General features: G+C 45.8%; 53 protein-coding genes, 2 tRNA genes, 2 pseudogenes and 1 other annotated feature (2 of these 58 running past the window's edge). Of the genes and pseudogenes, 44 read left to right on the forward strand and 13 right to left on the reverse strand.

Annotated elements, in window-relative coordinates:
• Positions 1 to 55, reverse strand: partial view of a DUF4317 domain-containing protein gene (locus ACTNB3_RS05135; RefSeq protein ID WP_427819893.1) — the 5' portion only. 1,097 nt of this gene lie to the left of the window's left edge; only the first 55 of its 1,152 coding nucleotides appear in the window; its start codon is at positions 53 to 55; its stop codon lies off the left edge, out of view.
• A gap of 214 nt (positions 56 to 269) precedes the next feature.
• Between ACTNB3_RS05135 and ACTNB3_RS05140 the strand changes: the two genes are divergently transcribed.
• Positions 270 to 4,184, forward strand: a complete 3,915-nt coding sequence (locus ACTNB3_RS05140; protein WP_441024691.1) for an efflux RND transporter permease subunit — start codon at positions 270 to 272, stop codon at positions 4,182 to 4,184.
• 76 nt (positions 4,185 to 4,260) lie between these two features.
• Here ACTNB3_RS05140 and ACTNB3_RS05145 read toward each other — a convergent pair whose 3' ends face one another.
• Positions 4,261 to 4,707 carry a GatB/YqeY domain-containing protein gene (locus tag ACTNB3_RS05145; protein WP_427807118.1) on the reverse strand — a complete coding sequence of 149 codons (447 nt, stop codon included), beginning with the start codon at positions 4,705 to 4,707 and terminating at the stop codon, positions 4,261 to 4,263.
• Positions 4,708 to 4,919: 212 nt separating this feature from the next.
• On the opposite strand from ACTNB3_RS05145, the gene glsA reads away from it, so the two are divergent.
• From glsA to ACTNB3_RS05170, 5 genes are read left to right on the forward strand one after another with little or no spacing between them, the layout of a single operon-like run.
• A complete protein-coding gene (gene glsA / locus ACTNB3_RS05150; RefSeq protein WP_427807119.1) occupies positions 4,920 to 5,843 on the forward strand; it encodes a glutaminase A in 924 nt (307 codons plus the stop codon).
• 31 nt (positions 5,844 to 5,874) lie between these two features.
• The gene (locus tag ACTNB3_RS05155) at positions 5,875 to 6,768 is read left to right on the forward strand and encodes a radical SAM protein (RefSeq protein ID WP_427807121.1); all 894 of its coding nucleotides are present in this window, start codon (positions 5,875 to 5,877) and stop codon (positions 6,766 to 6,768) included.
• Between the two features lie 7 nt (positions 6,769 to 6,775).
• Positions 6,776 to 7,432: a YkgJ family cysteine cluster protein gene (locus tag ACTNB3_RS05160; protein WP_441024692.1), complete on the forward strand. Its 657-nt coding sequence runs from the start codon at positions 6,776 to 6,778 to the stop codon at positions 7,430 to 7,432.
• A gap of 2 nt (positions 7,433 to 7,434) precedes the next feature.
• Positions 7,435 to 8,790 (forward strand): CapA family protein, encoded by a 1,356-nt coding sequence (locus ACTNB3_RS05165; protein ID WP_441024694.1) that lies wholly within the window; start codon positions 7,435 to 7,437, stop codon positions 8,788 to 8,790.
• Between the two features lie 17 nt (positions 8,791 to 8,807).
• Positions 8,808 to 9,050 (forward strand): hypothetical protein, encoded by a 243-nt coding sequence (locus ACTNB3_RS05170; protein WP_427819889.1) that lies wholly within the window; start codon positions 8,808 to 8,810, stop codon positions 9,048 to 9,050.
• A 21-nt stretch (positions 9,051 to 9,071) separates the two neighbouring features.
• Here the strand turns inward: ACTNB3_RS05170 and spoVT are convergent, their stop codons facing one another.
• From spoVT to ACTNB3_RS05190, 4 genes are all read right to left on the reverse strand, one after another.
• Positions 9,072 to 9,620 carry a stage V sporulation protein T gene (gene spoVT, locus ACTNB3_RS05175; RefSeq protein ID WP_441024695.1) on the reverse strand — a complete coding sequence of 183 codons (549 nt, stop codon included), beginning with the start codon at positions 9,618 to 9,620 and terminating at the stop codon, positions 9,072 to 9,074.
• Positions 9,621 to 9,653: 33 nt separating this feature from the next.
• Positions 9,654 to 9,989: a hypothetical protein gene (locus ACTNB3_RS05180; protein WP_441024696.1), complete on the reverse strand. Its 336-nt coding sequence runs from the start codon at positions 9,987 to 9,989 to the stop codon at positions 9,654 to 9,656.
• Positions 9,990 to 10,036: 47 nt separating this feature from the next.
• Positions 10,037 to 10,711 (reverse strand): PHP domain-containing protein, encoded by a 675-nt coding sequence (locus tag ACTNB3_RS05185; protein WP_441024697.1) that lies wholly within the window; start codon positions 10,709 to 10,711, stop codon positions 10,037 to 10,039.
• A gap of 122 nt (positions 10,712 to 10,833) precedes the next feature.
• Positions 10,834 to 11,106 carry an AbrB/MazE/SpoVT family DNA-binding domain-containing protein gene (locus ACTNB3_RS05190; RefSeq protein WP_427819885.1) on the reverse strand — a complete coding sequence of 91 codons (273 nt, stop codon included), beginning with the start codon at positions 11,104 to 11,106 and terminating at the stop codon, positions 10,834 to 10,836.
• A 238-nt stretch (positions 11,107 to 11,344) separates the two neighbouring features.
• Between ACTNB3_RS05190 and ACTNB3_RS05195 the strand changes: the two genes are divergently transcribed.
• Complete coding sequence (locus tag ACTNB3_RS05195; RefSeq protein WP_441024698.1) at positions 11,345 to 13,081, forward strand: ABC transporter ATP-binding protein; 1,737 nt, start codon at positions 11,345 to 11,347, stop codon at positions 13,079 to 13,081.
• 4 nt (positions 13,082 to 13,085) lie between these two features.
• Positions 13,086 to 14,840, forward strand: coding sequence for an ABC transporter ATP-binding protein (locus ACTNB3_RS05200; RefSeq protein ID WP_441024700.1), 1,755 nt, complete (start codon positions 13,086 to 13,088; stop codon positions 14,838 to 14,840).
• A gap of 79 nt (positions 14,841 to 14,919) precedes the next feature.
• On the opposite strand, the gene ACTNB3_RS05205 is transcribed toward ACTNB3_RS05200, so the two are convergent.
• A complete protein-coding gene (locus tag ACTNB3_RS05205; protein ID WP_427819882.1) occupies positions 14,920 to 15,507 on the reverse strand; it encodes a TetR/AcrR family transcriptional regulator in 588 nt (195 codons plus the stop codon).
• 234 nt (positions 15,508 to 15,741) lie between these two features.
• Between ACTNB3_RS05205 and ACTNB3_RS05210 the strand changes: the two genes are divergently transcribed.
• The 16 genes from ACTNB3_RS05210 to aspS all read left to right on the forward strand — a co-directional run bounded on the left by ACTNB3_RS05210 (position 15,742) and on the right by aspS (position 37,248).
• Positions 15,742 to 19,005, forward strand: coding sequence for a M14 family metallopeptidase (locus ACTNB3_RS05210; RefSeq protein ID WP_441024702.1), 3,264 nt, complete (start codon positions 15,742 to 15,744; stop codon positions 19,003 to 19,005).
• A 26-nt stretch (positions 19,006 to 19,031) separates the two neighbouring features.
• Positions 19,032 to 19,727: a 5-oxoproline transporter, DUF969 family subunit gene (locus tag ACTNB3_RS05215; RefSeq protein WP_441024704.1), complete on the forward strand. Its 696-nt coding sequence runs from the start codon at positions 19,032 to 19,034 to the stop codon at positions 19,725 to 19,727.
• 13 nt (positions 19,728 to 19,740) lie between these two features.
• Complete coding sequence (locus tag ACTNB3_RS05220) at positions 19,741 to 20,694, forward strand: DUF979 domain-containing protein (RefSeq protein WP_427807138.1); 954 nt, start codon at positions 19,741 to 19,743, stop codon at positions 20,692 to 20,694.
• A 27-nt stretch (positions 20,695 to 20,721) separates the two neighbouring features.
• Positions 20,722 to 21,711: a peptidase gene (locus ACTNB3_RS05225; RefSeq protein WP_427807139.1), complete on the forward strand. Its 990-nt coding sequence runs from the start codon at positions 20,722 to 20,724 to the stop codon at positions 21,709 to 21,711.
• Between the two features lie 78 nt (positions 21,712 to 21,789).
• Positions 21,790 to 22,434 (forward strand): pyroglutamyl-peptidase I, encoded by a 645-nt coding sequence (gene pcp, locus ACTNB3_RS05230; protein ID WP_427807140.1) that lies wholly within the window; start codon positions 21,790 to 21,792, stop codon positions 22,432 to 22,434.
• Positions 22,435 to 22,826: 392 nt separating this feature from the next.
• Positions 22,827 to 23,198, forward strand: coding sequence for a TIGR04086 family membrane protein (locus tag ACTNB3_RS05235; protein ID WP_427807141.1), 372 nt, complete (start codon positions 22,827 to 22,829; stop codon positions 23,196 to 23,198).
• A gap of 89 nt (positions 23,199 to 23,287) precedes the next feature.
• Positions 23,288 to 23,431: a six-cysteine ranthipeptide SCIFF gene (gene scfA / locus ACTNB3_RS05240; protein WP_008369659.1), complete on the forward strand. Its 144-nt coding sequence runs from the start codon at positions 23,288 to 23,290 to the stop codon at positions 23,429 to 23,431.
• 90 nt (positions 23,432 to 23,521) lie between these two features.
• Entirely contained in the window at positions 23,522 to 24,922 is a 1,401-nt protein-coding gene (gene scfB, locus ACTNB3_RS05245) for a thioether cross-link-forming SCIFF peptide maturase (protein WP_427807142.1), read from the forward strand.
• 3 nt (positions 24,923 to 24,925) lie between these two features.
• Entirely contained in the window at positions 24,926 to 27,100 is a 2,175-nt protein-coding gene (gene secD / locus ACTNB3_RS05250; protein WP_441024705.1) for a protein translocase subunit SecD, read from the forward strand.
• A gap of 90 nt (positions 27,101 to 27,190) precedes the next feature.
• Complete coding sequence (gene recJ, locus ACTNB3_RS05255) at positions 27,191 to 28,972, forward strand: single-stranded-DNA-specific exonuclease RecJ (RefSeq protein WP_441024706.1); 1,782 nt, start codon at positions 27,191 to 27,193, stop codon at positions 28,970 to 28,972.
• A gap of 71 nt (positions 28,973 to 29,043) precedes the next feature.
• Entirely contained in the window at positions 29,044 to 29,568 is a 525-nt protein-coding gene (locus tag ACTNB3_RS05260; RefSeq protein WP_427807145.1) for an adenine phosphoribosyltransferase, read from the forward strand.
• A gap of 19 nt (positions 29,569 to 29,587) precedes the next feature.
• Positions 29,588 to 31,912, forward strand: coding sequence for a RelA/SpoT family protein (locus ACTNB3_RS05265; protein ID WP_441024708.1), 2,325 nt, complete (start codon positions 29,588 to 29,590; stop codon positions 31,910 to 31,912).
• Positions 31,913 to 31,945: 33 nt separating this feature from the next.
• Entirely contained in the window at positions 31,946 to 32,569 is a 624-nt protein-coding gene (locus ACTNB3_RS05270) for an MBL fold metallo-hydrolase (protein WP_427807147.1), read from the forward strand.
• Between the two features lie 46 nt (positions 32,570 to 32,615).
• Complete coding sequence (gene hemZ, locus ACTNB3_RS05275; RefSeq protein ID WP_441024709.1) at positions 32,616 to 34,160, forward strand: coproporphyrinogen dehydrogenase HemZ; 1,545 nt, start codon at positions 32,616 to 32,618, stop codon at positions 34,158 to 34,160.
• Positions 34,145 to 35,416, forward strand: a complete 1,272-nt coding sequence (gene hisS / locus ACTNB3_RS05280; RefSeq protein ID WP_441024710.1) for a histidine--tRNA ligase — start codon at positions 34,145 to 34,147, stop codon at positions 35,414 to 35,416. Before hemZ ends, hisS begins: the two co-directional genes overlap by 16 nt.
• Before the next feature lie 26 nt (positions 35,417 to 35,442).
• Entirely contained in the window at positions 35,443 to 37,248 is a 1,806-nt protein-coding gene (gene aspS / locus ACTNB3_RS05285) for an aspartate--tRNA ligase (RefSeq protein ID WP_441024711.1), read from the forward strand.
• 141 nt (positions 37,249 to 37,389) lie between these two features.
• Here the strand turns inward: aspS and ACTNB3_RS05290 are convergent.
• A tRNA-Gly gene (locus ACTNB3_RS05290) sits at positions 37,390 to 37,462 on the reverse strand.
• Between the two features lie 232 nt (positions 37,463 to 37,694).
• Here ACTNB3_RS05290 and ACTNB3_RS05295 point away from each other — a divergent pair.
• The 3 genes from ACTNB3_RS05295 to ACTNB3_RS05305 all read left to right on the forward strand — a co-directional run bounded on the left by ACTNB3_RS05295 (position 37,695) and on the right by ACTNB3_RS05305 (position 38,837).
• Positions 37,695 to 37,767 (forward strand) — tRNA-Gly (locus ACTNB3_RS05295).
• 47 nt (positions 37,768 to 37,814) lie between these two features.
• The gene (locus tag ACTNB3_RS05300; protein WP_441024712.1) at positions 37,815 to 38,249 is read left to right on the forward strand and encodes a hypothetical protein; all 435 of its coding nucleotides are present in this window, start codon (positions 37,815 to 37,817) and stop codon (positions 38,247 to 38,249) included.
• Positions 38,250 to 38,330: 81 nt separating this feature from the next.
• Complete coding sequence (locus tag ACTNB3_RS05305; RefSeq protein ID WP_427819872.1) at positions 38,331 to 38,837, forward strand: CarD family transcriptional regulator; 507 nt, start codon at positions 38,331 to 38,333, stop codon at positions 38,835 to 38,837.
• A 101-nt stretch (positions 38,838 to 38,938) separates the two neighbouring features.
• Here ACTNB3_RS05305 and ACTNB3_RS05310 read toward each other — a convergent pair whose 3' ends face one another.
• Positions 38,939 to 39,826: a hypothetical protein gene (locus ACTNB3_RS05310; RefSeq protein WP_441017763.1), complete on the reverse strand. Its 888-nt coding sequence runs from the start codon at positions 39,824 to 39,826 to the stop codon at positions 38,939 to 38,941.
• A gap of 168 nt (positions 39,827 to 39,994) precedes the next feature.
• Here ACTNB3_RS05310 and ACTNB3_RS05315 point away from each other — a divergent pair, with 168 nt between their 5' ends.
• From ACTNB3_RS05315 to ACTNB3_RS05375, 13 genes and pseudogenes are all read left to right on the forward strand, one after another.
• Positions 39,995 to 41,278 (forward strand): homoserine dehydrogenase, encoded by a 1,284-nt coding sequence (locus ACTNB3_RS05315; protein ID WP_441024713.1) that lies wholly within the window; start codon positions 39,995 to 39,997, stop codon positions 41,276 to 41,278.
• Positions 41,279 to 41,306: 28 nt separating this feature from the next.
• Positions 41,307 to 41,738: a MarR family winged helix-turn-helix transcriptional regulator gene (locus ACTNB3_RS05320; protein ID WP_427807154.1), complete on the forward strand. Its 432-nt coding sequence runs from the start codon at positions 41,307 to 41,309 to the stop codon at positions 41,736 to 41,738.
• 36 nt (positions 41,739 to 41,774) lie between these two features.
• On the forward strand, positions 41,775 to 42,623 hold the full coding sequence (thyA, locus tag ACTNB3_RS05325; RefSeq protein ID WP_427807155.1) for a thymidylate synthase: 849 nt from the start codon (positions 41,775 to 41,777) through the stop codon (positions 42,621 to 42,623).
• A gap of 33 nt (positions 42,624 to 42,656) precedes the next feature.
• Positions 42,657 to 43,142, forward strand: coding sequence for a dihydrofolate reductase (locus ACTNB3_RS05330; protein WP_427819869.1), 486 nt, complete (start codon positions 42,657 to 42,659; stop codon positions 43,140 to 43,142).
• Positions 43,143 to 43,240: 98 nt separating this feature from the next.
• Positions 43,241 to 43,497, forward strand: a binding site (T-box leader).
• A gap of 53 nt (positions 43,498 to 43,550) precedes the next feature.
• Positions 43,551 to 45,281, forward strand: a complete 1,731-nt coding sequence (gene ilvB / locus ACTNB3_RS05335; protein ID WP_441017759.1) for a biosynthetic-type acetolactate synthase large subunit — start codon at positions 43,551 to 43,553, stop codon at positions 45,279 to 45,281.
• A 12-nt stretch (positions 45,282 to 45,293) separates the two neighbouring features.
• Positions 45,294 to 45,803, forward strand: a complete 510-nt coding sequence (gene ilvN / locus ACTNB3_RS05340) for an acetolactate synthase small subunit (RefSeq protein ID WP_427807158.1) — start codon at positions 45,294 to 45,296, stop codon at positions 45,801 to 45,803.
• Between the two features lie 160 nt (positions 45,804 to 45,963).
• The gene (locus ACTNB3_RS05345; protein ID WP_441024714.1) at positions 45,964 to 46,989 is read left to right on the forward strand and encodes a branched-chain amino acid aminotransferase; all 1,026 of its coding nucleotides are present in this window, start codon (positions 45,964 to 45,966) and stop codon (positions 46,987 to 46,989) included.
• A complete protein-coding gene (locus ACTNB3_RS05350; RefSeq protein ID WP_441024715.1) occupies positions 46,989 to 47,624 on the forward strand; it encodes a lactate utilization protein in 636 nt (211 codons plus the stop codon). Before ACTNB3_RS05345 ends, ACTNB3_RS05350 begins: the two co-directional genes overlap by 1 nt.
• A 9-nt stretch (positions 47,625 to 47,633) precedes the next feature.
• Entirely contained in the window at positions 47,634 to 47,903 is a 270-nt protein-coding gene (locus ACTNB3_RS05355) for an acylphosphatase (RefSeq protein WP_427807161.1), read from the forward strand.
• Between the two features lie 164 nt (positions 47,904 to 48,067).
• A complete protein-coding gene (locus ACTNB3_RS05360) occupies positions 48,068 to 48,646 on the forward strand; it encodes a response regulator (RefSeq protein ID WP_441024716.1) in 579 nt (192 codons plus the stop codon).
• Positions 48,568 to 48,741: pseudogene (locus tag ACTNB3_RS05365) on the forward strand (sensor histidine kinase); the annotation flags it as partial. The gene ACTNB3_RS05360 and the pseudogene ACTNB3_RS05365, both read left to right, overlap by 79 nt.
• A gap of 166 nt (positions 48,742 to 48,907) precedes the next feature.
• Positions 48,908 to 48,973: pseudogene (locus ACTNB3_RS05370) on the forward strand (hypothetical protein); the annotation flags it as partial.
• Positions 48,974 to 48,980: 7 nt separating this feature from the next.
• Positions 48,981 to 49,610, forward strand: coding sequence for an Hsp70 family protein (locus ACTNB3_RS05375; RefSeq protein ID WP_441024717.1), 630 nt, complete (start codon positions 48,981 to 48,983; stop codon positions 49,608 to 49,610).
• Positions 49,611 to 49,700: 90 nt separating this feature from the next.
• On the opposite strand, the gene ACTNB3_RS05380 is transcribed toward ACTNB3_RS05375, so the two are convergent.
• The 3 genes from ACTNB3_RS05380 to ACTNB3_RS05390 form a co-directional block, all read right to left on the reverse strand.
• Positions 49,701 to 50,486 (reverse strand): amino acid ABC transporter ATP-binding protein, encoded by a 786-nt coding sequence (locus ACTNB3_RS05380; protein ID WP_427807165.1) that lies wholly within the window; start codon positions 50,484 to 50,486, stop codon positions 49,701 to 49,703.
• Positions 50,487 to 50,501: 15 nt separating this feature from the next.
• On the reverse strand, positions 50,502 to 51,188 hold the full coding sequence (locus ACTNB3_RS05385) for an amino acid ABC transporter permease (RefSeq protein ID WP_427807167.1): 687 nt from the start codon (positions 51,186 to 51,188) through the stop codon (positions 50,502 to 50,504).
• Between the two features lie 109 nt (positions 51,189 to 51,297).
• A complete protein-coding gene (locus ACTNB3_RS05390; protein ID WP_427807168.1) occupies positions 51,298 to 52,128 on the reverse strand; it encodes a transporter substrate-binding domain-containing protein in 831 nt (276 codons plus the stop codon).
• Positions 52,129 to 52,342: 214 nt separating this feature from the next.
• Here ACTNB3_RS05390 and ACTNB3_RS05395 point away from each other — a divergent pair, with 214 nt between their 5' ends.
• From ACTNB3_RS05395 to ACTNB3_RS05405, 3 genes are read left to right on the forward strand one after another with little or no spacing between them, the layout of a single operon-like run.
• On the forward strand, positions 52,343 to 53,209 hold the full coding sequence (locus ACTNB3_RS05395; RefSeq protein ID WP_427807170.1) for a 4Fe-4S binding protein: 867 nt from the start codon (positions 52,343 to 52,345) through the stop codon (positions 53,207 to 53,209).
• A complete protein-coding gene (gene murI, locus ACTNB3_RS05400) occupies positions 53,206 to 53,997 on the forward strand; it encodes a glutamate racemase (RefSeq protein ID WP_441024718.1) in 792 nt (263 codons plus the stop codon). Before ACTNB3_RS05395 ends, murI begins: the two co-directional genes overlap by 4 nt.
• A gap of 57 nt (positions 53,998 to 54,054) precedes the next feature.
• Positions 54,055 to 55,191 (forward strand): M23 family metallopeptidase, encoded by a 1,137-nt coding sequence (locus tag ACTNB3_RS05405; protein WP_441024719.1) that lies wholly within the window; start codon positions 54,055 to 54,057, stop codon positions 55,189 to 55,191.
• Between the two features lie 19 nt (positions 55,192 to 55,210).
• Here ACTNB3_RS05405 and ACTNB3_RS05410 read toward each other — a convergent pair whose 3' ends face one another.
• The gene (locus ACTNB3_RS05410) at positions 55,211 to 56,950 is read right to left on the reverse strand and encodes an Rqc2 family fibronectin-binding protein (protein ID WP_441024720.1); all 1,740 of its coding nucleotides are present in this window, start codon (positions 56,948 to 56,950) and stop codon (positions 55,211 to 55,213) included.
• Positions 56,951 to 57,220: 270 nt separating this feature from the next.
• On the opposite strand from ACTNB3_RS05410, the gene ACTNB3_RS05415 reads away from it, so the two are divergent.
• Positions 57,221 to 57,671 carry the 5' portion of a YicC/YloC family endoribonuclease gene (locus tag ACTNB3_RS05415; RefSeq protein WP_427807175.1) on the forward strand. 428 nt of this gene lie beyond the right edge of the window, so only the first 451 of its 879 coding nucleotides appear in the window; the start codon lies at positions 57,221 to 57,223; its stop codon lies off the right edge, out of view.

Raw genomic sequence — 57,671 nt, forward strand, 5'->3', positions numbered from 1 at the left:
CGCAGTTATGTGGGGTGAATTGTTTCTTGATTTCAGTCACTTCTTTTTTATTCATATGTAGATTTCTCCTTTGTCAAAAGAATTTTGTCAGCGTGATTAATAGTATAGCGCAAATCGGGTAGATAGACAAATATAAAATATTTATTAAATTGATTAAAAGAGAAAATTCTTCATTGATTCTTGATTTCTCTAAGAATAAAATAAAACAATAGGCAGAAATCATCTGCAGAATTGAGGGGTTAATAGAGACGACAGGAGGACTAGACAAGATGTCGAAATTTTGTGTAAAAAAGCCATATACCGTATTGGTAGGTATCGTGATGGTGCTTGTTCTGGGATTTATCAGTTTCACCAGGATCACGACCGATCTGCTGCCGAGCATCACGTTGCCCTATGTTATGGCGATAACGACTTACCCGGGGGCGACGCCGGAAAAGGTGGAAAGCTCTGTGACAGAACCATTGGAGAGTTCGCTCGGTACGGTGAATGGTGTAAAGAATGTGACCAGTAATTCCGCGGAGAATTACAGTCTGGTCATACTGGAATTCGAAGAGGATACGAATATGGACAGCGCGATGGTCAAGCTGTCAACTGCCGTGGAACAGCTGAGCAGCGTCCTCCCGGACGAAGCGGGAACGCCGATGCTGATGGAACTGTCGCCGGATATGATCCCTACGATGACGGTGAGCCTTGATTATGATGGAATGGATGTGAAAGAACTCAGCAAGTTCGCGGAGGACACATTGATTCCTTATCTGGAACGTCAGGACGGCGTGGCGAGCGTGAACAGCACGGGGCTTACCGAGGAAAAAGTAGAGATCCGTCTGAACCAGGCAAAGATCGATCAAGTAAATGACCGCCTTCTGGCGAAAATGGACAGTACTTTTGCCGAGGCTAAGGCGACGCTGGATGAAAAAGAGAGTGAATTAAACGCAGCGAAGGGTGAGATCGCCAGCGGTAAGAAAGAGTTGGAGAGCCAACAGGATTCCACCTATGATGAACTGGCAAAATACAGCCAGCTGATGGATGAAACGATGGCAACAGCGTCTGCCTATCAGGCGCAGGTGACCGGACTTCAGACCAGCCAGGCGGCGCTTTCGGCAGAAAAGGATGCTTATCATGAGCAGGTCGTCCCGGCATATAATCAGCTGAATGAAGTGGTGGCGCAGGTTGGTGCCATGATGGGAGTTCCGGATCTCAGTATTTCTGCGATTCTTGCCGATGAGAGCCAGACAACCTATCAGCAGGTGAAGATGACTCTGGCAAATATGGCACAGATGCAGCCGGATAATCCGGAGCTTCAGACGATGGTAGAGAATTTCACATGGGAGAATCTTTCCATGATGGAAGAGAAGGTAACGGTACGGCTTCCGCAGATCGATACGGAGCTTGCCAATCTGGATACCGAGATCGCTGCGGCGCAGGCCGTGCTTGCTCAGGTGAACAGTCAGGTCGCTGAAGCAAAGAACAATTACGCTTCCGTGGAGAAAGGAAAGCTTTCCGCTGCAGCTGCATTTGGCGCGGCTTCCGCACAGCTTTCGGCGGGAGAGAGCCAGCTTGCATCGGCACAGGCTCAGCTTGATGAGGCAAGAGAGCAGTATAAGACGGCAAGAGAGACGGCGATGAAGAACGCCAATATTGATGCGCTTGTAGATATGGATACTTTGTCCGGACTGATCTATGCGCAGAACTTCGAAATGCCGGCAGGCTACATAAAGGAAGGCGAGAAACAATTCCTTCTGAAAATCGGTGACAATTTCGACACGCTGGATGAACTCAGGAATACTCTTCTGTGCAGTCTGGACGGAATCGGTGATGTCAGGCTGTCGGACGTGGCGGATGTGACGATGATCGATAATTCCGGCGAAAGTTATGCAAGGATCAACGGAAATGATGCGGTTATGCTGAGTATCATGAAATCATCCACGGCAGGGACCTCGGATGTTTCCAACAATCTGAATGATGTGATAAAGGAACTGGAAGAAACGTATGAGGGACTACATATCACTTCATTGATGGACCAGGGAGATTATATTAAACTGATCATTCAGTCTGTTTTAAAGAATCTGATCTACGGTGCGATTCTGGCAATCATTGTGCTGGCATTGTTCTTGAAGGATGTGAAGCCGACGATCGTGGTTGCGTTCAGTATTCCGCTCAGTGTATTATTTGCGATTGTATTGATGTATTTCTCAAATGTAACACTGAATATTATTTCTCTGTCCGGGTTGGCGCTTGGAGTCGGAATGCTGGTGGATAACTCGATCGTCGTGATTGAAAATATTTACCGGCTCAGAAGTATGGGAGTTCCGGCCCCGAAAGCCGCGGTTCAGGGAGCAAAACAGGTGTCCGGTGCAATTTTTGCTTCAACTTTGACCACTATCTGTGTCTTTCTTCCGATCGTATTTACAAAAGGTATGACTCGGGAACTATTTACGGATATGGGGCTTACCATTGCTTATTCGCTGATCGCCAGCCTGATCGTGGCACTTACCGTTGTGCCGGCCATGAGTTCGACCGTGCTGAAGAAGAGTACTGCGAAAAAGCACCCACTGTTTGATAAAGTGATGATCCTTTATGATAAATCACTTCGCTTCTGTCTGAAATGGAAAATTGTTCCGCTTGGCCTTGCGATTGCGCTCTTGGTCGGCGCCGTATATGGAACCACGAAAATGGGACTGGAGCTGATCCCGAATATGAGCAGCAATACGATCAGCGTTTCTCTGGCAATGAATGAGGAAATGGATCAGGATACCATTTATCGGAACGTCGATGAACTGACAGCACAAATTGCAGATATCGAGGGCGTAGAAACAGTCGGCGCCATGTCGGGAGGAACTGCCATGAGTGTTATGTCGCTGAGTGGCACTTCGACCGGAGAAAAACAAACGCAGTTCACGTTCTATGCACTTTTGGACGAAGAGCATGAAAATGACGGTGATGCGATCGGTAAACAGATCGCAGAGCTTGGAAGCGGTCAGGAAGAAAAATATGAGATGGAGGTCTCTTCGTCCGGAATGGATATGTCCTCTCTCGGAGGAAGCGGAATCGAAATCGATATTCAAGGACAGGATCTGGATACACTCCTTGCCATTAGTGAGGATGTGAAAGGCATGTTGGAACAGGTCGAGGGCCTGGAGGAGATTACGAATGGTCAGGAGGAGCAGGATCCGGGTATCAAGATCGCTCTGGACAAGGATGCTGCCATGAGAAACGGGTTGACGGTTGCACAGATCTATTCCGAACTGGCATCGGCGCTGACTACGGAGAAAACGGCAGCTTCTCTGACTCTGGAGGGAAATGAGTACAGTGTGATCATTGTCGATGAATCGGATATGCTGACGGCGGAAAATCTGATGGACTACACCTTTGAAACGACTTCGAAGGATGAAGAGGGAAATGATGTGACCGAGGAGCACAAGCTGAGCGAGTTTGCCAAAAAGGAAGATGCGAACAGCATTGCTTCGATCCACAGAGAAAATCAGGCAAGACAGATTTCGGTCAGTGCAGTGACACAGGATGGCTATAATACATCCCTGATCGGAAGAAAAGTCCAGAAGCTTCTGGACGAGTACGATGTGCCGGAAGGATATATCGTAGAGATGGCAGGTGAAGTAGTCAGTGTACAGGATACCATGACGGATCTGATCCAGATGATTGCGCTGGCGGTTGTGTTCATTTATATGATCATGGTTGCACAGTTCCAGAGTCTGTTGTCACCGTTCATCGTAATCTTCACGATCCCGCTGGCATTTACCGGAGGACTTTTGGCACTCTGGGGAACCGGACAGACTCTTTCCATGGTTGCGATGATCGGTTTCCTCGTGCTGGCAGGTGTGGTTGTAAATAATGGTATCGTGTTTGTGGATTATGTGAACCAGCTTCGTCTCTCCGGTATGGAGAAGAAAGAAGCACTGGTGATGACCGGCAAGACCCGTATGCGCCCGATTCTGATGACGGCGATGACGACGATCCTTGCAATGTCAACCATGGCATTCTCGCGGGATATGGCCTCTGCAATCGGAAAGGGAATGGCAACCGTAACGATCGGCGGTTTGGCCTATGCAACCCTGATGACCCTTTATATTGTACCGGTGATGTATGATATTTTCTTCCGCAGAGAACTGAAAGAAATCGATGTGGATTCAGATGTGGATCTGGATGCAGAATCCGCTGTAATATAAAACGCGGCTAAAAAGGTATACTGAAAAAGAGGGATGCCGGATAAAAAACGGCATCTCTCTTTATGATATTCAAGTATTATTTCAGCATTCCCATCAATACCTGGTTGACAAGCTTGCCGTCCGCTTTTCCTTTCACTCTCGGCATCAGCTCTTTCATGATCTTGCCTTTATCTTTACCGGTTGGCTCTGCAATTCCAAGTTCGGAAAGAACAGAAGCGATCACTTCTTTGATCTCGGCTTCGTCCATCATCTTCGGTGCATACTGTTCCAGAACAGCAAGGCGTTTCTCACATTCTTCCTTGATATCGGTACGGTCTTCCGGAGTCATCTCCAGAGTTTCTTTCACCTGTTTGATCTCTTTGAGGATTACCTGAACCTCTTCTTCTTCAGTCAAATCGGCACGTTTGTCGATCGCTTTGTTCTTAAGAGCAGCCAGAAGAGCAGATAAGGTTTCCTTGGTGTCTTTGTCTTTTGCTTTCATTGCAGCGACCATTGCGCTTCTTACTTCATCAATTTTGCTCATGTTACGATCCCTCCATTTATTATATAACCATTATTATACATGAATGTGAAAAAAATACCAGAGGAAATATGCGCGATCATCAAATCATTTGGAGATGATTGACATCCGGGCATTACAACTAATATAATGTAGGAGGGAAAATGTTCCATGATAAGGTATGTCTGAAGCGATCACAGAAGCTTCTATATAATGTATAAAGAGAGGAAAACAAAATGCAAAAGATACTGGATGATGCCGTTCGGGAAGGCAGAGATCTGACGTCGATGGGGAAGACGGCGGATTATATTCCTGAATTGGGAAGAGTCAATAAGGATTATCTTGGGGTATGTGTATTTACAAAAGAAGGAAAACGTTGGCAGAGCGGAGATTCAGATGTAAGATTTACGATCCAGAGTATATCAAAGGTTATTACACTCGCAGTTGCATTGGAGAAATGCGGATTCGAGAAAGTTTTTGCACGTGTCGGGATGGAACCGTCGGGGGACGCATTCAATTCACTGATAAAATTGGATCTGACGAGTGATCATCCTTTTAATCCGATGATCAATTCCGGAGCGATTGCGGTTACGAATTATCTGGTTTCCCTTGTGAACTTTGAAGAAATGCTTGATTTTACAAAGATACTTTGTCTGGACGATAAGATTGTGCTGGATGAGAAGGTATATCAGTCAGAGATGAATCATATTTCAAGAAATAAAGCAATCGCATATTTGCTTGAAAGCAAAGGAATTCTGGAAAACAGTGTTGAGGAGACAATAGACTTTTATGTGAAAATGTGTTCGCTGAGTGTAACAGCGGCAAGTCTGGCAGGCTTCGGCCTTGTATTGGCATCAGATGGGATTCATCCTGTCACAGGGAAAAGGCTGCTCGCCAGCAATGTAGTGAGGACAGTGAAAACGATCATGCTGACTTGTGGGATGTATGACGGTTCCGGGAAATTTGCTGTGGAAGTAGGCGTACCGTCCAAAAGCGGAGTTGGCGGCGGAATTCTGTCGGTTGCGGATAAGCGGATGGGAATCGGAATATTCGGACCTGCACTTGATGAGAAAGGAAACAGTGTCGCGGGGCAGTATGTGCTCAGAGAAATATCGGAGAAACTAAGGCTTCATATGTTTGAGGCGAATCATTTGGTATAAGCGCAAAAAGTGGAATATAGGATAAGGAATTATGGCAGTGTGTGAACTTTGTCCCAGAAGATGCGGGGCGGACAGGGAAAATGGAATAAAGGGTTTCTGCGGTGAAACGTCAGAAATCAGAGTCGCGCGTGCGGCGCTTCATATGTGGGAAGAACCGTGCATTTCCGGAGAAAATGGTTCCGGAACGGTTTTTTTTACCGGCTGCACGCTCCGGTGTGTGTTCTGCCAGAACCACGTCATTTCCGATGGAGAGGTGGGAAAGATCATATCTGTAAGAAGGCTGGCGGACATTTTTCATGAGCTGAATGAGAAGGGAGCAAATAATATCAATCTCGTGACGCCGGGACATTTCGCGCCGCAGATCATCCGGGCACTGGATCTAGCCAAGAATGAGGGGATGAAGCTTCCCATTGTGTGGAATTCCGGCGGGTATGAGCGGCAGGAGACACTGAAAATGCTGGAAGGTTATGTAGACGTGTTTCTGCCGGATTTTAAGTATTTAAATCCATTGCATGCGAAGAAATATTCGATGGCGGAAGACTATCCGGACGTGGCGAAGGCAGCAGTTGCCGAGATGGTAAGACAGGCAGGCTCCCCTGAGTTTGATGAGCGGGGGATCATGAGAAAGGGCGTGATTGTGCGCCATCTGCTCCTGCCGGGATGTCTTGCGGATGCAAAGCGGATCGTGGAATATCTGTATCAGACTTATGGGAACCGGATTTATCTCAGTCTGATGAATCAGTATACTCCGGTGGAGGCACTGGATCAGGAACGCTATCCGGAACTGGCGCGGAAGGTGCCGGATCATGCTTATGAACGGCTGGTGGATTATGCGATCTCGCTGGGGATTGAACAGGCATTTATTCAGGAGGGAGAGACGGCAAAAGAAAGCTTCATCCCTCCATTTACACTGGAAGGGGTATAAAAGAAAGATGAAAAGGCAAGTGAATATGAACGAAATTTCCGATGGGAAATTGTACGGGAGCAATGATATGGTAAAGGCAGATTGCGGCGATTGTGAGGGATGTTCGGCTTGCTGCAGGGGCATGGGGACATCGATCGTACTGGACCCGTTGGATGTCAATCGTCTTGCATGTGGACTTCAGATGACGTTCGAGGAACTGTTGTCCGAAAACGTGGAGTTGAATGTCGTGGACGGCCTGATTCTTCCAAATCTGAAAATGGTGGAAGAAAAATGCGGCTTTCTGAACGAAGAGGGGCGCTGCTGCATTCATCCCATCCGTCCGGGAATCTGCCGGCTGTTCCCGCTCGGGCGTTATTATGAAAACGGAGGATTCAGGTATTTTCTTCAGGTGAACGAATGCCGCAAGGAAAACCGTTCCAAGGTCAAAGTGAAAAAATGGATCGATACACCGGATCTGAAATCGTATGAAGCATTCGTAAATGACTGGCATAATTTTCTTCTTGCACTTGAAAAATATGTTTCCGAGAATCCGAAAGAGCAAAAGGCGGTCAGTATGTACATACTGCAGCAGTTTTATCTTTCTCCATATGAGGAGGCTGAGAATTTCTATACACAGTTTGCAAAAAGGCTGGCCAGAGGTTATGAAGAACTGGGATTGGAGTAGATATGACAAAAGAAGAATACATGAGAAGAAAGAAAATAGAGCAGCGTAAGCAGCGAAGACGCCGCCGGCAGATCAAAAAAATGATCCGGCTCGGGGTACTGGCCGGAATGCTTCTGATCTTCATCCTGCTTATTGTCGGAGCGGTCAGTCTCGTTCGGTTCCTTTTCTTTCGAGAGGACACAAAAGAAAATCAGGAGAGCCAGCCTGTCGTATCAGAAGAGGTCATTCAAAAAGAGTCTTCCACGATTCTGACGGCGGGTGATATCATGATGCATGATCCAATGCTGGTATCGAATCAGTATCTGCATGAAGACGGCACATATGATTACCATTCCGTTTTCAAATATATAGCCGGTGAGTATGAGGCGGCGGATCTTGCAGTTGTGAATTTCGAGACAACCATTGCGGATGGCGACTACACGGCCTACCCAAGATTCAAATCTCCGGAGGCGATTGCAACAGCACTTTCTGATAATTATGTTGATTTGTGCCTGTTGGCGAATAACCATATTTATGATAATCAGACGACAGGATTGATGCAAACCATTCAGGCGATGGAAGAGAATCATCTGCTTTACACCGGAGTGCGCAAAGATACTTCTGAAAAAAACTATTATGTAACAGAAATTGACGGAATTAAAATCGGAATCTTTAACTATGTATTTGATTCAGGAAGCGTTGATGGTCAGGAGATATCCATCAACTCGATTCCGGTCAGCGATGAAGATGCGCAGCGGATCAATACCTTTAATTACGGAGGGTTGGAACATTATCTTTACAGCGAGATCGAAGAAGGCCTCCAAGAACTGGAAACGCAAGGCGTAGAATACACAATCGCCTATCTGCACTGGGGAACAGAGTACGAAACAACGGAAAATGAACGTCAGCAAAATATTGCAAAAGAGCTTTGTGAACTGGGAATCGATGCGCTGATCGGCGGGCATCCGCATGTGGTACAGCCGGTAGATCTTCTCACAAATGAAGCAGGAACCCATCAGATGGTATGCGTCTACTCTCTGGGAAATCATTTATCAGACCAGAGAAAAGAACGGATTGATTTTGCTCCCGAGGGACATACAGAAGACGGGCTGATGGTGGAACTGATACTTGAAAAATCAGACGATGGTCAGGTTTCCCTTACGGGCATGGAGTTTATACCGACGTGGGTGTACAAGTCAGGCAGCAGCGATAATCCGAATTATTATATCTTACCATTGAATGATATGGAGACTTTGCTGAAAGAGACGGCAGATCTGGGAATCGAGACAGAGGCGAAGCAATCCCTGGCGCGGACTAATGCAATCATTGGAGAAGGAGCGGCAAAGATTGAGGCAGCCCTCCCGATTGCGGCAAAATAGAAAGAGGAGTGATGTCTATGAGACAAATGGAATTCAAAATGGAACGTCCCGGACTTGTGGAGGCAGGTCAGGAGGTAGAAGTCTCGGAAGGGAAAGTTGCAGCATACTTTTACTATACAATCGAGCCGGCTGTAGCGATGAGCGCCAACTTCAGATCCTGGGAACGACTTCAGTCAAAGAAAGGAAAAGTTGTGGATGTGAAGGAGACTCCGCGGGGGTTCTATGTGGTGTGTGAATTTGATGAAGACGATATAAAATAGAAGGAAGATGGAGCAATTTCATTATTGCTCCATCTGTCTCCCCAAAAACCCGGCCGCACATAGCGCCATTTTTAATTCTGTGTCACCCAATTTCTTTTTCCCTTCTTTGGCAAGAATTACGATCGACCCGATGGCATCTCCTTCGCAAATGATCGGGCTGATGACCTGACTATCGTATTCCTCCGGCTGTGCCGTAATAATTCTTGTAAATATTTTTTCCCCTGCGAAAGAGAGAAACTGCTGGCGTTTTGTAATTGCCTCGCTGAGCTGACGAGTGATCGATTGCTCAAGAAATTCCTTTTTTCCCGGTCCTCCGGCAGCGATCACCTGATCCATATCAGTTACACATACAAGGTATCCCAGCGTCTGTGCCAGACTTTCCGCATATTGTTTTGCAAATGTACTAAGTTCTCCGATTGGAGAATATTTTTTTAAAATAATCTCACCTTTGCGGTCTGTAAATATTTCCAAAGGGTCGCCTTCCCGAATTCTTAGAGTGCGGCGGATTTCTTTGGGAATTACAACACGACCGAGGTCATCAATTCGTCTTACAATTCCGGTTGCTTTCATAATAAAATCCTCCATTAACAGTATCTTTTGAATTTACTTTCCGTTTCTTTCCATAGTATTTGTAAATAGGAGGAATTTTATGCGCTTGTAAAAAATGAAGGCGTTTGAAGAAAGTGAAGGATTTTTGCGCATTCTGTCTCTTTTATTTTCCGGAATATCTGTTTCTGGGATATCCTCAATATAGCAGTTATCCTGAAAGCATCTTCCCTTTGACAAACTTAAAAGAGCCATCTCGCTATATTCTTTCAATTTGTAATTCTTGAGAATGCTTCCAATATTTTGTATTCCACTTGGAATCACTCTTTCCTTTACCCACGTAAGACTGATGTCTTCAGAAACGGTATATATCTTTTCATATTCACACCACATTGCCCAGAGCATACCCTAATTATTATTTGACGCGCGTCAAATAATAATCATTGCGTACTGTGTTCGTTCATAATTAGTTTTACAGGATGCTGTTTTAAAACTTCTGCCAGTTCTTGTGAATCATTTACAGTTTCCTGAATTATAATTCCACCGTAACCCACCTGCTGCAGGTTATGGCAGTCGCTGCCTGAGATCCGCTTTAAATCAGGATATGATTGAAGCCATGTATCCAATTTCTTGTTGTTATTTCCACTGTTTGGACGCTGATTGTATTCGACACCATCTAAAAAATCGGGATCGCGGGGAATGCATGGAGTTCTGAATGGATGAGCCTGATACAATACTGCTCCATATGAATGACAAAGTTCATATAGTTCTTTTTGACTCATAAAACAAAGATCAGGGTTTTGAAATAAGAAATCTTCATCGATTCCATAAATTAAAAAATCTTCTTCATTCGGCTCCAGGCGTATTTCTATTCCGAGCATGACTTTTATGCGATTCTCTGATGCTACTGATTTTGCTTTTCGATATCCCAATAAATATCTTTCGATTCGAGCTTTTTCTGTATTTCCAAAATGGACCAGAAGGTTATTGTCAAAATGATTAGTTATTACAATGGCATCGTAACCGGCTTTATTGTATGCTTTCACAATACTTTCTGCATCAGTTTCGGCACAGGGACTTCCTTCGTTGGTATGGACATGCATCTCTATTTTCATAGTGTACCTCCTTTATACAGTCTGATATGATATTTCATAGAATAATCATACCATTTAAGTTACGGGCTGCTGGCCCAAACGAAACACGATCTTTAACGTTACTATAAATATAAACGACAGCATCAACAAATCGCATAATAACTTTCCCTTTCCGTACCGTATTTCGTCCACAAGTGCCTGAATATCATCTTCATTATAGCCCCCATTTCCTCAGCGACACCGGAAAAAGCAGTCTGCGCTTTGCAGATTGCCTGAGCGGAGGCATTGCTGACTACAATTTCACCATTCTGTTTCTGAAAAAACAGAATTTTATCACCAGATTTCAGGCCGAGCAGACGGCGGATTTCAACTGGAACTGTAATCTGACCATTTGAAGAAATTTTCGCAAGATTCATAAAATCCTCCTTTCTATTTTTGAAATCTAAAGAAAACTTGAGATTAATTCTATCATATTCAATTCAAGGAAGAAAGTAAACGGAGTTATAGAAAAATGAAAAATTTGCATTTGACAATCAAATCAAAATGCCCATTCCTATCTCGCCCGGTTTGTGGTATCATAGAACACGGATTTAAAGAAACAGAATATAATCAATACAAAATCTGGAGAAAATGAGGTTGAGAGGAGAGAAGACTATGAGATCTCTTATGGTATATTTGAAAAACTATAAGAAGGAAACGGTTCTGGCGCCTTTGTTTAAGATGCTGGAAGCGTTATTTGATTTGTTTGTACCGCTTGTCATGGCGGCGGTGATCGACAAAGGAATCGCCAGAAGTGATCAGAGCTACATCGTGCGGATGTGCCTGCTTCTGATCGCGCTTGGAATCATCGGACTGACCTGTTCGATCACGGCGCAGTATTTTGCGGCGAAGGCGGCAACCGGATTTGCGACGGAGGTGAGACATGCGCTATTTGCGCATGTGCAGAAGTTTACATTTTCGGAGATGGATACGATTGGGACATCGACCCTTATCACCCGGATGACGAGTGACTTGAATCAGGTGCAGTCCGGGCTGAATCTGACGCTTCGTCTGCTGCTTCGTTCCCCGTTCATTGTTTTTGGGGCGATGATCATGGCGTTTATGATCGATATCAAAGCGGCTCTTGTGTTTGTGGTGGCGATTCCGCTGCTTGCCGTAATCGTATTTTCCATCATGCTGATGACGATGCCGCTCTATAAGAAGGTGCAGGCGCATCTGGATCAGGTCCTTCTGGTGACAAGAGAGAATCTGACGGGGGCGAGAGTGATTCGGGCATTTAACAAAGAAGAGGATGAAAAACGCCGGTTTGAGGAGAATAATCAGCTTCTCACCAGGGCACAGAAGTTTGTCGGAAGTATTTCGGGACTGATGAATCCGCTTACTTATATTGTGATCAACGGGGCGGTGATCGTGCTTATATACACCGGTGCGGTCCGGGTCAATATCGGGGAACTGACGCAGGGTCAGGTTGTGGCGCTGCTCAACTATATGTCCCAGATTCTGGTGGAACTGGTGAAGCTTGCGAATCTGATCATTTCAATCACGAAAGCACTGGCGTGTGCGAACCGGATCCAGAGCGTGTTTGAAGAAAAGCCGGATATGCAGGACGGAACGCTTGTGTGGAAGGCGGATTCGGATGAAAAACAGATCCCGAGAGTGGAATTTGAGCATGTTTCGCTTACGTACCAGGGTGCAGGTGCGGAGTCTTTAAGCGATATTTCTTTTAAAGCATATCAGGGACAGACGATCGGAATTATCGGAGGTACCGGTTCCGGGAAATCGTCTCTGGTAAATCTGATTCCGCGGTTTTATGATGCGACCCGGGGGGAGATCCGCATCGACGGCCGGAATGTAAAAGAGTATCAGATGGATTCCCTGCGGGAACGGGTCGGTATGGTCCTTCAGAAAGCTGTTCTGTTCAAAGGTACGATCGGCGCGAATATCCGTTGGGGAAAAGAAGATGCCACCGATGCGGAGATTGAAGAAGCGCTTGAAATTTCGCAGGCTAAGGAATTTGTGGATTCCAAAAAGGACGGACTGGATTTTAAAATCGAGCAGAGCGGAAGGAATCTTTCCGGCGGCCAGAAGCAGCGTCTGACGATAGCAAGAGCACTGGTGAAGAAACCGGAGATCCTGATTCTGGATGACAGTGCGTCGGCGCTGGATTTTGCGACGGATGCAAAATTAAGAAAGGCGATCCGGGAAATGAAAGAGCAGCCTACGGTGTTCATCGTATCCCAGAGAGCGTCTTCCATCCAGTATGCGGACCAGATTCTGGTGCTGGATGACGGAGAGCTGGCAGGCGTCGGAACCCACAGGGAGCTTCTGGAGAATTGTCCTGCTTATCAGGAAATCTATTATTCACAGTTCCCGAAAGAGAAGGAGGCGTAAGCAGGTGGAAGATAAGAAGAAAAAACAGTCGGAAACATTGAAAAAAGTATTTCGTTATCTTGGAAAATACCGGATTTTTGTTGTGATCTCCATTTTCCTTGCTGCCTTGACCGTCGCACTGACTTTGTATATTCCGAAGCTGACGGGTAAGGCGGTGGACTATATCGTAACCAAGGGGCAGGTTAATTTTACAGGAGTTTTCCTGGTGATGCTGCAGATCGGTGTCTGCGTATTGATCACGGCACTGGCACAGTGGATCATGAGTATCTGCAATAATAAGATGACCTATCAGGTAGTCCAGGATATTCGAAATGAAGCATTTAAGAAAATAGAGATTCTACCACTGAAATATATAGATGGGCATGCTTACGGTGAAATCGTGAGCCGTGTTATTGCCGATGTGGATCAATTTGCAGATGGGCTTTTGATGGGATTCACACAGTTGTTTACCGGAGTGGCAACGATCGTCGGGACGCTGGGATTTATGCTTTCTGTAAATGTGAAGATCACGTTGGTGGTTGTGCTGATCACGCCGGTATCTTTCCTGGTGGCAAACTTTATCGCGAGTCGTACATTTACCATGTTCAAGCTTCAGTCTGAGACAAGAGGAGAACAGACGGGGCTGATCGATGAGATGATCGGGAATCAGAAAGTGGTACAGGCTTTTGGACAGGGCGATAAGGTGGTCGAACAGTTCGACGAGATCAACGAAAGACTGAAAGACTGCTCGTTGAAGGCAACATTTTTCTCATCCATCACGAATCCGGCCACCAGATTTGTTAACAGCCTGGTGTATACCGGTGTGGGAATTACGGGAGCATTTGCGGTACTGAACGGGTCACTGACTGTTGGTCAGTTATCCTGCTTCCTCAGTTATGCGAACCAGTATACGAAACCGTTCAATGAGATATCCGGAGTGATCACAGAACTGCAGAATGCGATTGCCTGTGCGCAGAGAATCTTTGATCTCATTGAGGAAGAACCACAGATTCCGGAAAAGGAACATGCAGAAGTGTTGACAGATATCAAAGGAAATGTCCGTCTTGAGGATGTGTCATTCTCTTATGTACCGGAACAGAAGCTGATCGAACATTTCAGCCTGAAAGTAAGACCGGGACAAAAAGTAGCAATTGTGGGACCGACCGGGTGTGGGAAAACCACGCTGATCAACCTGCTGATGCGTTTCTATGATGTGACCGGAGGAAAAATCTGTGTGGAAGGAGAAGATATCCGGGAAGTGACTAGAAGAAGTCTTCGCGCAGGATACGGTATGGTGCTTCAGGATACCTGGCTGAAGACCGGCACGATTCGCGACAATATTATTATGGGGAAGCCGGATGCGACGGAGGAAGAGATCATCGAGGCAGCCAAAGCATCCCATGCGCACAGTTTTATCAAACGTCTTCCGAAGGGGTATGATACCTGGATCACGGAGGACGGCGGAAGCCTGTCGCAGGGACAGAAGCAGCTGCTCTGCATCACCCGTGTTATGCTCTGCAGACCGCCGATGCTGATTCTGGATGAGGCGACTTCTTCCATTGATACCAGAACCGAAGTGCAGATCCAGAAGGCATTTGCACGTCTGATGGAGGGAAGGACCAGTTTCATCGTTGCACACCGATTATCCACGATCCGTGAAGCGGATGTAATCCTGGTCATGAGAGACGGTAAGATCGTGGAACAGGGAAATCATGAAGAACTGATCCGGAAAGGCGGATTCTATCATCAGCTGTATTACAGTCAGTTTTCAGGTGTATAGAAGAAATAAAAAAGGGAAACACGCAAGTTGTGAGCGGAGGTTTCCTCTTTTTGTTTCTATGCATAATAAATCAAATGAATCAGGATCTCAGTGATTCGAAAAATGGATCCATGATCGTCTGTGCATATTCCAGAAGGGAATAACGCTGCTGCTGAAGACACCAGTTATAGGTAAGACCGATCTGGAAACCACAGATCATGTCTGCCAGAGTGGTATAAGAATGGGGCGAGGTGATCTCGCCGGATTCCAGTCCGTCTTTCACCAGGGAACGCATGATCTGATAATATTTTCTGTCAGGATTCAGAATATGGCGCATTCCACTTGTCATGACCTGGAGTCCGTAAAGGGTAGGATAAAAACTCCGATATGGGGAATCCTCAACGGAACGCATAACGAATACATTAAATATTTTCAGTTTTTCCACGGAATGAAGAGAGGAATCCAGATTTTGCTTCTGCCAGTCTTCGTAGATTATGTCATAAGTATAAGCGACCGAAAAAAGAAGTTCTTCTTTTCCGTGAAAGTGGTGATAAAAGGCGCTGCGTGAGGTCCCGGATTTCTCGATAATCTGTGAAATGGTTGTTTCTTCGTAGCCCTGTTCATAGAAAAGCTCCCACGCAGCCTGCATAATTTTTTCTTTTGTTTTACTTTTGTACGGTTTTCTCATAATACGTCTCTCTTTTGTAAAGAATTGGATGCTAATTCGAAAGTAAAAATATTAGCTTCCATATCATAACATAGTAAAAACGCAAATTTCAAGATAATTGGCAAAAATGCACAAAAACAGTGGTAAAAAAAGGCTTTACTTGACTTAATTTCATATCTCTGTTACAATGATAAAATCAAAAAAGAGAACGCAGTACGGAATTTGGTACTATTTTAACTGCGAGGAGGTTGCGGGATGAAGAGATTGAGGTTGGAGCATTCCATGGAATGGAAGGAGAAACAGCTAGCCATTGAGGCAGCATTGCTTTATGGATTCCAGACGGAGACAGCAGAATTTCCGATAGCGGCACTGGACGGAGAAATCGAGGTTCCGGGAACCGAAGACGAACTGACCGCTTTATGGAGACTGGAAGCCAAAGCAGCACCGGAAGGATATCTGCCGGCAAAGAAAGAAGGACCGATTTTTGATACTGATTTCCGAAAGAAGAAAGGTCTTGAGACTCTGTTTGGAACCGGGGAGTTCCTGAAAGATGAGGATTATGACTTTCTGCCGGACAAGTTGGATGTTCGGATAATCCTGCCCAAGGAAGCGGATCTGTCTATGATCACGGCGGCGTGTAACATTGCATTTCGTCTGGGAATGGAGACCACTGCCTATGAGGGCAAGATCCTTGCAGATGATACCTATCAGGGGAATGCGATCGTGTTTGAAGATGCCAAGAGTGCAGAGATGGCAGTGGAGCAGGAAGAGAATGCGGTTCGCCTGTATGTAAGAGGACGCGGCGAAGAACTGGAGAAGCTGTCCGCCCTTGTCTGTGAGAAATTCCCGGTTGTCGATGCATGGAGAAGCTGGCGGGATGTGCTGATGGATATGGCGGATGATTTCGCTTTGAGAAATGCAGACGGACAGCTCGCCTATCTGAGCGCGTATGAGCAGACGGAGCCGGGAGCATATGAACTGTATGGATCTCCGGAGATTACCGATCAACAGAAAGAACAATTCCCGGATTCTGTATTTTACAATTATAAATCCGGCCGCAAGGTCTATGAAAAAGTATATGAGCTTCCGTGGGAAGTGGATACATTTACACAGGTTCTGGAAGAGAAGATCTATCCATGCATCGGATGCGGAGATCGGGTCAGAATCGAAGGCGCGCTCAGTGAGGACAAAAAAGTGCGCAGCAGGATCGTTGCAGATGTAGCGAAACATCTTGAAGAAAAAGGAGCAGTGCTGGAACAGGCGCAGCTGATCTGTGCTTACAAGCAGGGATTTTCGTGGATGGAAGAAGTTGTCATTCCGGAAGCTGCAAAGGTAGATACGACAAAGGTTGAGATTTATTTCAAACCGTTTCTTCCGGAAGGGCAGAACGAGTGGCTTGATGAGAACGGTGCAACACCGTCTTATCATAATTTGAAGGCCGATAATCCGGATAAATGGTATGACCTTCCGATCCGCTATTTGCAGGAGCTTTATCCGATTGAGGATATCATCACAGAAAAACTGGGAATCGCACGTGAGGATGTGGTGTTCCTTCCGTACGAAGGTGATGAGAATATCACCTATCTCTGCCGTGTTGCTGCGGGAGAAGAAAGTCGTGAATTCCGGTATCTGGTACATTATGAGGAACGTCCGTATATGGATGAATATCCGCAGATGGGAAAGGTTCATCCGGCGACCGGTTATGTCCGGGTGTGGGTAAATGGAGAAGAAAAGCTTTCTGAAGAGATCAAGACAGATCTGGAAGAAGTTTGGGATATCTATCAGGCAGAAGTGCTGCCTGACTGCCGCAGATATATCGAGAAGAAGACGGGCGGAGAAATCCGTTCTGATCTGCAGCCGTTCTTCCATAAACTTTCGCTGGATGTTACGGTAAGTGAGCCGGATTACAGAACCGGGAGCAGAGAAGATCTGATTTCCTCTCTGGATGCGCTGCATGAAGATATGTATTTTGTCGGAAGTGACTATTTTAAGAATTACGGCGTACAAAGAGCAGATGTCATGCTGGATGCACCGGGACTGATCCTTCCTGAGATCCATAACCGGGAAGGAGCACCGGTATTTAAAGTGACGCTTTATGAGCAGCTGCGGGAATCGGCCTGCATTCTGTGTGAAGGTAATGAAGTGGTTTCACAGAAGAACAGAGAAGATGTACAGGTATGGGCAGAACGTATACGGATGTGCGGAGACCGGTTGGAACTTTTGATTCGAACAGAAGGCGTTCCGGAAATGGTACTTTCTGCTTATGCCGAGCTTTTTGATAAAGGCATTCTTGATCTTGCGAATCGTTTGGATCCATGTTATTGTATTGTACTCCGGGATGAAAACGGACACAGCTACGAAGCGGCAGTTCCTGAAAAAAAAGACCGCCCGGTGAAGAAGATTACCGAGATTGACCTGCATGAACAGGAACTGATTGGTTATGATACCTATTGTGAGATTATTGAAGAATTAAAGCAGGTAGAAGGAATCGATGTGTTCCGTACAGCGGTATCTTATGCCGGAAGAGAAGTATATGCGATCTGGCTTAAACCAGAGTACAAGGGATATCTGTCTATGACGAAGCGGCTGACCAGATGCCCGAGTGAGGTTATCAATGCCCGCCATCATGCAAACGAGGTGTCCAGTACGAATGCTTCCCTGATTCTTTTGAAGAAACTGTTGACGGAAGATATTTACAGGGATCTTCCCGAGAAGCTGAACCTGGTACTTGTACCGATGGAAAATGTGGATGGCGCTGCAATTCATTACGAGCTTCAGAAGGAACATCCAAACTGGAAACTGCATGTGGCAAGATTTAATTCAATTGGTAAAGAATTTTATTATGAGCATTTCCGCCCGGATACGATACATAGTGAAGCGATGGGACTGACACGGTTGTTTGAAAAATTTGTGCCGGATATGATCGTAGATAATCACGGTGTACCGAGTCATGAGTGGGAACAGCAGTTTTCAGGTTATACTTCACCTTCCTACAAAGGATTCTGGCTTCCGAGATCTCTGCTGTATGGATATTTCTGGTATGTTACCAATCCGGAATACAAGGATAATTATCCAGTGAACAAAGAGATGGAAGATGTGATCGCAGACAAGATTGCCGAGGATGAAGAGATGACGAGATGGAATCTCGAGTGGAGTGCGCAGTTTGAAAAATATGCACATGCATGGATGCCGAAGCTTTTCCCGGCAAATTACTATAAAAATATGATCAATTACTGGATCCCGTTTGCGTCGGATCCGACTCATCGGTATCCGTCGATCCGTTTCCCATGGATCACCACGGTTGCCTACACAAGTGAAGTGGCGGATGAGACGGCACAGGGAGAATACTTGAATTTATGCGCCCGGGCTCATGTGGCTCATGACGAAGCGACACTGCAGATGCTTATGAAGGCAGAGAATGTCTTCGACTGTGATTGCGGCTTACGTGACAATGCGGTTTTTGCCAGATACTGTCGATTACGGCCAATGATTGTCGGCGGATCTGGAAAAAATAAATAAAATATATTCTAAAGGAGGAGATTTCTATGGAACTCATCAAATTACTTGGCGTTTTAATCGTAATTGTAGGATTTGCGCTGAAACTGGATTCAATCCTCATTATTTTCCTTGCACTGATCACAACAGGTCTTGTGGGCGGTCTTGGAATCGGTGGACTTTTGGAAACAATTGGAACAAACTTTGTTGCCAACAGAAGTATGGCAATTTTCATCATGATTCTTCTGGTAACCGGTGTACTGGAGAGAAACGGACTGCGTGAGGCAGCTGCAGACCTGATTAAGAAGGTGAAAGGTGCTACTGCAGGTAAGGTTGTTGCTGCATACGGTATCATGCGTGGTATCTTCGGAGCGTTCAACGTAGGATTCGGTGGTGTTGCCGGATTCATCCGTCCGGTTGTTCTTCCAATGGCAGAAGCTGCGATTGAAAATGGCGGAAACAAAGCAACAGAGGAACATATTGAAGATGTAAAAGGTATGGCATCTGCAATGGAAAACGTTACATGGTTCTTCTTCCAGGTGCTCTTTGTAGGTGGAGCCGGCGGTATTCTTGTACAGACTACATTAGCCGGACTCGGATACGAAGTAGAACTGATCGATCTTGCTGTAACAGAAATTCCGGTTGCAATCTTTGCTTTGATCCTTGCATGTGCATTTGTAGTGATCAAGGATAAGAAACTGCAGCAGAAATACTATGGCAATTCAGCAAAGACAACAAAGAAATAGGGAGGAGACATAAATGAGTGCTTTAAAATTTATTCAGATTGACCCTACTTTAAACACAAATCTGGTTAATATCGTTTGGATCATAATCGGACTTGTTACAATTTACGCAGGTATTAAGAACTTACTTGACAAAGAAAATCCTTCCAGAATCGGAACAGCCGTTTTCTGGTGTTCATTCGGTATCGTGTGTGCATTTGGTACATGGCTGCCGGCGAAGGTTTCCGGTGCACTGGTTATTATCATGTGTATCCCGCCAATCTTCAAGAAGGTAAAAGTCGGAAAAGCAGAAGTTCCGACCAAAGAATATACACAGAAGCAGTACAAGAAAGTTGGTATGAAGATCTTCTTCCCGGCTGTCTGCGTTGGTATCTTCTCACTTTGCATGGCTTTGTTTACCAATATCAGTTCCATGCTTGCAGTAACACTCGGTACATTAGTAGCTGTTATCATTCTGATGGTTTACAATCCGTCTGAAAACAAACCGGATGTATTTTTGAAAGAATCAGAGCGTTTCCTTTCTCTGATGGGACCTCTCTGTATGCTTCCTCAGCTTCTTGGATGTCTGGGTGGCGTGTTCACTGCAGCAGGTGTCGGCGAAGTGATTGCGGGTATCGTAGAAAATATCGTTCCGAAGGGAAATGTAAATTTAGGTATTATTGTATATGCAGTAGGTATGGTATTATTTACTATGATCATGGGTAACGCATTTGCAGCGATCACAGTTATGACAGTTGGTATCGGCGCACCGTTCGTACTTGCTTATGGAGCAAATCCGGTTATAATCGGTATGCTTGCTCTTACATGCGGATATTGTGGAACGCTCTGTACACCTATGGCTGCAAACTTCAATATCGTTCCGGTTGCTATTCTGAATATGAAGGATCGCTGGGGTGTTATTAAGAATCAGGTTCTTATAGCTATGATCATGCTGGTATTCCAGATCTGCTATATGATCTTATTCAAATAAGCATTTACGAAAAAGGATGATGGAAAGATGAGTCGGGATATGGAGCGGGGAGCCCAAATTGTGATCTGCGACTGGGTCCGGGTAAAGCCGTGGGACAAGCTGCTGATCGTGACGACAAGAGAGCATTTGCCGGAAGCGAGAATGCTGCGGAAATGTGCGATCGGAAGAGCAAGATCGGTCAATACGCTGACTGTGGAAGATGCAGGAAGGCTGGTAGGGGTATTTTTTGACACGAATGAGGAAGTGTTCGACCCGTATACGGCCATAATCGCTGCGACCGATTATTCACTTGTGACCACAAAAGCGGCAAAACGTGCGATTCAGAAGCACAAGAAGTTCCTGTCCCTCCCGCTTTCTACAAATGATGGCAGATCCATGCTGGAATATGATTTCATGACGATGGATACGAAGAAAAGCCGTCTGATGGCGAAGGTGATCATGAAATACCTTCGCAGTTCTGAAAAAATCCATGTGACGACATCGGCGGGAACGGATCTGGTCATGTATAAAGAAAACCGGAATCCGGGCTTCTTCAACGGTGTGATCAAAGATGGAAAAGGATATTCTTCTGCCAGCATTGAGGTATACGTTCCGATCGAGGAGACGAAGACAGAAGGCGTTATGATGCTGGACGGTTCTCTCGGTTATATAGGGCGTGCAAATGAGCCGACCCGGATTCTGTTTCACGAGGGGCGGATAACAGATATAGAAGAAACGCATACCGGCATAAAACTGAAAAACTATATGGAAGAATACAGGGATCCGAGAATCTATATCGGAGGAGAATTTGGGATTGGTTTGAATTCTTATTCCCGGTGTCTGGGTAATTGTTATATCGAAGACGAATCGGCATACGGAACTTTTCATATTGGCCTGGGAAGGAATCTGGCGCTGGGAGGCAAGCAGAACGCAAATGGTCATTTTGACCTTGTGTGTCTGGAACCGGACATTTATACTGATAATAGACAGATTATGCAGCAAGGGAAGATTATCATACCAGAACCGGTGGTATATTAATACCGGCGGTGCTACAAAAAGTTCCGCATGCGGAACTTTTTGTCAATGGTCAGAAAGAGTCGTAAGGAGGAAACGAACATGAAGGTATTAGTAACAGGTTTTGACCCGTTTGGGGGAGAAAAAGTAAATCCTGCATATGAGGCAGTAAAATTATTGCCGGATACGATCGCGGGGGCAGAGATCATTAAACTGGAGATTCCGACGGTGTTTTCAAAGAGTGGTCCGGCTGTAGAAGCAGGGATCCAGAAATATCAGCCGGACGTTGTCATCAATGTCGGACAGGCAGGCGGTCGCTCTTGTGTTACCATCGAACAGGTGGGAGTGAACCTTGCAGAAGCGCGTATTCCGGATAATGCCGGAGAGCAGCCTATGGATGAACCGCTTCAGGTGGACGGCGCACCGGCATATTTTGCGACGATTCCGGTTAAGGCAATTGTAAAGAACATCCGTGATCATGGAATCCCCTGCCATATTTCCTATACAGCAGGAACCTATGTATGCAACTGTGTGATGTATAACGTACTTCATATGGCAGCAACAAAATATACCAACATTCGTGCCGGATTTATTCATGTACCATTTGCTGCTGAGCAGGTGGTTGATAAGCCGAACGGGACTCCGTTCATGTCTCTGGAAATGATTGCGAAGTGCCTTGAATATGCGATTGAGGCTACTGTAAACAATACAGAAGACATTGAAGAAGCAATGGGAACGACCCATTAGGAAAAGAATCATTCTGGCAGAAAATATGGAATTATCAGAGGAATGCTTACCGGATGGTTGGCATTCCTTTTTACATAGGGAAAGACTGCAGCTGACCTTATTCTAAACTTGATTTATGATAATACTAATTGCCATAGTTCACTCGCAAGGCAGAACTATTATCCGGTATTATTGCCCAAATACCCAGGTAAACATTTGTAATAAATATTGAAGAACCCTAAAAGGGATAATAAAACGGAAAAAAGAGAGATGCTCAACGGTGTGTTCTGTGATATGTCTGCTCCGACAACGATCCATCATTTATGTAAAGTTCCTGTACGATTAGAAACAGCTTTTCGTTCTGATTTTAAACTTATCTGCATACACATGTTTTAGATAAGGAGGAACAGAACATGGAAAAGAAAGTGAATTCTGTGATCAAACCGATTCAAATACTGAAGGCATTGCTTGCTTCTTATATCGTGACAGCCCTGCTTCTTTTGCTTCTGACGTTTTTGCTGTATAAGTTTGGACTGGATGAGAAGAAAGTAGAGATCGGAATCCTGATCGTGTATCTGGTATCTGCTTTTATCGGAGGAATGATAGCAGGCAAGCTGGCAGGAACGAGGCGGTTCCTGTGGGGGACTCTGATCGGAATCCTGTATTTTGCACTGCTTCTCATGATTTCAATCGGTGTATACCGCACAATCCAGGGAGGAAGCAGTATGCTGGTTTCATTTGCACTTTGTGTGGCGGGGGGGATGCTGGGAGGTATGCTCTCATGAGAAGAAAACTTGTAACACTTTGACGTTGACGCTGTCAAGGGTGTTGTGATATACTATAGTGCATAGTGAAAAGTAAGGAGGAGATTGCAATGAAGCATATTAAGACATTGAATACACAGACTCTGAACAATACAGTAAAAAAAGGCGGATGTGGAGAATGCCAGACATCTTGCCAGTCTGCTTGTAAGACATCCTGTACCGTAGGAAATCAGACTTGCGAGCACAGCAAATAAGAGAATTTTATCTTAGTATGAATCAAGGCAGCGGCTAAAAGCCGCTGTCTATTGGCGTTATGGAAAACAAATTAGAAAGGGGTACCGGTTGTGATTCATCAGTACCAGAATAACGGATATTTGATCGTGATGGATATCAACAGCGGATGCGTTCATACGGTGGATCAGGCAGCATATGACGTGATTGCATGTCTGAATGCAAGGAATGAGAACCAGACAGCCGAGACGCTTCGTCAGGATGAGACCTGGGAGGCAGTGAAAGCGGAGCTGAAGGATAAATATCCGGAAGAAGAATTAAGAGAAATATTAGAGGATGTGACAGAACTCACGGAGTCGGGGCAGTTATTTGTGAAGGATACTTATGAGCCGCTCATCGGTGAGGTCGTGAAACGCAAGACGGTTGTGAAGGCAATGTGCCTGCATATTGCGCATGACTGCAATCTGGCATGCAGATACTGCTTTGCAGAAGAAGGAGAATATCATGGAAGAAGAGCCATGATGAGTTTTGAAGTGGGAAAGAAAGCCCTGGATTTCCTGATTGCCAATTCGGGCAGCAGACGTAATCTGGAAGTGGATTTCTTCGGCGGGGAACCGCTGATGAACTGGCAGGTTGTCAAGGATCTTGTTGCATACGGAAGAGAACAGGAGAAGATACATAATAAGCATTTTCGTTTTACAGTGACGACGAATGGTGTTCTGCTGAATGATGAGATCCAGGAGTTTATCAATAAAGAGATGGATAACGTGGTCATGAGTCTCGACGGAAGAAAAGAAGTCAATGACCGTATGAGACCGTTCCGAAACGGGAAGGGCAGTTATGATCTGATCGTGCCGAAATTCCAGAAACTTGCGGATTCCAGAAATCAGGAGCGTTACTATATCCGGGGAACATTTACCAGAAATAATCTGGACTTCTCCGAGGATGTAAAGCATTTTGCAGAGCTTGGGTTCAAACAGATGTCCATCGAACCGGTTGTCGGGGATGCTTCGGATCCGTATGCGATCCGTGAAGAGGATCTGCCGAAGATTTTTGAAGAATATGATAAGCTGGCGCAGTTCGTGATTGAGAAGGAAAGAAAGGGCGAAGGCTTTAATTTCTTCCATTTTATGATCGATCTGGAAGGCGGACCGTGCCTGTATAAGAGATTGTCCGGATGCGGATCCGGAACAGAGTATTTGTCGGTAACTCCGTGGGGCGATCTCTATCCGTGCCATCAGTTTGTCGGAGATGAAGATTTCCTGATGGGAAATGTGGATGAAGGAATTACAAAACCGGAGATTGCGGACGCATTCCGGTGCTGTAATGTATATACCAAGGAAAAATGCAAGAAATGTTTTGCCAGATTCTATTGCAGCGGAGGCTGTATGGCGAATGCATATAAATATGCAGGCGGTCTGAACGACTCCTATGACATCGGATGCGAGATGGAGCGTAAGCGGGTAGAATGTGCAATCATGATAAAGGCTGCTTTGGCAGAAGAAAGGAAGTAGGACATGAAGAAAAGTAAAGGTATTATCAGCCTTGTTCTGATTGCGGCACTTATGGGACTGCTTGGATTTACCTGTGTTCAGGGATTTGGATCTTCTCATTCCGGTGCCGCAAAGAACATCAACCTGGGTCTTGATCTTGCCGGTGGTGTCAGCATTACCTATCAGGCAAAAGACAAGAATCCGACCAAAGAAGAGATGGCAGATACCATCTACAAATTACAGAAACGTGTGGAACAGTACAGTACAGAGGCTTCTGTTTATCAGGAAGGCGATGACCGGATCAGCATTGAGATTCCGGGTGTTTCCGATGCAAATACTGTTCTGGAAGAACTCGGAAAACCGGGCTCACTGGAATTCCAGGATCCGAACGGAGAAGTCGTATTAAGTGGTTCTGATGTGAAGAGTGCTCAGGCACAGACTCAGCAGAACAGCACGACAAAGAATAATGAGTATGTTGTGGCTCTGGAGCTTACGGACGAAGGCGCAGAGAAATTTGCAAAGGCAACGGAAGAAAATCTTGGAAAGCAGATCGCCATTGTTTATGATGGCGAAACGATCAGTGCACCGGTGGTTAATTCTGTGATTGAAAATGGACAGGCTGTCATCGAAGGTATGGCAGATTATGAGGAAGCTGACACACTTGCTTCAACGATCCGAATCGGTGGACTGAAGCTGGAACTGGAAGAACTCCGTTCCAATGTAGTGGGGGCACAGCTTGGTGAGGAAGCAATCAGTACAAGCTTGAAAGCAGGAGCGATCGGTCTTGCGTTAGTCTTTATCTTCATGTGTATTGTATACCTGCTTCCTGGTTTTGCTGCAGGACTTGCACTGCTCATTTATACAGGACTGGTCATTGTACTTTTGAACGCATTTGACATTACACTGACTCTTCCTGGAATCGCAGGTATTATCCTCGGTATCGGTATGGCAGTTGATGCGAATGTTATTATCTTCGCGCGTGTGAGGGAAGAGATTGCTGCCGGAGTGAGTGTGAGATCATCACTCAGAAACGGATTTAAGAAGGCAATGTCCGCGATCGTGGATGGTAACGTGACTACTTTGATCGCGGCAATCGTACTGGGACTTAAGGGCTCCGGTTCTGTCAAAGGATTTGCTCAGACACTTGCTCTTGGTATCGTGATTTCCATGTTCACAGCACTTGTGATCACTCGAGTAATTGTATTTTCCTTCTATGCAATTGGAATCCGTGATGAGAAATTCTATGCAAAAAAGAAGAAAGAGACAAAGGTATTCAATTTCCTTGGCAAAAAGAATCTTTGTTTCGCAATTTCGATTGCAGTCATTGCGGTTGGCCTGATTACAATGGGGGTGCAGTCAGCAGGCGGAAATGGCTCTCTGAATTACAGCTTGGAATTTAAGGGTGGTACGGCTACCAATGTGACCTTCAATGAAGATTATGATATCAAGGAAATTGATTCTCTCATCGTACCGGTTGTAGAAGAGGTGACCGGCGATAAGAATGTTCAGACGCAGAAGGTGAAAGACAGCACACAGGTGATCATTAAGACTACGACATTGGATCTGGAACAGAGAGAAGCGTTGAATCAGGCACTTGTAGATAAATTCGGAGTAGATGAATCTCTGATTACAGCAGAAAATATCAGTTCTACTGTCAGCAAAGAGATGAGAACGGATGCGATCATCGCGGTAATTATCGCTACGATCTGTATGCTGATCTACATCTGGTTCCGTTTCAAAGACATCCGTTTCGCAACCAGCGCGGTTATCGCACTTTTGCACGATGTTCTTGTAGTACTGGCTTTCTACGCAGTGGCAAGAGTCTCCGTAGGAAATACATTCATCGCATGTATGCTTACTATTGTCGGATACTCCATCAATGCGACGATCGTTATATTCGACCGTATCCGTGAAGAAATACATTTGAAGAAACGGGATGAAAGCCTGGCAGACGTAGTAAATAAGAGTATCACCAATACACTTACCAGAAGTATTTATACTTCACTCACTACCTTTGTCATGGTTGCAGTGATCTACATCCTGGGCGTAAGTTCGATTAAGGAATTCGCAAGCCCTCTGATGGTAGGTATCGTATGCGGCGGATATTCTTCTGTATGCATCACAGGAGCCCTGTGGTATATGATGAAGACCAAATGGAAGAAGAAAGAAGTTCCGGCAGGCGGAAAGAAGAAAAAATAAATTGTATTATGAAATTTGATAGAGAAAAGGTGTTGGAGTTTTCCGACACCTTTTCCATATATCAGGATAAGATTGAAAGGAAACGATAAGATGGAAAACTGGGTACTTTTGAGAAAAGGTGCGGATTTTGCACATATCAGTGAGAAATTTCATATCAGTCCGCGAATCGCTTCACTGATTCGAAACAGAGATGTCATCGGGGATGAGGCGATTGCGAAATATTTGAACGGAACGATTGCGGATCTCTATGATGGAATGCTGATGAAGGATATGGATAAGGCTGTCAATGTCCTTGTGGAGCGGATCCGGGCAGAAAAGCGTATCCGTGTTATCGGGGATTATGACATAGACGGAATACAGTCGACCTACATTCTCCTGGAAGGGTTCCGTTATCTGGGAGCTGATGTGGACAGTGATATTCCGGATCGAATGAAAGACGGATATGGATTAAATCGCCACCTGATCGACCGGGCACTTGACGCGGATGTTGACACCATTGTGACCTGCGACAATGGGATTGCGGCGGCAGAAGAAATAGCTTATGCAAAAAGCATGGGGATGACGGTGGTTGTGACAGATCATCATGAAGTACCTTATCGCGAAGAGGAAGGCGAAAGAGCATATCTTCTCCCGGAGGCGGATGCGGTTGTTGATCCCAAAAGAGCGGATTGTCTGTATCCATTTAAAGGTCTCTGCGGAGCTGCAGTCGCCTATAAGCTTGTGGAAGCATTGGCAGAAGCAATGGACAGTGATGTATGTGAGTTGGATTATTTGATGGAAAATGTCGCCATTGCCACGGTTGGAGATGTGGTGGATCTCGTGGATGAAAATCGTATTTTCGTAAAGCAGGGCCTGGAAATGCTGAAGCGTACGAAGAATAAGGGATTAAAAGCGCTGATTGAATGTACAGGAGTCAATGCTGCGAACCTGAATACCTATCATATTGGATTTGTCCTGGGACCGTGCATGAATGCAAGCGGCCGTCTGGATACAGCGAAGCGGGCGCTGGAGCTTTTGGAAGCAAGAACGCAGAAAGAGGCAGATGTGCTGGCAGGGGATTTGAAGGCTTTGAATGACAGCAGAAAGGACATGACGGCCCAGGCGGTGGAGGAAGCGTTTATTCAGGTTGAGAATACGGAGATCCGGGATGATGATGTTCTGGTAATCTATCTTCCGCAGTGTCATGAGAGTCTTGCGGGAATCGTGGCAGGAAGAGTCAGGGAGAAATATTACCGACCGGTGTTTGTCCTGACCCGCGCCCAGGAAGGGCTGAAAGGATCCGGTCGATCAATTGAGACATGGCACATGTATGAAGGATTGAATCGCTGTGCGCATCTTCTGACGCGGTTTGGCGGACATAAGATGGCGGCAGGTCTCTCGCTTCCGGAAGAGAATCTGGAGCAGTTCCGCCAGGAGATCAACCGGAAATCACAGCTATCAGAGGAAGACCTCGTGGAAAAGATACAGATTGATATGCAGCTTCCTTTTTCTGCGGTGACGGAGAAATTTGTCGGAGATATAAAGGTTCTGGAACCATTCGGAAAGGCTAACGCGAAGCCGCTGTTTGCAGAACGAAAAGTACATGTTCTTGGAGCGCGGATCCTGGGAAAAAATCGGAATGTGTTGAAACTTCGCGTGGAAGATACGAACGGAACCGGGATCGATGCAATGTATTTCGGTGATATAGAAGGCTTTTTGAATTATATAAAACAGAAGTTCGGGGATCGGGCATATCAGGATATGCTGAGCGGCAGGAATGTGCCAAGAAACCGTGCAGAGAAGGGAATCGAAATGGCATTTACATATTATCCCGATATCAATGAATACCAGGGAATAAAAACTCCACAGATTGTGATTCAAAATTATAAATAGATTTTGAAAATTCAGAATTTTGTGATATAATTAATAATATTTTATTATGCGTACAAAGGGTGGAAGGTTTCATGAAAAAGTTAGAAGATTATGTAGTAAGTATTCCGGATTTCCCGCAGGAGGGAATTATTTTCAGAGACGTGACAAGTGTATTGGAAAATGCGGATGGACTTCATCTTGCAATTGATGGTCTGGAAGAAAAAATAGGTGACAGAGAATTTGATGTGATTGTCGGACCGGAATCCAGAGGTTTCATTTTCGGAATGCCGATCGCGTACAACCATCACAAGGCATTTGTGCCGGTGCGAAAGAAGGGAAAACTTCCATGTGAGACGATATCTGCTTCCTATGAGCTGGAGTACGGCACCGCGGAAATCGAGATTCACAAGCGCTCCATCAAGCCGGGAGATAAAGTGATCATAGTGGATGATCTTCTTGCAACAGGAGGAACCGCAGAAGCAATCATTAAGCTGGTCGAGGAACTGGGCGGAGAAGTTGTAGGCTTTCTTTGTCTGATTGAGCTGGAAGGATTGAAGGGACGGAGCAAACTGGAAGGTTATCCGGTTGAGTCCGTAATCCAATATCCCGGAAACTAAGGAAAAGGAGGGGGAAGATATGGCAGATGGATGGGACATCAGTCAGGAGCCGCTGATTGAAGCGAGTAATAAAAAACTGGATATCGTCGATGGCCATGCGGTAAAGGCACCTGCAGACTATCAGAACCCGGATGAATTGTATAATAGTTTAATTGCGCGGATTCAGAAATATCATCCGTCGGCGGACATCTCAATGGTCGAAAAAGCATATTGTATCGCGAAAAACGCGCATGAAGGTCAGAAGAGAAAGTCCGGGGAAGCCTATATCATTCATCCGCTCTGGGTTGGAATCATTCTGGCGCAGCTGGAGATGGATAAGGAGACGATCACAGCAGGAATCCTTCACGATGTTGTGGAAGATACGGTCATGACGTATGATGAGATCAAGGAAGAATTCGGAGACGAAGTCGCACTTCTGGTGGACGGTGTGACGAAGCTGGGACAGTTATCCTATTCGGCGGATAAGCTGGATGTTCAGGCGGAGAACCTTAGGAAAATGTTCCTTGCTATGGCAAAAGATATCCGCGTTATCATTATTAAACTTGCAGACCGTCTGCATAATATGCGGACTCTGCAGTATATGCGGCCGGAGAAGCAGAAGGAAAAGGCGAAAGAGACCATGGACATCTACGCGCCGATCGCGCAGAGGCTTGGTATTTCTAAAATAAAGACAGAGTTGGATGACCTGGCACTGAAATACTCTCAACCGGAAGTATTCTATGATCTGGTGAAACAGATCAATGCGAGAAAGACAGAGAGAGAGGAGTTCGTTCAGCAGATCGTGGATGAGGTCTCCGCTCATATGGAAAATGCGAACATTGAGGCGGAAGTCAACGGTCGAGTGAAACATTTCTTCAGTATATATAAAAAGATGGTCAACCAGGATAAAACCGTGGATCAGATCTATGATCTGTTCGCAGTCCGGATCATTGTAGATTCTGTGAAAGACTGTTACGCTGCGCTGGGAGTCATTCACGAGATGTACACACCGGTTCCGGGAAGATTCAAGGATTATATTGCTATGCCGAAGGCAAATATGTATCAGTCGCTTCACACGACTTTGATGAGCTCGGTCGGCCAGCCGTTTGAAATTCAGATCCGAACCAAAGAGATGCACAAAACGGCAGAATATGGTATTGCCGCACACTGGAAATATAAGGAATCAAATGACGGTAAGAAGAGCGTAGAAGCGAAGGAAGAGGAGAAGCTGAGTTGGCTCAGACAGATCCTGGAGTGGCAGAAAGATATGTCCGACAACCGGGAATTTATGAACCTCCTCAAAGGAGATCTGGACCTGTTTGCGGAGGATGTATATTGCTTTACCCCGAACGGAGACGTGAAGAACCTTCCGAATGGTTCTACGCCGATTGACTTTGCCTATGCGATCCACACTGCAGTCGGCAATAAAATGGTCGGTGCGCGTGTGAACGGTAAGCTGGTCAATATTGATTATAAGATACAAAACGGTGACAGGATCGAGATCCTGACTTCACAGAATTCCAAAGGTCCCAGCCGGGACTGGCTGAATATCGTCAAAAGTACACAGGCGAAGAACAAGATCAATCAGTGGTTCAAGAAAGAGTTCCGCGAAGAAAATATTGTACGCGGAAAAGAAATGATGTTGGCCTACAGCAAGGCGAAAGGATTTGTACTGACTGATCTTTTGAAGCCGAAATACATGCAGATCGTGCAGGAAAAATACGGATTTCGTGACTGGGATTCTATTCTGGCGGCGGTCGGACACGGCGGCCTGAAAGAAGGTCAGGTGATCAACCGTCTTGTTGAAGAATACGGCAAGGATCACAAAAAAGAGATCACCGACGAGATCGTAATGGAAAAGATCGCGGAGGCATCCAAGAATAAGGTTCACATTGCAAAATCGAAAAGTGGAATCGTTGTTAAGGGAATTGACGATATGGCAGTGCGCTTTTCCAGATGCTGTAATCCTGTTCCGGGTGACGAGATCGTCGGATTTATCACTCGAGGCCGCGGTATGTCGATCCATCGGACGGATTGTGTGAATATGATTCATTTATCAGAGCCGGAACGTGCACGACTAATACCGGCTGAGTGGGAAAAACCGGCGGACGGTGAAGGCAACGGAAGCTATCTGGCCGAAATCAAGATGTATGCAAATGACCGTCAGGGATTGCTGATGGATATGTCCAAAGTCCTGACGGAAATGAATATTGATGTGAAGTCTATGAATGTGCGCACCAGCAAGCAGGGAACGGCAACGATCGAAGCAGGTTTTGTCGTACATGGGCGTGAGGAACTGGCGAAAGTGATTGAAAAGCTCCGTCAGCTTCAAGGTGTGCTGGATATTGAACGTGCAGTCGGTTAAATAGAAAATATATCGTAAGAAGAGGATATGAATATGAAAATAGAGAAGTTTGTAACAGGTATTATCAGTACCAATTGTTATATTCTGTCAAATGAAGACACGAAGGAAGCGGTCATCGTTGATCCGGCGAATCTTTCACGGAAAATGGTGAGTTATATGGAAGAGGAACAATTAAAACCCAAAGCCATCCTTCTGACGCATGCGCATTTTGATCATATTATGGGAATTGATAAGATTATAGCCATGTTTGGGGAAATCCCGGTTTATGTGGAAGAAAATGATCTGGACCTCCTTCACAAAGCGGAACTGAACGAATCTACGACCTATACGGCGGGATACAGCTATGCAGGCGGTGAGGTGATTCATGACAAAGATGTGCTGTCGTTGATCGGATATGAATTTCAGGTGATTCATACACCGGGACATACGGCAGGAGGTGTCTGTTATTATGTGAAAGATGCAAATGTACTTTTCAGCGGAGACACGCTGTTCTGCTGCTCCGTGGGAAGATCTGATTTCGCGACGAGCAGTACTTCGGATCTGATCCGTTCGATTAAGGAGAAGCTGTTCCTTCTCCCGGACGAGACGATCGTGTATCCGGGACATATGGGTGCAACAACGATTGGGAATGAAAAGGTAAATAATCCTTATGTGTAACATGAAAATGGATAGAAAAACACAGGCAGAAGAGGTTTAATAAGGCATGATTCAGATTATATGTCAGAATGAGCGGTATACCTACGACATGTATCATATCGTAAAATCGTTCTTTCCGGATGCCGTGATAAACCAGACGGTGGATGCAGAACAAGAATCACTGATTCAGATCAGAGTGGATGGTGATTCTTGTTTTTGTTGCCAAGCAAACGACGAAGAGGTTCGCGGAACCTTTTTAGGTAGTGACGAACCGGGAATCTTTACGGTTGAACCGTCTGAAACGGATCCGATTACAGATAAAAGGGAAAAAAAGAGATATATCAATAAAAAATTATATATATGGTTGTCAGAACTCACAGGAGAAAGCCATGCATGGGGGGATATGACAGGAGTACGTCCGACGAAAATGCTCATGGAGAAGCTGGAGGAAGGATTTTCTGATGACGAAATCGTCAGATTTATGGCAGATACTTATGTGGTAGGTGAGAAGAAAGCACGCCTCGGTATCGAAATCGCAAAACGGGAGAAGGAACAGCTTGGAAAGCTGGATTATGAAAATGGATACAGCCTCTATATCGGAATTCCGTTTTGCCCCACGACCTGCAGTTATTGTTCCTTCACGTCTTATCCGATCGCAAAATGGGAAAAACGTACGGATGAGTATGTGGATGCGCTTCTGGAGGAACTGACCGGCATTGCCGAAATGTCACGCAATAAAAATTTGAACACGATCTATATGGGCGGAGGAACGCCTACGACGCTGAGCGCAGAGCAGATGGATCGGGTGCTTACCCATCTGGAAGAAAAATTCAGCTATGAAGAGCTGAAAGAGTTTACAATCGAGGCAGGGCGTCCGGACAGTATCACGAAGGAAAAACTGGAAGTTATATACCGGCACAACGTTGGGCGGATTTCCATCAATCCACAGACGATGCAGCAGAGGACTCTGGATGCGATCGGACGTCATCACACAGTAGAAGATATCGTACGCGTCTATCATATGGCCCGCGAAATCGGATTTGACAACATCAATATGGATCTCATTGCCGGTCTCCCGGGAGAGCATCCCTGTGATATGGAAGACACACTGCGTCAGATACGGCAGCTGGAGCCGGACAGCCTGACTGTACATGCGCTTGCAATGAAGCATGGTTCCCGGCTTACAAGGGAGAAGGCCCAGCAGACGGGCGGCGGAAACGCGGGAGAGGAGCAGATGAAGAATGCACAGATGGCCCGTGAGCTGGAAGAAATGATCGATATGGCGTCTGTGGCTGCGAGAGAGATGGATCTGCATCCGTATTATCTGTACCGGCAGAAGAATATCGCCGGAAATTTTGAAAATGTGGGCTATGCAAAGGTTGACAAAGCCGGAATTTACAATATACTAATTATGGAGGAAAAACAATCGATCATTGCAGCGGGGGCGGGTGCTTCCACCAAGATCGTACTTCCCTATGAGATTCCGGCGCCGGGCAGCAGGAACGGCAGAATGACGAATCTGATCAGAATAGAAAATGTCAGGGACGTGGGAGAGTATATTTCACGAGTCCATGAGATGATAGAACGAAAAGGAGAATGGCTATGGCGTTAAAGAAGAAACCGGTTACCGGTATGAAGGACATGCTCCCGAAGGAGATGGAGATCCGGGATTACGTAATCCAGATGATCAAAGACACTTACAAAACTTTCGGGTTTACCTCCATGGAGACTCCATGTGTGGAACATATTGAGAATCTCTGCAGTAAACAGGGTGGAGATAACGAAAAACTGATCTTCAAGATTTTGAAACGTGGTGAGAAGCTTAAGATCGATGAGGCGAAAGAAGAGGCGGATCTGGTGGACGGAGGACTCCGCTATGATCTGACTGTACCGCTCGCAAGATATTACGCAAACCATGCAAATGAACTACCGTCTCCATTTAAGGCGCTTCAGATCGGAAATGTATGGCGTGCTGACCGTCCGCAGAGAGGCCGGTTCCGCCAGTTCATGCAGTGTGATATCGATATTCTCGGAGAACCGGGCAATCTGGCCGAGATCGAGCTGATTCTGGCGACCACAACGATGCTTGGGAAGATGGATTTCCATAATTTCACCGTCAATATTAATGACCGGAATATTCTGAAAGCCATGGCAGCATACAGCGGCTTTAAAGAAGAAGATTTCGATGAAGTATTTATTATTCTGGATAAGATGGATAAGATCGGAGCTGAAGGTGTCGGAGCTGAACTCCAGGAGATGGGGTATACCAAAGAAAATGTTGACACCTATCTGGGGCTTTTTGATGAGATCAGCCCGGATGTGGAAGGAATCCGTTTCTGCCGCAAGAAGCTGGCAGGATTCCTGGATGAGAAGGTGGCAGACAGCATGGAAACGATCATTTCCTGCGTGGAAAGTGCTAAGGAGGCAGATTTTAAAGTGAAATTTAATCCGACTCTGGTGCGCGGACAGTCTTATTATACCGGAACTATTTTCGAGGTTACGATGGATGAGTTTGGCGGTGCAGTCGCCGGAGGCGGGCGTTATGATAAGATGATCGGTAAATTTACCGGTCAGGACACCCCGGCATGTGGATTCTCGATTGGATTTGAGCGTATTGTTATGCTTCTTCTGGAGAATGGATATGAGATCCCGTCAAAGCGTCAGAAGAAGGCATACCTTCTGGAGAAAGGCATGCATCAGGAAGGAATTCTGAAAATACTTGCTATGGCGAAAGAAGACCGTGCAAACGGAAAGCAGGTTCTGATCGCCAACATGAAGAAGAATAAAAAATTCCAGAAGGATCAGCTGATCGCGGATGGGTATGAGGATATTACGGATTGCTATAAAGATTCCGTAATGGAACTGTAAATAGATAAAAACAGGAGGAAGAAATCATGGCAGAATCAATGATGGGCCTGAAAAGAACGCACCGTTGTGCGGAACTTTCCGAGGCAAATATTGGTGAGAGAGTGACCATCATGGGATGGGTTCAGAAGAACAGAAATAAAGGAGGACTGGTTTTCGCCGATGTGCGTGACCGTTCAGGAATCATTCAGGTCGTATGTGAAGAGGGAAGCACAGCTCCGGAGATTATTGAAAAGGCTGCGAAGCTGAGAAGTGAATTTGTCATTGCGGTTGTAGGAAAAGTAGAAGCTCGTTCCGGTGCGGTCAATGAAAATCTGGCAACCGGTGCCATCGAGATCAAACCGGAAGAACTCAGGGTGTTGTCCGAATCCGAGACACCTCCGTTCCCGATTGAAGAGAATTCCAAGACAAAGGAAGATCTGCGTTTGAAATATCGTTTCCTTGATCTTAGAAGACCGGATATTCAGAGAAATCTGATGATGAGAAGCCGTGTGGCAACGCTGACTCGTCAGTTCCTTGCAGAAGAAGGATTTCTTGAGATTGAGACTCCTTTCCTGATCAAGAGTACACCGGAAGGCGCAAGAGATTATCTTGTTCCGAGCCGTGTTCATCCGGGAAACTTCTATGCACTTCCGCAGTCACCGCAGATTTTCAAACAGCTTTTGATGTGTTCCGGATATGACCGTTATTTCCAGATCGTAAAGTGTTTCCGTGACGAGGATCTCCGTGCTGACCGTCAGCCGGAATTTACACAGATCGATATGGAATTGTCTTTTGTTGATGTAGACGATGTGATCGATGTCAATGAACGTCTTCTTGCAAAGCTGTTCAAAGAAGTGCTGGATATCGATGTTGAGCTTCCGATCCAGAGAATGACCTGGCAGGAGGCCATGGACCGCTTCGGATCCGACAAACCGGACATTCGTTTCGGTATGGAACTTCAGAATGTGACAGAAGTTGTAAAAGATTTTGATTTTGTAGTCTTTAAGAATGCGATTGAAAAAGGCGGAACTGTCCGTGGTATTAACGCAAAAGGACAGGGCGCGATGCCGAGAAAGAAAATCGACAAGCTGGTTGATTTCGCAAAGGACTATGGTGCAAAAGGACTGGCCTACATTGCAATCCAGGAAGACGGTACCGTGAAATCTTCCTTTGCTAAATTCATGAATGAAGAACAACAGAAAGCATTGATCGAGGCTATGGGAGGAGAAAACGGCGACCTGCTTCTCTTTGCTGCTGATAAGAATAAAGTGGTATGGGATGTCCTCGGAGCACTCCGCCTGGAGCTCGCACGACAGATGGAACTTCTGGATAAAAACGAATACAAATTCCTCTGGGTAACGGAATTCCCGCTTCTTGAGTGGAGTGAAGAGCAGAATCGTTTCACAGCGATGCATCATCCGTTCACCATGCCGATGGAAGAAGACCTTCAGTACATCGATTCTGATCCGGGAAGAGTACGTGCCAAAGCATACGATATCGTTCTGAACGGAAACGAGATCGGAGGAGGAAGTGTGCGTATCTTCAATCAGGAAATCCAGAGTAAGATGTTTGAAGTACTCGGTTTCACACCCGAGCAGGCCGAAGAACAGTTTGGATTCTTATTGAATGCGTTTAAATACGGTGTACCGCCGCACGCAGGACTTGCTTACGGACTGGATCGTCTGGTTATGCTGATGGCAAAACAGGACAGCATCCGCGACGTAATCGCATTCCCGAAGGTGAAGGATGCATCTGATTTGATGACCGAGGCTCCGGCAGCAGTTGACAAAAAACAGCTGGAAGAGCTGGGACTGGAACTTGCGGGAACAAAGGAAGAGAAGACAGAAGAATAAGAATAAAAGAAGAGAAGCACGTTGTCCAGAAAATGGATGACGTGCTTTTTTCTATAGAAAACTTCACTTCCATGACGAATAATCTAGACTTGCAAAAAAATTATATAAAAGAAAACCACTGGGATATCTCAGTGGTTAAAGAGCGACAGACGGGACTCGAACCCGCGACCTCCACCTTGGCAAGGTGGCGTACTACCAACTGTACTACTATCGCATGTGTAATTGTCGTTCCTCAGAACAATATATACTATACCTTATGAATGAACATTTGTCAACTGATTTGTGAAGAAATGCATGTTCAACTTTTTGAGGATTTGTGGATATTTTGCTGACAATTCGTTTGAAACAAATGAAAAGTCATACATGCAAAACGAAAAAAAGGGTTGACGAAGTGCACGCATATAGGGTATACTATATTTTGTTCAGAGGAACGCAAATTCATACATGCGATAGTAGTACAGTTGGTAGTACGCCACCTTGCCAAGGTGGAGGTCGCGGGTTCGAGTCCCGTCTGTCGCTCTGGAAACAATGGGGTTTATGCTCCATTGTTTTTTTTATGTAATTCTTTGCTCAGAAGTAATGCTAGTAAAGTTTTCTGGACATTTATTGTTAACAACGAAGATAAGCGCGCAAGAATCGTAACACTGATCGTTCTGTTTGTCGGTGTATTATTGATTGCACCATTGAAAGGAATCCTTCAGAATGAGTATTTTTCAACAGCCAGTAATTACCTCTTACCGGCACTTTTCGGATGTATGACACTCGGTATGATCGGACGTGGAAATGGACCTACATATGTAAAGAATAAACTGCTCATCATGGTTGTTCCTGCTGTTTTGATATCAATCCTGACTGTCATGGGGATTGCGTCTACCGGTTTGGCCGGTATTCTGATTCTTGTAATGATTCCTGTCACGATTCTGTGTGCACGGATACTTTTTATTTTTTGTGAATTTATACCTTTGAAATTTGGACGAAAAAAATGGTATCATATATTATAAGGTGCTGTTTTGGAATGTGTCGGTTGTAGAAATCGAAGTAGACACAGCGAATATCGAGCGGAGAATGAAGGAGGTATGATTGTGTATCAAATTGGAGATTACATTGTAAAATCTACAGATGGTGTATGCAAAGTGGAAGACATCCTGCATTTGAACATGTCTGGAGTTGATTGCAAGAAAGAGTACTATTTATTGATACCGGTTGGAGAGAAGGCCGAAAAAATATATGTCCCTGTCGACACAAAAACCAATATCAGAAAGGCTATGACGGAAGAGGAAGCTTTGAAACTGATCGACAAAATACCCGAGATTGAGGAAATGTGGGTGGACAATGAAAAAATGAGGGAGCAGCGATATAAGGAAGCGGTTCGAAGCGGCGATCCGGAATCTCTGATCAGTATTATTAAAATGATATACTTGCGCAAGCAGAAAAGAATGGCCCAGGGCAAAAAAACGATGATGGTAGATGAGCGCTATTTTCAAAAGGCGGAACAGAGCCTGTATTCAGAACTTGGTTTTGCACTCGGGAAAAACAAGGATGAAGTGTGCCGGATTATTGAAGAGTCGGTAAAACGAAAGAAAAAATAGAATCAGAAAAAGGAGTCTGCATTGCCGGTTAATGGCTGAGGCAGACTCCTCTTTTATGTAATGAATTTCATTCACTAAAATATACGAAAAGCAAAATCCGATTACCGGAGGAAGAACCAGTATCCGGCAAATGCAGCTGCAGCAAGGATCAGAATGACAAGAATCACGACCAGTACGACCGGAAAACGTCCACCTTCATCCTCGTCATCTTCATCAAGCATATTCTGGTAATTCTCACGCATTTCTTTTTCACGGGATTCACGTACATGCTTCGGCGGAATGTTGGAGTAAGTCTGTTCTGACTTTCTGTTATCGATCTGTTTGCGTCTGACCGGTTTCGGCTGATCCTCAAAGGCACTGTCCAGTGCATCGGAAAATTCCTCGATCGGATCTTCCATTGCGCGCGGTGCCGGTTTTACCGGACGTGGTTTTTTCTTCGGACGCGGTGCTTCTTCATCGAAGCCTGGACGTTCAATTGCAACAGTCTCATCCAGAGCTGCTTTTTTCTTTTTGGCAGGAACGGTTTTCTTCTCAGGCATAGTTTTCTCTTTTACCGGAGCAGCAGGTTTCTTTCTGGGTGCTGCTTCTTTAGCTTCCGGAGAAACAGGTCTCTTCTTCGGAGCTGCCTTCTTCTCAGTCGCTGCAGCCTTTGCCTGTGGGAGTTCCTGGGTGTTTGCCTCAGACCCGGAAGGAACAGGTTTCTTTTTCCTGGCAGGGGCTGCCGGTTTGGCAGAAGACTCGGAGACAGGTGCCTTTCTCACCGGGTTTTCATTTCCCGGAACAGGATTCGGATTCACCGGGCGTTTTTTGCGCTTTGGCTTTGGCGTTTCTGTATCAACTTCCTTTTTGGCACGCTGTTTATCTAAATTCCACTGTTTCTTGCAATCGTGGCAAATGGCAAATTCGTTGTAGATAGCCTCACCGTCTGCAGTCTCACCGACTTTCTTGTTTCTGATCTCAAGTTCTTTGTTACAAATGGGGCATTTCATTCGTTATCTCTCCTCTTTGGCTTTTCATAGTCTTAATGTCCATACATATATAATGTTATCACTTCTGGAAAAGAAGTCAAGAAACTTCTTTGCACGTATTCAAAAAAGTGATAGAATAGAACCAATTAATGACTATTTACTCGAGACACAGGAAAGGATTAAAATACGATGGATAATAAGGTGATTAAAATCGGACTGCTTGGACTGGGGACAGTCGGAACAGGTGTATATAAGTTGATTGGACGCCGCAGTGATGAGATGGAACAGAAGATTGGAGCAAATCTTGAGATCGAGAAGATTCTTGTACATAATTTGAAAAAGACACGCCATGGAATCGAACAGAGCCTTCTGACGGACCGTTGGGAGGATATTATCGGAAATGAAGAAATTCGGATCGTCATTGAAGCGATGGGAGGAATTGAACCGGCCAGAACGATGATTCTGGAGGCGATTGTAGCAGGTAAAAGTGTGGTTACGGCGAATAAGGATCTGATTGCGGAACATGGAAGAGAGCTGTTGGAAGCCGCCAGGGAACATAAGGTAGATCTTCTCTTTGAAGCGGCGGTTGCCGGAGGAATTCCGATTATCCGACCGTTGAAACAATGTCTTGCGGCAAATGAGATTGATGAAGTCGTCGGAATCGTAAACGGAACGACAAACTATATTTTAACGAAAATGTTTGAAGAGGGAATGGACTTCGGTGAGGCTCTGGCACAGGCACAGGAGCTGGGCTATGCGGAGGCGGATCCGACCGCAGATGTCGAGGGCCTGGATGCAGGACGTAAAATGGCGATCATGGCTTCCGCTGCATTCCATTCCAGAGTCGTATTCGACGATGTGTATACGGAAGGAATTACAAAGATCTCAGCAAGAGATGTCGCATATGCCAGAGAATTTGACTGTGTTATCAAGCTGCTTGGGGTAGCAAGAAATACGCCAGAGGGTATCGAAGTCGGTGTCTATCCGATGATCATTGATAAGAATCATCCTCTGGCTACGGTAAGAGAATCCTTCAATGCAGTGTTCGTGCATGGAGACGCGGTAGGAGACACCATGTTCTATGGAAGAGGAGCAGGTGAGATGCCTACGGCAAGCGCGGTAGTAGGAGATATTCTGGATGTGGCAAGGAATATGCAGTACGGCTGCATGGGAAGAATCGGATGCGGATGTTATAAAGAACTGCCGGTCAAAGAGTTTGGAGAAGTCAAGAACCGCTTTTTCCTGAGAATGCAGGTAACGAATGAGCCGGGCGTTCTTGCGCAAATCGCGAAAGTATTTGGCGATCACAAGGTCAGCATCGAACGGGTCGTACAAAGAGAAGCGAAGAAAATGCATGCCGAACTGGTTATCGGAACCGCGGCAGTTAAGGAATATCATATGAAGGATGCAGTGGATGCTCTTAAGGAAATGCCGATCGTAAAAGAAATCAGCAGTATCATCCGGGAATATTAAGGGAATCATAGAGAAAGGAAGTGGAGCAATGCGTGAGCGTACGACGATAGGCTTTTTGGTGAAACAGATTAATAATATTTATGAAAAAGATTTCAACCGGATGCTGAAGTCGATCGGCATCACTTCCTCACAGTGCGCGGTACTGGATTATTTATTTCACAGCAGCAAGGAAGAGATCACACAGCGTGATATCGAACGGCACTTAAGTCTGAAGAATCCGACGGTGACAGGTCTTTTGAAACGGCTGGATGAGAAGGGATTCATTTTATCCGTGCCCAGTACGACGGATAAACGTTGCAAGAACATTTATCTGACTGAGAAGGCCTACGATATTCAGAAGAAGATGGAGGCAAGCAGGAAGAAGAGTGACAGGCAGCTTACGATGGGAATGACACAGAAAGAAGTACAGGCGCTCAAAAAAGCGCTGGAAAAAGTACTATATAATATTTCTGAACCGTAAATCGGACAGATTCTAAGTGGTAAAGGAGAAAGAGACATGAGTTATGCAGACAAAGTTTTTATAGATATGTGCCGGGACATTATTGATCACGGAACCAGCACGGAAGGGGAGAAGGTTCGTCCGAGATGGGAGGACGGAACACCGGCATACACGATCAAAAAATTCGGTGTTGTGAACCGCTATGACCTGCGTAAGGAATTCCCGGCAATCACGCTCAGAAAGACAGCGATCAAGAGCTGTACCGATGAACTGTTATGGATCTGGCAGAAAAAGTCGAATAATATTCATGATCTAAGCAGCCATATCTGGGACAGTTGGGCGGATGAGGACGGATCCATCGGGAAAGCCTACGGTTATCAGATGAGCGTCAAGCATCAGTATAAAGAAGGAATGATGGATCAGGTGGACCGGGTGATTTACGATCTGAAGAACAATCCGTACAGTCGGAGAATCATGACCAATATCTATGTGCATCAGGATCTTCATGAGATGAATCTTTATCCGTGTGCGTACAGCATGACGTTTAATGTGACGAAGGAAAAAGGAAGTGACAAACTTACCTTGAACGGGATTCTGAATCAGCGTTCTCAGGATGTGCTTGCGGCAAACAATTGGAATGTCTGCCAGTACGCGGTTCTTCTGCATATGCTGGCGCAGGTCTGCGATATGCAGGTTGGAGAGTTCGTACATGTGATTGCGGATGCGCACATTTACGATCGTCATATCCCGCTGATCGAGGAACTGATCACCAGAGAGACGCATCCGGCACCGACGTTCTGGCTGAATCCGGAAATTAAAGATTTCTATGCATTTACAAAAGATGATGTCCGTCTTGATAACTATGTAACGGGACCTCAGATCAAGGATATACCAATCGCTGTGTAGAGGCGAAATACGGGATAAAGGAGAGAAGCAAATATGAAACTGATTGTAGCGGCTGATAGAAATTGGGCCATTGGGAAAAACAATAAATTGATGTGGAGTATTCCGGCTGATATGAAATTCTTCCGTGAGACGACACAGGGAAACGTCGTGATCATGGGAAGAAAGACACTGGAAAGCTTTCCGCAGGGACAGCCCCTGAAGAACAGGGTAAATATTGTGATTACGAGAAATCCGTCCTACAAAGTCAAGGATGCGGTCGTCGTTCACAGTGTGGAGGAAGCAATTGAGGAGAGCAGGAAATATGACGGAGACGTATTTGTGATCGGCGGGGAGAGCATTTACCGGGCAATGCTTCCTTATTGTGATACGGCGCTCGTGACGCGGATCGATTATGCTTACGAAGCCGATACCTGGTTCCCGAATCTGGATGAGGATGAAGAGTGGGAGCTGACAGATGAAGGGGAAGAACAGACCTGTTTTGATCTGGAGTATGCCTTTACCAGATATGAACGCAAATAACAAAAAACATCAAGAAAATATGCAAGAACTATCATTGACAAAGACTGGTAATGGTAAGTATAATAGATTCAATCAGTAAAGAAACAAGCAAGAATATGTGAAATGCAATGACAAGGAGGAGTACATAATTTCCGGATGCTTAGAGAGAAAGCGGTCGGTGTAAGCTTTCGGGATGGAATTATGGAAGTAGCCTTCGAGCAGCGAACCCAACGGGCTGATGCCTCAGTAGACTTCGACGTGATTCCGACGTTACATGGGAACGGTATCGGACAGGAGAAATGTCCCGTACTGACAGAGTGCAGGAACTGCGGTTCCTGAATTTAGGTGGTAACACGGATGATGATTCGCCCTAAGCTAGTAATAGTTTGGGGCGGTTTTTTTGCTTTATAGAACAAAGGAGGTAGTTACATGAAGAAAATTTCGGGGAACAAATTATTGGTAAAAGCGCTGAAAGAAGAAGGAGTAGAGGTCATGTTCGGATATCCGGGCGCCTGCACGATCGATATCAGCGATGAACTTTATAAGCAGAACCATACAAAGGTGATCCTTCCAAGACATGAACAGGCACTGGTTCATGCGGCAGATGCCTATGCGAGATCGACAGGGAAAGTAGGCGTATGTCTTGTAACCAGCGGCCCGGGTGCGACGAATCTGGTAACAGGACTTGCAACAGCCAACTATGACAGTGTTCCTCTGGTATGCTTTACCGGTCAGGTGGCCAGACCTCTGATCGGAAATGATGCCTTTCAGGAAGTTGATATTGTAGGAATCACAAGAAGTATTACCAAATACGGTGTGACGGTAAGCAGGAGAGAGGATCTCGGGCGCATCATCAAAGAAGCGTTTTATATTGCAAGAACAGGACGCCCGGGTCCGGTACTTGTGGATCTCCCGAAAGATGTGATGGCAGAGCTGGGAAGTCCGGAATATCCGCAGACTGTGAATATCCGTGGGTATAAACCGAGCACAGGTGTACATATCGGCCAGCTTAAGAGGGCAATCAAGATGCTCGGTAAAGCAAAACGCCCGCTGCTCCTTGCGGGCGGAGGTGTTAATATTTCCGGAGCCAATGCATGCTTTCGCAAATTTGCTGAGATCACAAATGTTCCGGTGGTGACAACGATTATGGGACGAGGTGCGATTCCGACCGATCACCCGCTCTTTATCGGCAATCTTGGAATGCACGGTTCCTATGCTTCCAATATGGCTGTGGGTGAATGCGATCTCCTTTTCTCCATCGGTACCCGATTTAATGACCGTATTACCGGAAAATTGCATGCATTTGCACCGAACGCGCAGATCGTGCATATTGACATTGATACGGCGTCGATTTCCAGAAATATCAAAGTAGATGTCCCGATTGTCGCCGATGCGAAGGAGGCCATCGAAAAGCTTCTTGAGTATGTGGAACCGGGCGACAATGCGGCATGGTTGGAAAGAATCGGAGAGTGGAAACAGGAGCATCCGCTGAAGATGAAACCAAAATACGGCGTGATGCAGGCTCAGGATATTATCGAAACGATCAATGAAGTATTTAAAGAGGATGATACAATCGTTGTGACGGATGTAGGACAGCATCAGATGTTCACTTCCCAATATTTGGAAGTCAATGAAAAAACAAGAATGTATATGTCAGGCGGACTTGGTACAATGGGATATGGACTGCCTGGTGCAGTCGGCGCACAAATCGGCAATCCGGACAGCACCGTGATTGCAATTTCCGGTGACGGAGGAATGCAGATGAATATTCAGGAATTTGCAACTGCAGTTTTGGAGGAGCTGCCGCTGATCCTTTGTGTATTTAACAACACATATCTGGGAATGGTTCGCCAGTGGCAGAAATTATTCTATGGCAAACGTTATTCCATGACGGATCTCCGCTCCGGTGCGGCGACCAGAAGAGGGGAAGAACCTCCGGTGAAATATACGCCTGATTTTGTGAAACTGGCTGAAAGTTACGGAGCAAAGGGAATCCGTGTAACCCGTCCGGAAGAAATGAAGCCGGCATTTGAAGAAGCAAAGAGAAATCGCGCTCTTAAGGTACCGACACTGATCGAATTCATTCTGGATCCGGAAGATCAGGTCTATCCGATGGTACAGCCGGGCGGAACATTGGAAGAGATGATTCTGGATAATTAAGGAGGAGCAGACATGGATAATACAATGAAGAAAAGATGGATTTCGTTATATGTAGAAAATCAGGTGGGTGTCCTGTCCAAGATTTCCGGCCTGTTTTCGGGAAAATGCTACAATCTGGAGAGCCTGACTGTAGGAAAGACGGAGGATCCGACAATCTCCCGTATGACGATCGAAACGATCAGTGATGAAGAAACATACGAACAGATCAAGAAACAGCTGAACCGAATGGTAGAGGTGATCAAAGTCATTGATTTCACGGAGATTTCTGTAGTCATGCAGGAGCTTATGTTTGTCAAAGTAAAGAACTGCACGCCGGAAGATAAAACGGAACTGTTCCAGATTGCACAAACCTATCAGGCAAAGGTACGCGATTACGGAAAAGACAGTGTGCTTTTGGAATTTGTTCACACGGCGCACAAAAACAGTGCGATCATTCAGTTCCTTCGTTCGGAGTTCCAGTCAATCGAAGTGGTAAGAGGCGGAACTGTGGGAATCGAAGCGATTACCATGCCGAAGAGATAGGAAAACAGATCAAAACAAAAAAACAGAGCGCACTCTTGAATTTTAGGCGGAGTCGTATTATAATGAAGTTTAGATTTCGAGAGTGTGAAATCCATAGCATTAAATAAGTAAAAATAATAAAAATACAACTGCCGAAGGACAGCGGAATGGAGGAATTACAATGGAAAAGAAACAGATTGACTGGTCAAATCTCGGGTTTGGATACGTACAGACTGACATGCGTTATGTTTCTAATTTTAAGGACGGCAAGTGGGATGAAGGTGAACTTACACCGGATGCGAATGTAGTGTTGAATGAGTGCGCAGGAGTGCTTCAGTATGCACAGACTGTATTTGAAGGCCTGAAGGCGTATACAACAGAAGATGGACATATTGTAATGTTTCGTCCGGATCTGAATGCAAAACGTATGGCAGATTCCGCAAGAAGACTGGAAATGCCGGTTTTCCCGGAAGACAGATTTATTGAGGCAGTTGCACAGACTGTAAAGGCAAATGCAGCTTATGTACCTCCGTATGGTTCAGGAGCAACCTTATATGTACGTCCGTATATGTTCGGAACCAATCCGGTTATCGGTGTAAAGCCGGCGGATGAATATCAGTTCCGTGTATTTACAACACCGGTAGGTCCGTATTTCAAAGGCGGTGCAAAGCCGATTACGATCAAGGTTTCCGATTTTGACCGTGCAGCACCGCACGGAACAGGACACATCAAAGCCGGATTGAATTATGCGATGAGCCTTCATGCAATCGTGACCGCTCATGAAGAAGGATTTGCAGAGAATATGTATCTGGACGCTGCGACCAGAACGAAAGTGGAAGAGACCGGCGGAGCAAACTTTATCTTTGTAACAAAGGACAATAAAGTCGTTACACCGAAGTCAGACAGTATCCTGCCGTCTATCACAAGACGTTCGATCCTGCATGTGGCAAAAGAATATCTCGGACTGGAAGTAGAAGAGAGAGAAGTATTCTTTGACGAAGTGAAAGATTTCGCAGAATGCGGACTCTGCGGAACCGCAGCAGTTATCTCACCGGTAGGCAAGATCGTGGATCACGGCAAAGAGATCTGCTTCCCGAGCGGAATGGACGAGATGGGACCTGTTACCAAGAAGCTGTATGAAACCCTGACCGGAATTCAGATGGGACATCTGGAAGCACCGGAAGGATGGATCAAGGTGGTTGAATAATGGATCAGAATGCAAAAAAGAGAAATGAACTGCTGGCACAGCAGATGATAAAAGCACTGGAATCCCGCAATATGGAAGCTTATTATGCGGAAAATAAAGAAGAAGCGCTTTGTAAGGCTCTGGAGCTCATGCCGGAAGGAAGCTCTGTTGCATGGGGCGGTTCCATGAGTGTAAAGGAAATCGGTCTTATCAAGGCTGTTCATGAAAGAAATTACGAAGTCTATGACCGGGATCTGGCAAAGACTCCGGAAGAAAGAACCGAGATTACCAAAAAGGCATTTTTCAGCGATTTCTTCCTGGCAAGCTCCAATGCGATCACGGAAGACGGAATCCTGGTCAATATTGACGGACATGCCAACCGTGTAGCTGCCATTGCATACGGACCGAAGAATGTACTTATGATCATCGGAATGAATAAGGTCGTGCGTTCCGAGGAAGATGCCAGAGCGCGCGCAAAACATATTGCGGCGCCGGTCAACGCACAGCGTTTCGGAAAGACACCTTGTACCGTTACCGGACAATGCTCCGACTGCAAGTCTCCGGGATGCATCTGCTGTCAGACGATGATTACCAGATTCAGTCAGATTCCGAAGAGAATCAAGATCATTCTGGTCAATGAAGAACTTGGATTCTAGGATTTTCAGATGGAAAAGATCAGAAAACAGTATACATTTACCGGACATGTACAGGGAGTCGGTTTCCGGTACAGCGCCCAGTATCTTGCGCAGGCGATCGGCGTGACCGGCTGGGTGAAAAATGAATGGGACGGCACCGTGGTAATGGAAGCGCAGGGAACGAGAGAACAGCTTGATCTTCTGGTGCAGAAGCTCAGAACACGGAATTTTATCCGGATCGATTATGCGGCGGAGTTGGAAATTCCGTTGGTGGAAGAACTGGGATTTCATGTGAGATGATAATATAGTGAGATGAAAGAGAGCACTTTGTATGGGAAACATACAGAGTGCTTTTTTTCTTTTAATGGTGTAATAGGGATGAAAAATGAAAGAATGTTTAGACTCAGTTTAGTTTTTCCGGCTATTATTATATAATCATAACAGAATATTTGAGGAGGCAGAAAATGGTTCATATACTTGTTGTCGACGATGATAAGAATACGCGTCGTTTATATAAAGCGGTACTGGAAAGTGAGAATTATACGGTGTACACGGCTGAGAATGGGGAGGAAGCGCTGGGATTGATGGATCGGGAGCACATTGATCTTGTTGTACTGGATGTCATGATGCCGAAAATGGACGGATATGAGTTTACTAAAGTACTCAGGGAATCACAGAATACGCTTCCGATCCTGATGGTTTCTGCGAAGCATCTTCCGGAAGACAAAAAGAAAGAATATCTGGATATTATAGAGGAGGAGGCACTGCGCCTTTCGGCGATGACAACCAATGTCATGAACATGACAAAGGTGGAGAATCAGACGATTCTGACTGATATTACCAAATTCAATCTGTCCGAGCAGATTCGTTCCAGCGTTCTGCTCCTTGAGAATGCATGGACGAAGGAGAGAATTACCAGATTTTTATTGCGAATGAAGGACCGGAGATACCGCCGGAAAGTCAGAAGAAGATATTTGACAAACTTTATCAGGCTGATGAATCACATTCTTCCGAAGGAAACGGGATCGGGCTTGCGATCGTGAAGCGCGTGGTCGAGCTGCATTATGGTGATATCGATGCAGAATGCAGAAACGGGATCACAACCTTCTATGTGGAACTTCCGAAAGACGCCAGGTAGTGATATGCGTTTGTGAAATTTTTGTGAAATGGCAATTGAGTTTCGTTTCAGTTTAGATTTCTCCGATATGATGAGTGGAAGATTCGGAAGAATTGATATTTATCTTGAAATTTACGAAAGGACATAAAGGATGTTTGAAAATCAATATATAGACTATGCTGCAGATATGACGATTCTTCTTACTTACTATAAATGCAAGGATGACTGGAAAGACGAAGCAAAAAAGATGGAAGCAGCGTATGGTACGATGCTGGAAAAGCATGTTGGGCGGCGGAGTCGCAACCCGCCTGATCGAGAGAAATACGACCCTTCCGACCAGATATTCCAGAGTGTTCTCGATGGCAGCGCCGTATCAGCGAGATGTGGAAATCCGTGTTCTTCAGGGGGAAAGGCCGATGGCAAAAGACAATAAGAAGATCGGAGATTTCAGACTCAAGGGAATCCGGAAAGCACCGGCGGGTGTTCCGCAGATCGAAGTAACCTTTGACATAGATGCAAACGGAATTCTGAAAGTTTCAGCCAAAGATCTGGATACAGGGAAGGAACAGTCGATCACGATCACAGCGGATGACCGTATGTCAGATGCAGAAATTGAACAGGCAATGCGGGATGCGGCAGAATATGCAGGACAGGATAATCTGAGGCGAGAAGCTTTGGAATTGTCAAGTGAAGCAAATCAGATCGTCATCCAGGCACAGAAGAAATTAAAAGAAGAAGGAAAGCAGATGGACAAAGCTGTCAAGAAGCAGCTGAAGAGTGCAAATGCGGCGCTCCAGAAATGTCTGTCCAGGCTCCGCGTAGATAAAGTAACACAGGAAGATATCAATAAACTGAAATGTGCAAAAGAAGAGGTTGAAAGACTGCTTTAATACAAACAGGACGACAGGCGCCATCAACGCTTATCGTCCTGTTTTTTCTGCGTGCCGCTAATTAGATGCTTATAAAAGGCACGCTGAAATTTATCCCTGATTAAATCGTGAAAGGAATTGTCTGGTCCGTTCTTCTTTCGGATTTTCAAACACTTCCTTCGGATCACCCTGTTCTACAATATATCCGTCATCCATGAAAATGACCTGATGTGCGACATCCCTTGCAAAGGCCATTTCATGAGTTACGATTACCATTGTGGTTTCTTTGTCGGCGAGTTCTTTGATTACCTTCAGCACTTCACCGGTCAGTTCCGGATCCAGTGCGGAAGTGGGCTCATCAAAACAAAGAATATCCGGTTTCAGCGCAAGAGCACGGGCGATTGCGACCCTCTGACACTGACCGCCTGAAAGCTGGTGCGGATAATTGTTCATCCTGTTTGAAAGTCCCATCTGTGCAAGAAGATCTTCCGCCAGCAGGCGGATCTCGTCGTGGATCTCCTTTTTGCGTGACTTGTAATCCGGCTGTTCTTTGGCAAGGAGTTCCTTCGCCAGCATGACATTTTCCAGAGCAGTATACTGCGGAAACAGGTTAAATGACTGGAAGACGAGACCGAAATGCAGACGTTTCTTCCGAACAGAGGATTCCTGCCAGGTCGAAGGATCTGCGGAATCAAAAAGCGTTTCACCATTTACGCGGATGACGCCTTCATCCGGTTTTTCCAGAAAATTGAGACAGCGCAAAAGAGTCGTCTTACCGCTTCCGGAAGAACCGATGATGGATACGACTTTCCCTTTTTCGAGAGAGAAACTGATATCCTTCAGAACTTCTGTATGATTAAACGTTTTACCAATGTGTTCTACTTCTAAGATTGCCATTGTTTTCTTTCTCCTTTATCTGAAATAATCCAGCTTTTTCTCTAAGCGGCCCAACAGTACCGTTACAATACCGTTGAATATAAGGTAATAAACAGCTGTAAAGAACAGCGGCCAGATCTGACCGGAAATACCGTGGGATCCTTTCATGAACGCCTGACCGGCCCAGATGATCTCCTGCAGTGCGATAATGCGGGCAAGAGAAGTATCTTTGACAAGGGTGATGATCTCATTGGACATCGGAGGAACGATACGTTTGATCATCTGGAGAAGCGTTACTTTGAAGAAAATCTGACTTTTTGTCATACCAAGTACCAGTCCGGCTTCTTCCTGACCTACCGGAACACCCTGGATCCCGCCGCGGTAGATTTCTGAAAAATAGCATGCATAGTTGATAATGAACGCAACGGAAGCTGCCAGGAAACGTCCTCCTTCACCGCCGCCCCAGATAGGATTGTGAAGGACCAGCCCCGGAAAGTAAAAGATAATGAGAAGCTGGATCATCAGAGGAGTACCACGGATAATCCAGACGAAAAGCTTGGTCAAATAGCTAAGTGGTTTAAAACGTGACATGGAACCGAAGGCGATGATAAGTCCGAGCGGAAATGCGCCGATCAGTGTCACAAAGAAAAGTTTTAATGTTTGTAAAAAGCCGACATTCAAAGCGTTGATGACAATCGGCATCTGTTCCATAATCTGATTCATAGGGATACCCTGCTTTCTCCAAAAATAGATTGTATTTTACGCATTATGATACGTAAGTGGAATGTAAATGAATAGAGAGCGGAGGAACCGCTCTCTATCCGGAAAATCATTACTGTTCAATAAGTGCTGCCTGAACACCGTATTTCTCAGCACATTCCATCATGCTGCCATCCGCATAGCTGGATGAGAAGAAATCGTTCAGAGCCTTGGCAAGGTCAGAACCCTTACGGAATCCAACGCCGTATTCTTCGCTGTTCAGTCCGAATGTGTAGGCCAGGTTCTCATATCCGGTTCCCTCACCGACCATGGCAGCTGCCATCAGAGAGTCGATCACGGCAGCATCTGATGTTCCTGCAGCAACTTCCATCAGTGCGTCAGCCTGAGATTTTACGGATGTGTAATTGATTCCAAGGTCGCTGATTGCGGCTTCGCCGGCACTTCCTGATTCTACTGCGAACGTAAGTCCGGAAATACTGTCTGCATCCTGATACTGGTCTTTCTTGTCAGCTGGAACAATGACAACCTGTGCATTGTTGCAGTAAGCGTTGGAACATTCCATAGAACTTGTTACTTCATCTGTAAGAGTCATACCGTTCCATACACAATCGATCGTCTTTCCGTCAAGCTCCATGATCTTGTTATCCCAGTCGATCTCGACGAATTCAACATCAACACCCAGGCTTTCTGCAAAAGCTTTTGCCATATCAGCATCGAAACCGATCCATTCATCGTTCTCATCTTTATAGTCCATCGGCTCGAAATCGGTGATACCAACAACCAGAGTTCCTTTTTCTTTCACATATTCCATATCGGTCTGTTCACTGGAAGTATTTTCTGTCTTTGTTTCCTTATTTTCCTCTGTCTTCGATCCGGAACCGCCGCAAGCTGCAAGCGAAAGAATCATGGCAAGAGTAAGGCCCATTGAAATTAACTTTTTCATGCTTAATTCTCTCCTTATATTAAATATGTAATGCGATTTACTTCACAATATTATCAATTTACTAAAGTAAAGTCAAGCGAAAAACGAATAAAAGTAAAGAAAGTGAGCCAATTCGGCAGATCGAGTCGTGTTTGCTTAAAAGGCAGGGTTGAAATCCATAGGTTTCAACATTATAATGGGAATAGAAATTACATTGAGGAAATGGAGGCAGAATATGACGAAGGAAAGGATAGAAAACTGGCTGGGGAACCGCATGAAGGATCATCCGGGCAATGTGATTTCGGCAGATTTTGCTATCAGGCCAGAGCTTGTAGGGGTTCACTTTTTTGATGAGCCGTTGGTGGGAATCGGAAGTGCAGAGGATCCTCTGTTTGATGAGTATAAAAAAGAGGGTGTGATCGGACCGTGGCATCTCAGTCCAAAAGAATGGATGCCGGAAGCCAATACAGTGGTTTCTGTTTTTTTCCCGTTTACAGAAGAAGTGCGAAGAAGCAACCGGGAGACGGAAGGAGAGCCCTCAGCTGAATGGCTTCATGGAAGGATCGAAGGGCAGGCCTTTCTGGCTGATACAATGCGTGAGCTGGCTGCATGGATGAACGAACAGAATGTGCCAACTCTTGTACCGGCGCAGGACGAGCGGTTCCAAAGTGTTATGGGAGGCCAGGGAATTACCGGATACGAGAATATCAATGAGAAGACCTACGGAAGCAGATGGTCGGAACGACATGCGGCTTATGTGTGTGGTCTGGGAACGTTCGGGCTTTCCAAAGGGATCATTACAGAAAAAGGAATGGCAGGGCGCTTCGGCAGTCTGGTTACGGTGATGGAGGCGGAGCCGGATGTGCGGAAGTATTCCGGACTTTATGATTACTGCATTTTCTGCGGTGCATGTATCAGGCGCTGTCCGGTGCAGGCGATCTCCTTCGAAGAAGGAAAGAAGCATCCGCTGTGTCATCAGAAACTGATGCAGACGAAGAGAGATTTTGCCCCGCGCCTTGGCTGCGGAAAATGCCAGACCGGTGTACCCTGCGAGAGCAGGATACCGGAAAAGAAAACGGTGGATTCGAGGTTATACATATGAAAATTGGAATTTTTGATTCGGGAATCGGCGGATTATCCGTTCTTCACCGCGCGATGAAAATGATGCCGAACGTGAGTTTTGTCTATTATGCGGACACCGAGCATGTGCCATACGGAGAAAAGACGGTGCAGCAGATTCGGGAATTTGACGAACATAATCTGAATTTCCTGATCGATCAGGGGGTAGATGCGGTCGTGATCGCCTGCAATACAGCTACGAGTGTTGCCACGAAGGAATTTCGCGCCGGCTTTCCGGTGCCAATCGTGGGGATGGAACCGGCGGTCAAGAAAGCAGTGGAGCAGTATTGTGACACCGGGAAACGGATCCTTGTGGCGGCAACACCGATTACGATTGCCTCGGATAAGCTTCATAATCTCCTTGAGCGGGTGGATAAGGAGCATGATGTAGATCTGCTCCCGCTTCCGAAATTGGTGCGATTCGCGGAAAAAGGTGATTTTACATCCGGAGGGATCGAAGCATATCTATGCGAAGAACTTTCCGAATTCGACCTGGAAGATTATGCGGCAGTCGTACTGGGCTGTACCCATTTTAATTATTTTAAACAGAACTTTCGAAATGTTTTCCCGGAAGAGATTCATTTCGTGGACGGTAATGAAGGGACGCTCCGGCAGCTTCTTCGCGTTCTGCCGGGGGATCTGACCGATCAAAAGGAAGAAAACTCGGCTTCTGTACAATACTTTTTTTCGGGAGTACCGGCAGACGACGCGCAGATAGAATTGGTGGAACGCTGCATGAAACGCCTGGATGAGATGTACGACATAGTATAGACATTTCCCCTGGTCGATCCGCATAGAATGTGATGAAGGCGCAGCAGGAGATCATGCATGGGAAAACAGAAAATTTCGCCGAAAGGATTTGTGATAACAACCGCAGTAGCAGCCTGTATTCTTGGAACCGCATATTGGAGTGAGCAAACCGTAAACGTAGGAGGAAACACCGGTCATGCAGCAGAAAGTCTGGTACAGGATACCTTTACGGCCTATCTTCTTGAAGAGGAACCCGAAGAAAATGCAGAAGAAAACGGGGATGAAAAGGATTACATCAAGTGGGTGGAATTTCATGTGACATCAGAGGCAATGAAGCAGGCATATCAATATGATTTGGATACATATGACGGCGATGTTCACCTGAACTGGGTCGATCTTCTTGCATACCTGGGAGCAAAATACGGGGGAGATTTCTCCCGCTACCGAAGCTCGGATCTTGCCGAAACGGCTGAAAAGCTGCAGATGGGTGAGTTATCGGTGAAAGAACTGGAAGACACGATGGAGTACTTTGCATATTACCGTGAAGCTTATGGGGCGGTTCTGGACGGGATGGTGGGAGAGTACCGTCTGGAACAGTCCGATGGGAGTATGAAAAGTTTTTATGGGCTCAAGGCATTTAACCCGATCGCGAAAGGATTTCCATATTCGGATTATGACGATTTCGGAGTTTCCAGAAGCTACGGATACCGCAGAAATCATCTGGGACATGATATGATGGGACAGGTGGGGACACCGGTTATAGCAGTAGAATCCGGCGTGATTTCAGCGCTCGGATGGAACCAGTATGGCGGCTGGAGGATCGGAATCGACAGTTTTGATAAAAAGAGATATTACTATTACGCACATCTAAGGCAGAACCGTCCGTATGCCGAAGGGCTGAAAGAAGGAGATGTGGTGCAGGCGGGGGATGTGATCGGCTATCTCGGCCGCACCGGATACAGCTCGGAAGAAAATGTCAACAATATTGATGAATATCATCTTCATTTTGGGCTGCAGCTTATTTTTGACGAATCACAGAGAGAAGGAAATCATGAGATCTGGGTCAGCGGATATGAACTTGTGCGGTTCCTCTCCATGAACCGCTCGGAAGCGGTCAGAAATGACGCGACAAAAGAATGGACGAGAAAATATGCTTTCGTTGATCCGGCTGCAGAAGCGTATCTGAAGGAGAATCAGAAGACACATAGTGAATAAATATTAAGAGGTGCAGGGGTTATCCCTGCACCTCTTGAATTCCGGAAATATCCGAATCAATCATCATGGAATAGTTGGTATAATACACCACGAATCCCGGTTTACTTCCATTTGGTTTTTTGACATGTTTTTTCTCCACATAGTCGATCTCCACCTTTTCGGATTTCGCATTCTTGGAGTAATGGGCAGCCAGGCGGGCCGCCTCCTCGAAAGTGCGGTCCGGCATTTCGTCTCCGCCGGTCTTTACGATAACGTGGGAGCCGGGCGCTCCTTTGGCGTGGAACCACCAGTCGTTCCCTGTGGCAAAGTGGAAAGTCAGTTCATCGTTCTGGAGATTATTCTTCCCGACATACATGTGATAGCCGTCCGAAGAAATATAGTGGAGTGGCTTACTGGTGATCTTGACTTTCTTTTTGGTAAATTTGCGCCGGATGTATCCGGTAGAGACCAGCTCTTCCTTGAGCTGCGTCAGGTCGTCCTCCCCGCGTGCCATTTCCAGTGCATTTACGATGGATTCCAGATAGGTGATCTCGTCGTGAGTCTCCTGAATCAGACCGGTCAGTGCTTCATAGGTCCTCTTCTGCTTGTTGTATTTCTCAAAATAGCGGGCTGCATTTTCCTGTGGAGTTTTCTGCGGATCCAGCGGAATCGTAACCATTTCATTGGTGTAATAGTTGAGCGCTTCCAGCTTCTTAGCGCCTTCCTTCAAATTGTAGCCGTAGGTATGGATCAGTTCCCCGTAAACTTTGAATTTGTCCCGGTTCTGTGTGTCCCGTAACTGGCGCTGCTGCAGAACGTATTTCTTCCGGTTCCGTTCCAGAGCCGTCTGGACCACGCGCCTTAGATCCGACGATTTCTGGCGGATCCGGGTGATCGTGTCGCGGGAAGCATAATAGGTCCGTATCACCTCGGAAATAGAGTCGAAGGTCCGGACACGGTAATTTTCCAGATGAGTAAGCGGGATGGATGAAAATTCCACCGGGTCATCTCCTTCATAATAAATCTGAGGGGAGAAATCTCCGTTTGCCACCTGCTCGAAGAAATAGGTGAACTGACGGTACAGATGTGCCAGCACATCCTCGGAGAGTTCCCGTGGTGGGAGCGCAGAGTCAACACCCGCAAGATGGCAGATCTCCTCGGCAGCGACCGGGCTGACGCCGGTAAAACTGTTATAGATCGCCTTTGCGAGAGGCATCGGTTTGGAAATAAGTCCGTCACGGAACACCGATTCCGTTACATCCAGCGGATCCAGCTTGCTCATCGTGTCAGGGATAAAATAGTCTCTTCCGGGAAGGACTTCACGCACAGAACTCATCTGGGCGGAGACATGCTTGATACTGTCCAGGATCATGCCCTTGTCATTACAGAAAATGATGTTGCTGTGTTTGCCCATGATTTCTACGATCAGCGTCTTCCTGCAAAGGTCACCCATCTCATCCAGATGCTCAATATCGAAATGGATGATCCGTTCCAGCTTCGGCTGACTGATCGACACGATCCTTCCGTTTCCTACATATTTTCTGAGCAGCATACAGAAATTCGGTGCCGTCATGGGACTTGGTTTATTTTCTTCCGTCAGATAGATCAGAGGAAGGGAGGCGCTTGCGGAAATGCAGAGCCTTTTCTGTCCTTTCGGAGTCTTGATTGTGAGCAGAAGCTCGTCGGTTTCCGGCTGGGCGATTTTATAGATTCTTCCGTCTAAAATGGTTTGATTCAGTTCTTTTACTATATTTGCGATTGTAATGCCGTCAAAAGCCATAGTTACACCTCGTTTTGAAGTTTTAAAGGATCATAAGGTAAAGACCGGTGCGGGTGGAAAATGAACCGCCCGGATTATGACCCTTGTACCATCATACCATGCTCCCGCGTGATTTGCAAATGTACGGGGAACGGTTCTGCATAGTTATAAAGAAACTCGGATGAGCGGCTGAACTGACTTAGAAAGGTTGACATGCCAAAGGGGAAAGGGCTATAATATAACGTAGCAAAATTTGGTCGCAGAGCGGCCGGTAAGAAGAGGGAAAATCAGATGATAAAGAGTATGACAGGTTTCGGACGCTGTGAGGTATCCGAGGCAGAACGCAAGTTTACGGTAGAAATGAAAGGAGTCAATCATCGTTATCTGGACGTGGGAATCCGGATGCCGAAAAAGCTGAACTTCTTCGAGACATCGATCCGCAACTTATTGAAGAAATATATCCAGCGCGGCAAGGTGGATCTGTTTATTACATATGAAGATATGTCAGAGGCTCAAGTTACTTTAAAATATAATCAGAAGCTGGCAAGTGAATATATGGACTATTTCAAAAAGATGGAAGAGGATTTTCATCTGGACAATGACATCCGTGTATCTACACTTTCCAGATGTCCGGAAGTGCTCACAATGGAAGAACAGGTCGTGGATGAAGAGGAGCTCTGGAACGGACTTTCCAAGGCGCTGGAGGGAGCCTGCAGACAGTTTGTTGAGACGAGAACGGCAG

The sequence above is a fragment of the Bariatricus sp. HCP28S3_D3 genome, from assembly GCF_052065755.1.
Taxonomy (GTDB): domain Bacteria; phylum Bacillota; class Clostridia; order Lachnospirales; family Lachnospiraceae; genus Allocoprococcus.

Bases quoted from the DNA above. Each gene is read 5' to 3' on its own strand.
- ACTNB3_RS05140 (WP_441024691.1), top strand. From the start codon at position 270: ATGTCGAAATTTTGTGTAAAAAAGCCATATACCGTATTGGTAGGTATC.
- ACTNB3_RS05145 (WP_427807118.1), bottom strand. From the start codon at position 4,707: ATGAGCAAAATTGATGAAGTAAGAAGCGCAATGGTCGCTGCAATGAAA.
- glsA (WP_427807119.1), top strand. From the start codon at position 4,920: ATGCAAAAGATACTGGATGATGCCGTTCGGGAAGGCAGAGATCTGACG.
- ACTNB3_RS05155 (WP_427807121.1), top strand. From the start codon at position 5,875: ATGGCAGTGTGTGAACTTTGTCCCAGAAGATGCGGGGCGGACAGGGAA.
- ACTNB3_RS05160 (WP_441024692.1), top strand. From the start codon at position 6,776: ATGAAAAGGCAAGTGAATATGAACGAAATTTCCGATGGGAAATTGTAC.
- ACTNB3_RS05165 (WP_441024694.1), top strand. From the start codon at position 7,435: ATGACAAAAGAAGAATACATGAGAAGAAAGAAAATAGAGCAGCGTAAG.
- ACTNB3_RS05170 (WP_427819889.1), top strand. From the start codon at position 8,808: ATGAGACAAATGGAATTCAAAATGGAACGTCCCGGACTTGTGGAGGCA.
- spoVT (WP_441024695.1), bottom strand. From the start codon at position 9,620: ATGAAAGCAACCGGAATTGTAAGACGAATTGATGACCTCGGTCGTGTT.
- ACTNB3_RS05180 (WP_441024696.1), bottom strand. From the start codon at position 9,989: ATGTGGTGTGAATATGAAAAGATATATACCGTTTCTGAAGACATCAGT.
- ACTNB3_RS05185 (WP_441024697.1), bottom strand. From the start codon at position 10,711: ATGAAAATAGAGATGCATGTCCATACCAACGAAGGAAGTCCCTGTGCC.
- ACTNB3_RS05190 (WP_427819885.1), bottom strand. From the start codon at position 11,106: ATGAATCTTGCGAAAATTTCTTCAAATGGTCAGATTACAGTTCCAGTT.
- ACTNB3_RS05195 (WP_441024698.1), top strand. From the start codon at position 11,345: ATGAGATCTCTTATGGTATATTTGAAAAACTATAAGAAGGAAACGGTT.
- ACTNB3_RS05205 (WP_427819882.1), bottom strand. From the start codon at position 15,507: ATGAGAAAACCGTACAAAAGTAAAACAAAAGAAAAAATTATGCAGGCT.
- ACTNB3_RS05210 (WP_441024702.1), top strand. From the start codon at position 15,742: ATGAAGAGATTGAGGTTGGAGCATTCCATGGAATGGAAGGAGAAACAG.
- ACTNB3_RS05215 (WP_441024704.1), top strand. From the start codon at position 19,032: ATGGAACTCATCAAATTACTTGGCGTTTTAATCGTAATTGTAGGATTT.
- ACTNB3_RS05220 (WP_427807138.1), top strand. From the start codon at position 19,741: ATGAGTGCTTTAAAATTTATTCAGATTGACCCTACTTTAAACACAAAT.
- ACTNB3_RS05225 (WP_427807139.1), top strand. From the start codon at position 20,722: ATGAGTCGGGATATGGAGCGGGGAGCCCAAATTGTGATCTGCGACTGG.
- pcp (WP_427807140.1), top strand. From the start codon at position 21,790: ATGAAGGTATTAGTAACAGGTTTTGACCCGTTTGGGGGAGAAAAAGTA.
- ACTNB3_RS05235 (WP_427807141.1), top strand. From the start codon at position 22,827: ATGGAAAAGAAAGTGAATTCTGTGATCAAACCGATTCAAATACTGAAG.
- scfA (WP_008369659.1), top strand. From the start codon at position 23,288: ATGAAGCATATTAAGACATTGAATACACAGACTCTGAACAATACAGTA.
- secD (WP_441024705.1), top strand. From the start codon at position 24,926: ATGAAGAAAAGTAAAGGTATTATCAGCCTTGTTCTGATTGCGGCACTT.
- recJ (WP_441024706.1), top strand. From the start codon at position 27,191: ATGGAAAACTGGGTACTTTTGAGAAAAGGTGCGGATTTTGCACATATC.
- ACTNB3_RS05260 (WP_427807145.1), top strand. From the start codon at position 29,044: ATGAAAAAGTTAGAAGATTATGTAGTAAGTATTCCGGATTTCCCGCAG.
- ACTNB3_RS05265 (WP_441024708.1), top strand. From the start codon at position 29,588: ATGGCAGATGGATGGGACATCAGTCAGGAGCCGCTGATTGAAGCGAGT.
- ACTNB3_RS05270 (WP_427807147.1), top strand. From the start codon at position 31,946: ATGAAAATAGAGAAGTTTGTAACAGGTATTATCAGTACCAATTGTTAT.
- hemZ (WP_441024709.1), top strand. From the start codon at position 32,616: ATGATTCAGATTATATGTCAGAATGAGCGGTATACCTACGACATGTAT.
- hisS (WP_441024710.1), top strand. From the start codon at position 34,145: ATGGCTATGGCGTTAAAGAAGAAACCGGTTACCGGTATGAAGGACATG.
- aspS (WP_441024711.1), top strand. From the start codon at position 35,443: ATGGCAGAATCAATGATGGGCCTGAAAAGAACGCACCGTTGTGCGGAA.
- ACTNB3_RS05310 (WP_441017763.1), bottom strand. From the start codon at position 39,826: ATGAAATGCCCCATTTGTAACAAAGAACTTGAGATCAGAAACAAGAAA.
- ACTNB3_RS05315 (WP_441024713.1), top strand. From the start codon at position 39,995: ATGGATAATAAGGTGATTAAAATCGGACTGCTTGGACTGGGGACAGTC.
- ACTNB3_RS05320 (WP_427807154.1), top strand. From the start codon at position 41,307: ATGCGTGAGCGTACGACGATAGGCTTTTTGGTGAAACAGATTAATAAT.
- thyA (WP_427807155.1), top strand. From the start codon at position 41,775: ATGAGTTATGCAGACAAAGTTTTTATAGATATGTGCCGGGACATTATT.
- ACTNB3_RS05330 (WP_427819869.1), top strand. From the start codon at position 42,657: ATGAAACTGATTGTAGCGGCTGATAGAAATTGGGCCATTGGGAAAAAC.
- ilvB (WP_441017759.1), top strand. From the start codon at position 43,551: ATGAAGAAAATTTCGGGGAACAAATTATTGGTAAAAGCGCTGAAAGAA.
- ilvN (WP_427807158.1), top strand. From the start codon at position 45,294: ATGGATAATACAATGAAGAAAAGATGGATTTCGTTATATGTAGAAAAT.
- ACTNB3_RS05345 (WP_441024714.1), top strand. From the start codon at position 45,964: ATGGAAAAGAAACAGATTGACTGGTCAAATCTCGGGTTTGGATACGTA.
- ACTNB3_RS05350 (WP_441024715.1), top strand. From the start codon at position 46,989: ATGGATCAGAATGCAAAAAAGAGAAATGAACTGCTGGCACAGCAGATG.
- ACTNB3_RS05355 (WP_427807161.1), top strand. From the start codon at position 47,634: ATGGAAAAGATCAGAAAACAGTATACATTTACCGGACATGTACAGGGA.
- ACTNB3_RS05360 (WP_441024716.1), top strand. From the start codon at position 48,068: ATGGTTCATATACTTGTTGTCGACGATGATAAGAATACGCGTCGTTTA.
- ACTNB3_RS05375 (WP_441024717.1), top strand. From the start codon at position 48,981: ATGGTACGATGCTGGAAAAGCATGTTGGGCGGCGGAGTCGCAACCCGC.
- ACTNB3_RS05380 (WP_427807165.1), bottom strand. From the start codon at position 50,486: ATGGCAATCTTAGAAGTAGAACACATTGGTAAAACGTTTAATCATACA.
- ACTNB3_RS05385 (WP_427807167.1), bottom strand. From the start codon at position 51,188: ATGAATCAGATTATGGAACAGATGCCGATTGTCATCAACGCTTTGAAT.
- ACTNB3_RS05390 (WP_427807168.1), bottom strand. From the start codon at position 52,128: ATGAAAAAGTTAATTTCAATGGGCCTTACTCTTGCCATGATTCTTTCG.
- ACTNB3_RS05395 (WP_427807170.1), top strand. From the start codon at position 52,343: ATGACGAAGGAAAGGATAGAAAACTGGCTGGGGAACCGCATGAAGGAT.
- murI (WP_441024718.1), top strand. From the start codon at position 53,206: ATGAAAATTGGAATTTTTGATTCGGGAATCGGCGGATTATCCGTTCTT.
- ACTNB3_RS05405 (WP_441024719.1), top strand. From the start codon at position 54,055: ATGGGAAAACAGAAAATTTCGCCGAAAGGATTTGTGATAACAACCGCA.
- ACTNB3_RS05410 (WP_441024720.1), bottom strand. From the start codon at position 56,950: ATGGCTTTTGACGGCATTACAATCGCAAATATAGTAAAAGAACTGAAT.